Below are 56931 nucleotides of genomic sequence, written 5' to 3' on the forward strand. Positions count from 1 at the left end.
ACCCTCACCCCGGCCCTCTCCCCAGAGGGAGAGGGGAGCGTCGAGGGAGCGTCGATGACAAGCGGTGTCACGAGGACGTAGAGCGTGATAGCGTCCACCCCGTGGCTGCGTCGCATGAAGATGAAGAGACCATGGGCGCGACAGTGCCCCTCCACCGTGCCGGTCCAGCACAGCTGCGGCTGAAGCTGCTGGTCATCTCCGGCCCGGATGCGGGGCGCAGTTATTCGCTCGAGCACGGCGAGTACACGGTGGGCAAGGCCCCCACGTGTGACATCGCCCTGAATGACAAGACCATCTCGCGGCAGCACCTGAAGTTGCAGGTGCACCAGGAGCACGTGCTCGCGGTGGACCTGGAATCGCGCAACGGCTCCTTCTGCGAGGGGCTGCGCTTCTCCCAGTTGGAGCTGCGCGCGGGCAGCGTCGTCACCCTGGGCACCACCGAGCTCAAGGTGGTGCCGGAGGACACGCGGGAGCGCTCGCTGCTGCTCTCCGCGCGCGAGAGCTTCGGCGCCCTGGTGGGCAGCAGCCGCAGGATGCGCGAGGTCTTCACCCTGCTGGAGCGCATGGCGCCCGGCGGCTCGGACGTGCTCATCCAGGGCGAGACGGGCACCGGCAAGGAGCTGTGCGCCGAGGCCCTCCACCAGGAGAGCAAGCGCGGCAAGGGGCCCTTCATCATCGTGGACCTGGCGGGCATCGCCCCCTCGCTCATCGAGTCGGAGCTCTTCGGCCACGTGAAGGGCGCCTTCACCGGCGCGCAGTCCGACCGGGCCGGAGCCTTCGAGCGGGCCAGTGGCGGCACCGTCTTCCTCGACGAGGTGGGCGAGCTGCCGTTAGACCTGCAGCCGAGACTGCTGCGCGTGCTGGAGCGCCGGCAGGTGAAGCGGGTGGGCGCCAACGACTACCGCACGGTGGACATGCGGGTGGTGGCGGCGACGCACGTGGACCTGGAGGGCGCGGTGAAGGCGGGCAAGTTCCGCCGGGACTTGTTCCACCGGCTCGCCGTGCTGCGCGTCACCCTGCCCCCGCTGCGCGAGCGGCCCGAGGACATCCCCCTGCTCGTCGACACCGTGCTCGGACGGATGGGCAAGCCGCCCAGCGCGCTGTCCGCGCAGACGCGGGCCCTGCTCACCCAGTACCCGTGGCCCGGCAACGTGCGCGAGCTGCGCAACGTGGTGGAGCAGGTGGTGAACCTGGGCGAGGAGGCGCTCCCGGAGATGCCTCCACTGCCCGGCGGCGAGGGAGGCCCGGGCGCACCCCGCACCGCCACCGCCGAGATGGAGCTGCCCTTCAAGGAGGCCAAGGAGCGCCTCATCGAAGGCTTCGAGCGCGACTACCTCAAGGGCCTCATCGAGCGCTGCGAGGGCAACATCTCCCGCGCCTCGCGCGAGGCCGGCATCGACCGCGTCTACCTGCGCAAGCTGCTGCGCAAGCACGGGCTCGAGGACCGCGACGGCGGCGCGTGAAGTGCGGTGACGTGAGGTGGTGATGACTGCTGTCACCATTCCGTGACAGCAGTCACCAGGGGAAGACCGGTGCGGCGTGGTGACGGATGTCACCATCCCCGGTGGGAGCCCCGTGGGCAGTGCGTGTGAATTCAAGGGCTTGGGGTTCGTGGAGCCATGACGCGACGCGTGGCACACAACCTGCTCTGCACTGCGCACAAGACCCACTCAAAGAAAGACTCCCGCCATGCAGATCTCCAACCGCACCCAGAAGGCCTCCGTCGCCACCCCGTCCAGCACCCTCGCCTCCCGCGAGCTCCCGGTGAGCTCGCCGACGAGCCAGGCCCGTAACGTCACGGGCTTCGAGTCGGCCTCGAGCTTCGCGCCCACCAGCAAGCGCACCGCGGTGGCCCTCACCGCGCAGCAGGCCGCCCCCACCCCGGGCCCCCTGGCGCTCAACAGCCCGCGGGCGCAGACCGCCATCCAGAAGTCGCTCGACTTCCTCCAGCAGCAGACGGGCTCGCTGGCCCGCGGCGTGGCGCCCGGCGCCGGCATCTCCCAGGCCGTCACGCCCCGCTCCGTCGAGCGCGACGCGCTGGGCATGACGCACGTGCGCCTGGACCGCACGCACGAGGGCGTGAAGGTCTTCGGCGAGCAGCTCGTCAGCCACCTGGACGCGCAGGGCAAGGTGTCGGGCCTCACGGGCAACGTCTCCACCATCCCCGCGGGCCTGGGCTCGCAGCCGGTGAAGCTGACGGCCGATGACGCGCTGGCCCTCGCGCGGAAGGACTTCGCGGGCCGGACGGACCGCGCGCCCACCGCCGAGCGCGTCGTCTTCCAGGGCAAGGACGGCAACTACCACTCGGCCTTCCACGTGGAGCTCACGCACACCAAGGGCCTCCAGGGCGACGAGCGCCCCCGGCGGATGAACTACCTGGTGGACGCCAACAGCGGCGAGATGCTCACGAGCTTCAACCAGATGGGCGGCATCGAGCTGCCCCAGGCCCGCGCGGGCGGCTCCACGGCTGGCGCCACGCCGACGACCCCGGCCCCCGTGCCCGGCAAGCCCGTGACGGGCAAGGCGGATGACACCAGCCTCTACAGCGGCAAGGTGGAGCTCTCCACGACGAAGAACGCGGACGGCACCTTCAGCCTGGAGGACGCGAGCCGCGGCAAGGGCGTGGTGACGCTGGACGCGCAGAACAAGGAGCAGGCCAGCAGGCCGGTGAAGATCACCGACAAGAACGACGTGTGGGGCGAGTCGACGGACCCGACGCGCAACCGCGCCGCGGTGGACGCGCACTACGGCGCGCAGATGACGTACGACTTCATGAAGGACGTGCTCGGCCGCGACTCGCTGGACGGCAAGGGCGAGAAGCTGGTGTCCAACGTGCACATCAGCAACAACTTCGTGAACGCGTACTGGGACGGCACGCAGATGAACTACGGCGATGGCGACGGGAAGACGGCCGGCCCCCTCACCACGCTGGACATCGCGGGGCATGAGATCGCCCACGGCCTCACCGAGCGCACCGCGGGCCTCATCTACGAGGGCGAGTCCGGCGGCCTCAACGAGGCGATGAGCGACATCATCGGCTCGGGCGTGGAGTGGTACGCGTCGCGGAAGAACAAGGCCGTCGAGTTCGACTGGAAGGTGGGCGAGGACGCGTGGACGCCGGCCAACGGCAACGGGGACGCGCTGCGCTACATGGATGACCCGACGAAGGACGGGTACTCCGTGGACAACTACAAGAACTACCCGAAGCAGACCGAGGTCCACGGCTCCAGCGGCATCGCCAACAACGCCTTCTACCTGCTGGCCAACGGCGGGAAGAACCGCACCTCCGGCCTCGAGGTGAAGGACGGCATCGGGATGGAGAAGGGCCTGAAGGTCTTCTCTCGCGCCCTCGAGCACTACATGACGCCCCGGACCACCTTCGCCCAGGCCCGCCAGGCCACGGTGCAGGCCGCCACGGACCTCTACGGCGCCAACTCGGCCGAAGTGAAGAAGGTCCAGGAGAGCTGGACCGCCGTGGGCGTGAGCTGAGCAGCGGATGACGTGGAGTTGATCCGCCTGTAACCCGACGTTCCGCTACGGGGCCCGGGTACGCTCCTCGCGCACGAGGGCGAACACCTCCCCGTAGCGGCCCTCGTCGAAGGCCTTCCGCAGCTCGGGGAAACCGCCCTGCCGCAGCACGCGGAGGTGGCGGTACTTGGCGGAGTGGTAGTTGGACACGGCCCAGGCCAACCGCAACGCGTCCAGCCCTCCACGCCAGAGCGCACCGTGCATCAGGCAGTCGCGGATCAGGTGTGCGGGGCGCTGGAGGGCGGCGGGCTTGAGCCGCCTGCCTTCCGCGAAGGCGCGCACGGCCCAGAGCAGGGCATAACGCTCCTCCTTCTCCGCGCGCCCCTCGAGCGAGGTGGCGAAGCGATGATCGATGGGAGCGTGCAGGCGGGGAGCGCGCATCCGAGGCAGTGCCTCGTGGACGATCATCTCCGGGCGCCAGATGGCGGCGTCCCGGCGGACCAGGCGCGCACGCCAGTGGGTGCGGTAACGGAAGCGGTGCCCATTGATTTCAGCCCAGTCGCGGCACGGCAGGCGGTAGGCGGGTTCCGCCGGGTGGGAGTCGCGCCAGGCCCGGATGACGGACAGGGCCTCTGGCGCCAGGCGCTCATCCGAGTCGAGATAGAGGACGTAGTCACAGGGGCCCAACGCCTCCATGGCGGCGGCCCGTGCGGCACCGTAGCCACGCCAGGAATGGGAGACGGAACGAGCGCCCATGCTCCGCGCGAGCTCCACCGAGCCATCCGTGGACCGCGAGTCCAGGGCCACGACCTCGTCGCAGACGGCGCTCAGACTCTCCAGGCACGCGCCGAGCGTGTCGCGGTTGTTTCCGTGGATGACGTAGCCACCAAGCTTCATGGGTCCGGTCTCCTACATCCCACAACCTCCAACAGCAACCGCTGGCGTTCCCTCACGTCTCGATGTCGTGCATGAAGGGGTGACGAATTCGCGATCCCCCATCAACGCCACCCGGCGAAGCCGCCCGGTGTGCGGGAGTTCCCCATGAAATTCCTCTTCTTTCCCATGCAGGCCCATGGCCACGTCAACCCGATGCTCCCGCTCCTCCGGGAGCTGGTCTCCCGGGGGGACGAGGTCGTCGTCTACGTGACGCGCGAGTTCGAGGCGGCCATCCGCAACACCGGCGCTTCTCCCCGGTTGCTCGATGACTCGCTCGCCATTCCCTCGAGCGTCGCGGGCCTGCCAGGGGTAGGGAGCTCGGGCGTCGAGATGAAGAAGGTCATGCCGGCCCTGATGGGCCTCATGCGCCGGAGCCTGCGCGAGACCCCCCGGCTGTTGGAGCAGGCCCGGGAGGAACGGGCCGACTGCGTCGTCTATGATCCAATGGCCGTCTGGGGCCGCGCCGCTGGCAAGATGCTGGGGCTGCCCGCGGCCATCTTCCAGACGAGCTTCGGGCTGAGCCACTCCCCCACGATCCAGAACGCGCTGCGCGCGAACATGAAGGGCCTTCCGCCCCCGAGCGCCCTGCTGGCCATCGGCCGGCTGCTGCTGACGTCCGAGTTGATGCACTGGCGCCACGGCATGCCGCGCTTCAGCCCCAGGTCGGCGTTCACCACCGTCGAGGATCTGAACATCCTCCCCGTCCCCCGGAAGTACCAGCCGGATGCCGGGAACTTCGACGAGCGCTTCCTCTTCGTGGGCCCCTCGGTGCTGCCGCGCAACGACCGGGGAGACTTCCCGCTGGAGCGGCTCGAGGGCAAGCCCGTGCTGCTCGTCTCGCTGGGCACCACACCCATGAACATGCGGCCCGACTTCTACAAGGCCTGCTTCGAGGCCTTCCGCGACACCCGCTGGCTGGTGGTGATGGCCTGCGGCAAGAGCCTGGACCCGGCCACGCTCGGCCCCGCGCCGTCCAACGTCCTCGTGCGCCAGCATGTGCCCCAGCTCGAGGTGCTCGAGCGGGCCCGCGTCTTCCTCACCCATGGCGGCATGAACTCCACCATGGAGGGCCTCTGGCACGGCGTGCCGCTGGCCGTCTTCCCCCAGTTCGCGGATCAGCCGCTCAATGCCTCGCTCGTGACCGGGCTCGGGCTGGGGCTCACCCTCTCGCCCCAGGACGCGCTGGATCCGAAGGCACTGCGTGAAGCCATCGAGCGGCTCGACACGGACCCGGGCTACCGCTCGCGCCTCGCGGAGTTCCAGAAGGAGCTCCGGGAAGCGGGAGGCCCCCGGCGCGCGGCGGATGCACTGCACCAGTTCGCCGCCGCACGCCGAGGAGGCTCGCCTCAGAAGGCGGCCTGAGCCGTCTCCAGGGACCCGACCCAGTCCCGCTGGAGGGAGAAGGCGGCGCGGGCGTGGATGTCTCGCGAGGAGCTCCCGGCGAGCACCTCGAAGCGGCCCGCCTCGGCGACCCACGCGGCCCTCGCGTCATCGAAGTACGCGAGCGCCCGCATCCCGAGCGTCAGGGTGACGCTCTTCGTCTCGCCGGGCGCCAGGGCGACCTTGAGGAAGCCCTTCAGCTCCTTCTCGGGGCGCGGGAGGCTCGCCTTCTCGTCGCGCACGTAGAGCTGCACGACCTCCTGCCCCGCGCGCGGCCCGGTGTTCGTCACGTCGAGCGTCACCGTCAGCGTACCGCCCGGCGCGAGGGACTCGGCGCTCAGGCGGAGGTTCCCGTACGCGAACGTCGTATAGGAGAGGCCGAAGCCGAACGGGAACAGCGGGGCGAGGTCCTTCGTGTCGTGGTGGCGGTAGCCGACGAAGATGCCCTCGCCGTAGCGCACCCGGCCCTGGCCGCCGGGGTAGTTGCCATGGGCGGCGTTGTCCTCGAGCCGCACGGGGAAGGTCTGCGGGAGCCGTCCCGAGGGCTCGGCGTCTCCGAAGAGAACATCCGCGATGGCGTTGCCAGCCTCTTGACCGGGGTACCAGGCCTGCAAGACACCCGCGACCGCGTCCAACCACGGCAGGGCGACGGGCGCGCCCGTCTGCAGCACCACGATGGTATTGGGATTGGCGCTCGCCACCCGGGAGACCAGCTCGTTCTGGCGGCCCACCAGGTCCATGTGGGGACGATCCACGGCTTCCGTGTCCCACTCCCCGTTGTGGCCGACGAACACCAGGGCCACGTCGGAGTCCGCGGCGAGCCGCACGGCGCGCTCGAGGTGCTCGTCGCCCAGGGGCCGGGTGATCCCCACGCGCACGGCCCGCATCCCCTCCGCCGGGGTGGCGTATTCGATGGTCACGTCATACGCACGGCCGGCCTGGAGCTCGAGCGTCCCGATGACTTCGTCGCTGCCGCTACCGAAATAGGTGTCGCCGGGCTTCCACGCGCTCCAGTTGTCCACGACGAGCCGCCCGTCCACGAACAGGCGGCTGAGGCCGGCGCTGACCAGGCCGAAGTGGTGCACGCCGTCCTCCTCCGGCGTGAAGCGCATGGAGAGGCGCGCGGAGAAGCTGTCGGCGCTGACGCCCGGTGCGGGCGCGTCGGACCAGATCACCTCCGTCTGGGGCAGGCTGGCGCCCGGTACCCCTGCCCCCGACAAGCCTCGGTTGTTGAAGTACTCGGCGGTGAGCGTCTGCGCGAGCGGAGGCAGCAGCTTGTGATTCGCGCAGCCAACCTCGTACCCGAGCTCGACGCTCCCGCCGAGCCGGGCCTGGATGCCCTCATAGGGGGTGATGCGGTAGTGGGCGTTCACCTGCGCGCTGCCGCCTCCCATGATCTGCGCGCTCCTGGCGTTCGGGCCGATGAGGGCGACCTTCTTCAGCCGCTTCGGGTCGAGCGGCAGCACGCCCTTGTTCTCGAGCAGCACCGTGCCTTCCGCGCCGGCCCGGCGGATGAGGGCGCGGTGCTCGGGCCGGTCGATGGCCTGCTCCTCCACGGGCGCGGGATGCTCGAAGGCGCCGACGCGGCCGAGGAGGCGCAGCACGCGCCGGGCGCTGTCCCGGATGGCCTCCGTGCCCACCTGTCCCGCGCGGACGGCCTCGAGCAGCTTCTGGCCGCGGAACTTCGCCGGGCCGGGCATCTCCAGGTCGAGGCCCGCGTTCATGGACTCCACGGTGGTGTGCGTGGCGAACCAGTCGGACATCAACACGCCGTCGAAGCCCCACTCGCGCTTGAGGATGTCCGTGAGCAGACGCCTGTGCTCGCTGGCGAACGTGCCGTTCAGCTTGTTGTAGGAGCACATGACGGCCCAGGTGCCCGCCTCCTTCACGGCCGCCTCGAAGGGAACGAGGTAGAGCTCGCGGAGCGTGCGCTCGTCGATGTCGGAGCTGATGGACATGCGCTCGAACTCCGACTCGTTGCCCACGTAGTGCTTGACGGTGGCGCCCACGCCCTGGCTCTGCACGCCCTGGATGTACGCGACGCAGAGCCGGGCGGACAGGAAGGGATCCTCGGAGTAGCACTCGAAGTTGCGGCCGTTCTGGGTGGAGCGGTGCAGGTTGACGGTGGGCGCGAGCAGCACCTGGGCGCCCTTGGATTGCGCCTCCTGGCCGAGCGCCTGGCCCACCTGCGTGACGAGCGCGGTGTTCCAGGTGGACGCGAGGGAGATGGCCACGGGGAAGGAGGCGGCCTTCACGCCGCCCACGAGGCTGCCGGCACCGCGTGCGCCGTTGGGGCCGTCACTGACCTTGAGGGAGGGAATGCCGAGCCGCTCCACGGGAACGGTCGTCCAGAAGGTGGCTCCGGCCAACAGGGAAACCTGCTCCTCGAGGCTCATGTCGTTCAGGAGCGTGTCGATGCGCTGCTCGTTCATGGTGGGCGGAGAGTACACGCCCGAGGGCCCGGGCCACACCGCGGTGCGTCAGCGCCTGCGCGTGAGCACGAGGAGTCTCCCGGTGGTTTTCGAGCCCACGCCTGTGCCAGTCTCTCGTGCCGGGTGAAAGCCGCTCACGAGGTGATTCATGCCCGCCACCGCCGCCGCTTCACAGCAACCCGCCCCCCGGCGGATGCGTTACGCCCCCCTGGAGGGCCTGTTGCGCAGCCTGGAGATCCAGGAGCGCTCCGCCGAGATGAAGGAGATCATCCGGTTGAGCGGTGGGACCGACTATGCCCCGTCGGAGATCGCGGTGGAGCACTTCGCCGAGGTGCTCCACTACCTGGCGCGTACCCGCTTCGCCTCCCTGCACCCGTCCGAGGGGCTCTTCCGCGTGGGCGCGTGCCTCTTCGAGGGCTACCGCAAGACGCTGCTGGGGCAGATTCAACTGGCCGCGCTGCACCTGCTCGGGCCGGACCGGCTGATGCGCAAGGCTCCCGAGTTCGTGGGCCGCAGCAGCAACTTCGGCACGCGCACGGTGGAGCAGCTCGGGCCCAACCACTACCGGATGGACTTCCGGGGCGTCCCCCTGCCCGGCGACTACTACAACGGCATCCTCCATGCCGCCCTGCGCGCCACGGGCGTGAGCTCGCCCCAGAGCACCTGGGAGCAGGTGGGCCCCGAGGACATGACGTTCGACGTGCGCTGGTAGCCCCGCGCGCCCGGGCGTGATAGCCCCCGGTGTGTGAGCAACTCCTTCAAGACCCTCGGCCTCTCTCCTGAGACACTCGGTGCGGTGCGGCGCGCCCGCTTCACCGCTCCCACCCCCATCCAGGCCCAGGCCATTCCCCCGGCGCTCGCCGGGCGCGACGTCATCGGCTGCGCGGCCACCGGCACGGGCAAGACGGCCGCCTACCTGCTGCCCCTCATCGAGCGCCTGGCCGGTGAGCCCGGCCCCACCGGGCTGGTGCTCGCCCCCACGCGCGAGCTGGTGCAGCAGATCGCCCAGGAGGCCTCCTTCTTCGGCGAGCCGCGCGGTGTCACCCAGGCGGTGGTCATCGGCGGCACGGACATGAGTGCCCAGGTGGAGGCGCTGCGCCAGAAGCCCACCCTGGTGCTCGCCACCCCAGGCCGGCTGGCGGACCTCCTCCAGGCGGGCGCGGTCAACCTCTCCGCGGTGCGCACGCTGGTGCTGGACGAGGCGGACCGGATGCTGGAGATGGGCTTCCTGCCCGAGCTCCAGCGGATCCTCGCCGCCCTGCCCCGTGAGCGTCAGACGCTCCTCTTCTCCGCCACGCTCGGCCACAACGTGACGCTCTTCGCGCAGGAGCTGCTGCGCCGGCCCGTCCGGGTGGAGGTCACCCCCAGTGGCACGCCCGCCGCGCGCGCCGTACAGCGGATGTACGAGGTGGAGGCGGACGAGAAGTACCCGCTGCTGCTCACCCTGCTCGAGAGGGATCAACTCAGCGCGCTCGTCTTCACCCGCACCCGGGAGCGCGCCGAGAAGGTGCAGGAGGTCCTCAAGCGCTCGGGCCACAAGTCCGCCCTCATCCACTCGGACCGGACGCAGGGGCAGCGCCGCCAGGCGCTCGAGGGCTTCCGGCGGGGGCAGTACCGCTGCCTGGTGGCCACCGACATCGCCTCGCGCGGGCTGGACGTGGAGGACGTGGGCCACGTCATCAACTTCGACCTGCCCCACTCGCCCGAGGACTACGTGCACCGCATCGGCCGCACGGCGCGGGCGGGTGCGAGCGGGCGGGCCTCCACCTTCGTCACCGAGCGGGACGAGGAGACGGTGCGTGCCATCGAGCGCATCATCCGCATGCCGGTGCCGCGCGCCGAGGTGCCGCGCAAGGACCCCGCCTTCCTCCAGGAGCGGGAGACGTTCCGGGCCGAGCAGGGGGACGTGGATGACTTGATGAAGCTCGAGGACCGCCCCCGTCCCCGTGCGCCGGGGAGGGCTCGCGAGGCGCGTGGAGCGGGCCCCCGGCGTGAGGGCCCGGAGCGCCGGGGTGGAGACTCCCGCCGTGCGGCCCCGGGCCGGAGCCCGGCGCCTCGCCCTGGGAGCGAGGAGGAGGGCGCCCGTCGGGCGAAGCCCACGCGCCGCGTGGACGGCGCATTCGGCCGTGACATGGCACGGAAAGCGAAGGATGGGCGGGGGCGGACCGCGGGCAAGGGCAAGGGAAAGAGCGGCCCGCGTGGCGCCGGGCGCCCTGGAGGCAAGGCGGGAGGCCGTCAGGAAGGAGCGCGGCGTGGGCCGGGCCCCTCCCCGCGGGGCCGTGGCGGCGGAGGACGAAGGAGCCGCTAGACGGAGGGGCCGCTAGAATGTGACCTCGAGCCGGCGAGGGACTTCCTTCTCACGGCTCTTCGCAGCCATGGCGCTCCTTTCCTCTCCCGAGACCAGCCAGGAAGTCCCCCTCCCCCCGGAGATCCGGGCCAAGGCCTCCGTGGGCCCCGTGAGGACCCCGCGGATCCTTCGCTGGCTGGACTTCTTCCTCTCGGAGACCCTGCGCAACGCGCCTCCCGAGGAGCTCGTCCGTCACCGGGTGCTCGTGGCCGCCGCGTGCTTCATGCTCATGCTCGCCATGCTGTACCTGGCGATCACACTGTTCACGCCCTACTCCCCCCTCCCCGGCATCGCGGGCGTGCTGTACCTGGCCATCCTGGTGGCGGCGCGCAAGGCCCGGACGCTCGTGGTCCCCGCGGTCATCATGCTGGTGACCCTCACGATTGGCTTCCTGGGCGGCACCTTCTCGAACAAGACCAACCTCGAAGGGGGCGTGCATGCCACCAACATGCTGCTCCCCGCCTTCGCCGTGTACCTGCTGGGGCCTCGCCGGGCACTGCCCTTCGTCCTCTTCCTCGTTGTCATCATGGACGTGGTCCACCCGCTCTACGTCCTGCGGCACGCCGACAGCTCCGATCCGTCCTTCTCGCTGGCACGGTTCTGGGTCCGGCACGGCATGGCGGGCATCGCCTTCCTGGGCATCTGGGGCATCAGCGCGTTGCACAGCACCGCCCGGGACGCGGCCCACCACTCGCTCGAGCGGGCCTTGAAGAAGCTGCGAGCCAGCGAGCTCAAGCTGAGCGGCATCATCGAGAGCACCGACGACATCGTGGTCGCGCTGGATCCCGAGGGGCGCCTGCTCGTGGCCAACTCGGCCATGGAGCGCTTCTACCGGTTGCTGGTCGGCAAGGAGCTCGAGCTGGGGCAGACGCTCTTCCGGTACTCGAAGCCGGAGCGCGTCCAGCTCTGGAGGAGCCGCCTCGCCCTGGTGCGCGAGGGCCAGCGCCTGCGCTACGAGGAGGCGTACGAGGCCGGAGGCTCCCGCGTCGTGCTGGACATCAGCATGCACCCCATCTTCGGAGAGACCGGCCGGACCGTGGGGGTGACGCTCTTCGCCCGCGACGTCACCCAGCGCAAGGAGGCCGAGACGCGGCTGGGAGAGATGCACCGCACCCTGGTGGATGTGTCGCGCCAGACGGGTATGGCCGAGGTGGCCACCGGCGTGCTCCACAACGTGGGCAACACGCTCAACAGCGTCAACATCTCCACCACGCTCGTCACGGACCGGCTGCGCCGCTCCCGCGTCACGGGCCTGGCCAAGGCCGTCGGCCTGCTGCGCGACAACCTCCCGGAGCTCCCCACCTTCCTCACCCGCGACTCGCAGGGCAAGCAGTTGCCGCCCTACCTCATCGCGGTGTCCGACGAGCTGGTGGAGGAGCGGGAGAGCATGCTCAAGGAGATGCAGGCGCTCGCCCAGAGCGTCGAGCACATCAAGTCCATCGTCAGCATGCAGCAGAAGCACGCGCGCTCGGCGGGGGCGGTGGAGCAGGTGGACGTGCCGCAGCTCATCGACGAGGCGCTGCGCCTGCACGCCGTCTCCTTCGAGCGGCTGGCCATCCGCATCGTGCGGGACTACGCGGATGTGCCCCTCATCTTCGTGGATCGGCACAAGCTGCTGCAGATCCTCATCAACCTGCTGAGCAACGCGCGCCACGCGCTGGTGGACAGCGAGCAGGAGGACAAGTGCCTGCGCATCCGCGTCGAGCGCTCGGACGACGGAGAGCGGCTGCGCATCGACGTGACGGACAACGGGGTGGGCATCGCGCCGGAGAACGTGGCGAGGCTGTTCACCCAGGGCTTCACCACCAAGAAGACGGGGCACGGCTTCGGCCTGCACATCAGCGCCCTGGCCGCCGAGGAGATGAAGGGGAAGCTGTCCTGTACCAGCCCCGGGCCCGGCCAGGGCGCCACCTTCACGCTCGAGCTGCCCGTGAAGGGCGAGACCGCCTAGGGCCCTCCGGACGAAGCGTGGACGGCCGTCGCCCACGGGAGACGGCCGGGACCTGGCTCCCCGCGGGGACCGCACCTGGCCATGGCCTTGCAGAGACCACGTCCGTCGCTCGCCTGCTGACCAGGAAACCCCGGCCGGAGGAGACCTCCGGCCCCGGACTTGTGACAGGCCCCACTCCGTTCTACGTTTTCGTAGAGAGGTACCGCCATGGCCGAGACCCAGATTTCCGCGTATGTCTCCGAGACCACCAAGGAGCTCGTCGAGCGTTACGTGGAAGCACATGGGATGAAGAAGGGCCGCCTCATCGAGGAGGCGCTCCTGCACCACCTCCAGGCCCTCCGCGAGCTGCCGGCGGACCTGATCATCCCGCCTCGAATCGTGGTGGAGCAGAAGACCTTCGAGCGCGTCGCGGCCCTGACCCGGCGCCCACGCAAACCCACGAAGGCGCTCCGCGCACTGATGGATGGCAAGAAGCCGCGCTAGCTTCCCGTGGCCATCGACATCCGCAGGCTGCTCCAGGAAGACGACCGCTCGGATTTCCGCTCGGGCAACGTCGACCTCGACCGGTTCTTCCAGCGTTACGCCGGACAGAACCAATTCCGCCATCACATCGGCACGACGTATGTCGCGCTCGAGAACGGAACGATCGCCGGCTTCGTGACCGTCACGCCTTCTGAAATCACCGTGGCGGAGCTCCCCGTGCCGCGGCGCAGGAAGTTGCCGCAATACCCGCTTCCCGTGCTCCGTCTGGCGCGGCTCGCCGTCGATGAACGGGCGCGAGGGCGAGGCATCGGCAGCACGCTGCTGCGCGCCGTCTTCGTGCTCGCCCACCGCATGGCGGACGAGTTCGGTTGCCTCGGCGTCGTCGTCGACGCGAAGCCAGAAGCCGTCCCGTTCTACGAGAAGCTCGGGTTCATCGACCTCGAAGCCAGGGCCGGCCATCTCGGCGACAGGCCCGAACCAAGACCGATGTTTCTCGAGCTGGGGGCCATACCCAAGCCGTCCGCATCGTGAAGCCCCGCCCGCCAGCCCTTTCCCGGAGGGAGAGGGTCCAGCGCGGCACGCTCCACCGACTCGGCTCTTTTCCCCCGTGGCCGAAGTGTCTACCGTCCGCCTCCCCATGGACCGCCCCCTTCCTGCCCTGCGCGCGAGCCTGGACGATTTCCTCGCCGAGCTGGCCACCCTCCAGTACCGCCACGCCGCCGGCTTCGCCCAGGATCTCCCCCTCCGCGAGCTCTACGAACACTCGCCCGAAATCGCCTCCCCCGAGGCCTTCGCCGCCGTCACCGAGTCCGTCCCCAAGGCCCAGGCCAAGGGCGACTCGCTCGGCGTGCGCCGCCTCCGGCTGCTGCGCGACTTCATCGCCACCCAGATAGAAGAAGCCCTCGCCGCCCCCGCCGCCCAGGCCCTCGCCCAACTCGAGGCCCGCTCCCGTCTCTCCGTGGACGACCAGACCCTCTCCCTCGGCGAGGCGCTCGGCCAGCTCCCGCATGAGCCCGAGCGCGGCCGGCGCGCCCTGCTCGAGAGCGCCACCGGCGGCTTCCTCTGGGACAACAAGGGCCGCTACGGCGAGCGCCGCGAGGCCGCCTTCCGCGTCACCGAGCAGCTCCGCGCCCCCAGCTACACCGCCCTGCGCGCGGACGTCTCCGGCATCAAGCTCGAGCCCCTCGTCGAGGCCGCCGAGCAGACGCTGCGCCTCACCGAGGACGCCTACCGAGACGTGCTCGCCTACGTCCTCAAGAAGGTGGAGCCCACGCTGCGTCCCCTGCCCTCGGGCCACGCGCGCCGGCATGATTTGCAGGCCGCCACCCAGGTGTCCTGGCTCGGCGGCTTCTTCCGGCGCGAGGACACGTTGCCCGCCGTCGTCCGCTGGCTCGGCGAGTGGGGCTTCCACCCGTCCGCCGAGGGCCGCATCCGCCTGGATGACGAGGAGCGTCCCGGCAAGGCCTCCCGTCCCTTCACCGTCTCGGTGCGCGTGCCCGGCGAGGTGCGCCTCGTCCTTCAGCGCCGCGCGGGCCTCGATGCCCTGGGCAGCCTCCTGCACGAGTATGGCCACGCGCTGCACCACGCCCATGTGTCCGACCAGTTGCCGCTGGAGCTGCGCCGGCTGGGGGACGCCTCGGTGACGGAGGCCTTCGCCACCCTCTTCGAGCGGCTCCTCACCGACGAGGAATGGCTCAAGCGCTACCTGCGCCAGCCCTCGGCCACCGCGCGCGACGCCTCGCGCATGGCCGCCTTCCAGGCCCTCACCGTCCTGCGCCGGCACTGCGCGAAGCTGCCCTACGAGCTGTCCCTGTACGAGCACGGCCCCTCGCCCGAGCGGGCCGAGGAGTACGCGGATGCCCAGCGGCGCGCGCTCTTCGTCGAGGCACACCCGGGCTTCTTCCTCTTCGACGTGGACCCCCAGCTCTACGTGACGCGCTACCTGCGCGCCTGGGCCCTGGAGACGCGGCTCACCGCGCACCTCACCGGGCGTTTCAACGAGGACTGGTGGCGCAACCCCACCGCCGGCCGTTGGCTCCAGGGCCTCTTCGCCCGGGGCGGTACCGACGACGCCGAGGCGCTCGCCCAGGAGATTTCGGGAAAAGAGCTGACGCTCCCCGAGGCGGGAACCCGCCTCGTGGCTCTGCTCGACCGATGAGCGCCGTCCCCTGGCGGGGTGCCGGGGGACTACTTCTTCTTGCGCAACGCGCGGACGATCTTGTCCTTCGTCGCGTTGGTGCCGGTGGCCGCGGCCTTGGGCTTGCTCGCCGAGCGCGCCTGGCCCGTGCGCTCGCGCATGGCCTTCATCAGCTGCATCTCGATGAGGAGCAGCTCGTCACCCAGCTGCTCGTTGTTGCCCGCGGCACGGGGAAGCGGCGCGCTCTTGCTGGGGGCACCGGCACCGTGCCGGAGCCGCAGCACCTTCTCCTCCTCGGCCGTCAGGGTCTGCGTCTTCTCCAACGCGGCCTTGACCTCCTTGGACGTCACCGTCGTGCTACTGCCGACCTTGCGCTCCATCTCCGCTCCCTTGCAGTGGGCACCTGAACATCCGCTCATGTCGGACGCGTCCGGTGCGCAACCGTCGAGGATTCTAGAGATCGCAAGAGGAGGGTCAAATTTTCTTCCAACAGGCCGCTGCCTCCCTGTAGCGGCCTGACTCCCGCGCAACACCTGCCAGGTCAGTTGCCCTCTTCGTCCGCGGGCTCGTCCGCGGGCTGGGCGGCCCCTGCTCCCGGAGTGGTGCCCTCGGGCTTGTTGCGAGGGATGCCGAAGCGGTCCAGCGCGTCCGCGATGCCCTGCGGCTTGTCCGCGTCCGGCAGGAAGTTCTCCGGCGGCTGCAACTTCGGGTCCTGGCCGATTTCACTCAGCGCGGACTCGAGCACCATGCGCAGCTCGGCGGCGCCCCCGGCGTCATTGGCGGGCACGGTGATGCGCCCATCCAGGCGCGTCTTGAGGACGACGGAGGTCTCCGCGTCCACCAGCACCTCGCCCGTCAGCGACTTGGGCGTGCGGTTCTCGAAGAAGGCCAGGCGGCGCTTGGTGGTGTCATCCCGGCCGCCCTTGGGCTCGGAGAGCGCGGGCAGCACGGCCCGTGTGGTGCCCGTGTTGCCTTCTGGACCCAACGTCACGTTGTAGCGCCACGCGGTGCGGCCCTCGTGGGTGACGGTGCCCTGCGGGGACAGCAGCATCCGGCCCCGGAAGAGCGCGTCCAGGTCGCGGATGGCGGCGGTGAGCTCGGTGCGGGTGCGCTCGGCCATGCCGCGGTCGCGCAGACGCTGGCGGAAGGTGCCGTAGCGGTTGCGGGCGTACACCTTGCCCCCCACGCGCATCACCTCCAGGCCCTGGTCCCGGCTGTTCTCCAGCACACCGTGGAAATCTCCGCTCACACCACCCGGGCCGGCGCGGAAGGTGCGCGTCTCCGTCAGTTTGGTGGGGACGGTGCCCGGGGCGCCCGTCCACTCGTAGGTGACGGTGGCCTTGAAGGCGTGGGGTCCCAGACGCTCCGTCACCTCGGCGGCGTCCATGGAAAGGATGCGGCGGGCCACGCGGGGATTGTCCGCCACGTCCTCGGGCGGAAGCTTCTCGGCGGCCGAGGCCACCACCTTGGGCGGGTCCTCGGGCGAGAAGATGCGAGCCTTGGCCGCCTTGTCGACAGGGTCCTGGCAGGCCACGGTGGCGAGGGCCAGGGTGGCGGCGAGGGCGAACTTCGGGAAACGGGTCACGACTCCTCCGGCTCCATGCGGGGGTTGCCCAAATTACGGGGTGGGTGCTGGAGCGGCAAGGGACGGCTTGCGCGCGCCAATGTACGGGATAGAACGCCACCTATGCAGAACCTGCGTGACAAGCTCTTGAAGGCTGGCCTGGTCTCCGAGGACCAGGCCAAGAAGGCGGAGACCACCGCCCCGACCCGCCGTCCCGCCCCGTCGCAGGAGGCCCGGCGCGAGGGCCCTCCTGGCCGCCAGGAGAGGGAGCCTCGTGAGGACCGGGGGCGCGACGAGCGTCCGCCGCGCCGCGAGGGCCGTGAGGGTGGACGTCCTCCCCAGGCGGGTGGCCGTCCCCAGGGACAGGGTGGCCGTCCTCAGGGACAGGGTGGCCGGCCCCAGGGTGGCCCTCCCCGTGGCCCGGGTGGGCGCCCCCAGGGTGGACGTCCCCAGGGCGGGCGGCCGGGCGGTGAGCCGTCGGGCGGCATCGTCCCCAAGCTGCCCCCGCTGCCGGGCTCCAAGGCCGCCCAGCGGATGGAGTCCAAGAAGCAGGTGGAGCTGGACCGCAAGCTGCGCGAGCTGGTGCTCGGCGGCCAGGTGCCCGTGGACGTGGGCGCCACCGTCTTCTACTTCATGACGCGCAAGGGGAAGCTGCGCCGCCTGGAGCTGACCGAGACGCAGGCGAAGCAGCTCGAGGACGGCACGCTCGGCGTGGTGGAGCGTCCGGAGCCGGCGCAGATCGAGCACTCGCTGGTGCCCGCCGCGGTGGCCGAGCAGATGTACGCCATCTCGAAGAAGTCGGTGCGCTTCCTCAACCGCCAGGACTTGCCCATCGGCTTCATGAGCGATGACCAGGTGAAGGAGCAGCAGGCGGCGGAGGCTCGCGGCGACGCTCCGGTGGACGAGGGCGACGACGAAGTCACCGAGGGCGAGGAGTCCGCTCCCGCCGAGGCCGCCGCCGAGGGCACGCCGAGCCCCGAGGGTGGCTCCGAGCCCACGCCGTCCTGACCTCGCGTCCGGCCCACCGGGTGGTGACCATGTCATCACCGGGTGGGCTCCGATGAAGGCCCGGACACACGAAGGCCCTGGCCCGGAGAGGACCAGGGCCCGCGTGTGAAGGCAGTGCCTACCGGTTGAAGTGCGAGGCGATGACACTGGCCACGCAGCAGGTGAGCTTCTTGCCGGTGGGGATGTGGAGGTACTCGTTGGGCCCGTGGGCGTTGCTGTTGGGGCCGAGCACGCCGGTGATGAGGAACTGGGCCTCGGGGAAGCGCTTGCCGAGCATCTCCATGAACGGGATGGTGCCGCCCTCGCCCATGGCCATGAAGGGCTTGCCGAAGAAGGCGCGCGAGGCGTCGTGCGTGGCCTGCTCCAGCCACTTCTCGAGCGGCGGCGCGTCCCAGCCGGCGCTGGCCTTCTCACCCTCGAACGTCACCTTCGCGCCGTAGGGAGGATCCGCCTCCAGCGTCTGCTTGAGGGCCTGGATGGCCGCCTTGGGCTCCACCCGCGGAGGGATGCGCATGGACAGCTTCACCGCGGTGTAGGGGCGCAGCACGTTGCCCGCGCTGCCCAGGGCCGGCATGCCCTCCACGGCCGTGACGGAGAGCGCCGGGCGCCAGGTGCGGTTGAGGATCTGCTCGGCGCGGTCCACCGTCACCGGACGGGAGCCGGGCACCCAGGGGAACTTGGAGTACACCTCCTCGCCCAGCACCTCGGCCACGGCGGCGGCCTGCTCGCGGCGCGCCTGGGGGATGTGGACCTGGAGGCCGTCGATGCGGATGCGGCCCGTCTGCTCGTCCTCCACGCGCGAGAGGACCTGCCGCAAAATCCGGAACGACGAGGGCACGATGCCGCTCGCATCACCCGAGTGCACGCCCTCGCTGAGGATGTCCACGCGCAGGTTGCCGGAGATGAGCCCGCGCAGCGAGGTGGTCATCCACAGCTGCTCGTAGTTGGCGCAGCCGGAGTCCAGGCACACCACGAGCGACGCCTTGCCGATGCGCGGGGCGAGGTGCTCGATGTACGCGGGCAGGTCATAGCTGCCGCTCTCCTCGCAGGCCTCGATGAGCACCACGCAGCGCGAGTGCGGAATCCCCTGCTCCTTGAGCAGGCGGATGGCGGCGAGCGAGCCGAACGCCGAGTAGCCGTCATCGGCGCCACCGCGGCCGTAGAGCTTGTCGCCCTCGCGAACGGGCTCCCAGGGGGAGAGGCCCGCGCGCCAGCCGGTCATCTCGGGCTGCTTGTCCAGGTGGCCGTAGAGCACCACGGTGTCATCCCCGGTGCCGGGGATGTCCATGTAGATGACAGGGGTGCGCTCCTCGCCCTTCTCGTTCTTGAGCGTCACCACCTCCACCTTCAGCCCGGGGATGTGCTTCGCCTGGGACTCGCACCAGCCGGCGATGAGCTTCACCGCCTTGTCCATGTGCCCCTTCTTCGCCCAATCCGGCTCGAAGGCCGGGGACTTGTTGGGGATGCGGATGTACTCGTGCAGCCTGGGGAGGATCTCCTCCTCCCAGATGCGCTCGGACGAGTTGGCGGCGGTGGTGGGATTCAGCCGGGGGCTGGTGCTCATGCGAAATGGCTCCGGGTTCAAACGGAAGGCACTTCCATCTACACCACCCCGGGCAACAATGGGCGGACCTCGCCATGACGCAAGGCGGCACGGCAGGTAGGCCGCTCGCTTCCCAACCCTGGAAATCCTGTTCCCGGCCAGGGACAGGGCCGTACCCCCTCCGCAGGAGGGTGGCCCGCCGGGCGCCCACCCGGAGAGGAGTCTCAACCGAAGGCGTCGTAGCCGGTGATGGCCTTGCCGAGCACGAGGGTATGCACCTCGTGGGTGCCCTCGTAGGTGTAGACGCTCTCGAGGTTGAGCATGTGGCGGATGGGCGGCCAGGCATCGGTGATGCCATTGGCGCCATAGATGCCGCGGGCCACACGGGCGATCTCCAGGGCGGCCTTCACGTTGTTGCGCTTGGCGAGGCTCACCATGGCGGGGGTGACCTTGCCCTCGTCCTTGAGGCGCGCCAGGCGGAGGGAGAGGAGCTGCGCCTTGACGATCTCCTGGAGCATGTCCGCCAGCTTCTCCTGGGTGAGCTGGTAGGCGGCGATGGGCTTGTCGAACTGGCCACGGGAGAGGGAGTACTCGCGAGCGCCCTCGAAGCAGGCGATGGCGGCGCCGGTGACGGCGAAGGCGATGGTCATCCGCGCGTTGTTGAGACAGGACAGGGGACCGCGAAGACCGGTGACACCGGGCAGCATGTGGGAATCGGGCACGCGCACGTCCTGGAAGAACAGCTCACTGGTGGTGGAGGCGCGCATGGAGAACTTCCCGGGAATCTCACGGGCGGTGAAGCCGGGCATGCCCTTCTCCACGAGGAAGCCGCGGATGGACTCGGGGCCGCCCTCGTCCGTCTTGGCCCAGACGATGGCCACGTCGGCGATGGAGCCATTCGTAATCCACGTCTTGGAGCCATTGAGGACCCAGGAGTCGCCATCGCGGCGGGCGCGGGAGCGCATGCCGGCGGGATTGGAGCCGAAGTCGGCCTCGGTGAGACCGAAGCAGCCGATGAGCTCACCGCGAGCCATGGCGGGGAGGAAGCGCTGCTTCTGCTCCTCGGTGCCGTAGGCGTGGATGGGGAACATGCAGAGCGAGCCCTGCACGGAGGCGAAGGAGCGCAGCCCGGAGTCCCCGCGCTCGAGCTCCTGGAGGATGAGGCCGTAGCTGACGGTGTTCATGCCAGCACAGCCGTAACCCTGGAGGTTGGCGCCGAACACGCCCATCTCGCCGAGACGGGGCACGAGGTGGGAGGGGAAGGAGCCCTCGCGGAAGTGCTTTCCGATGATGGGGAGGACCTCGGAGTCGACGAAGCGGGCGACGGTATCGCGGGCGGCCTTTTCCTCTGGGGAGAGGAGATCGTCGATGCGGAAGAGATCGGTGATGTCCGCGCGAGACATGGGGGTCCTCCAGGAGGGGCGGGAGCTGGGGGGCTTGTATCACCGGGGGGACCCGGGGAACGAGGTCCGGGTATGGTCGGGAGCCATGACGACGACCCAGAAGACAGCGGTGGTGACGGGCGCGAGCCGGGGAATCGGCAAGGCGCTGGTGCAGGCGTACGTGAAGGAGGGCTACCAGGTGTGGGCGCTGGCGCGAGCGGCGGAGGCGCTGGAGGAGCTGGCGCGCGAATCGGGAGGGGCGGTGAAGCCGCTGGCGGTGGACGTGGCGGACGAGGCGGCGGTGCTGGCGGCGAGCAAGCGGATATTGGAAGGGGGGACGCCGCGGGTGCTGGTGAACAACGCGGGGATTTCGGTATCGGCGCCGCTGCACAAGACGACGACGCAGGATTTTCAGAAGGTGATGGCGGTGAACGTGATGGCGCCGTTCCTGTTCTGCCGGGAGTTGATACCGGCGATGGCGGCGGCGGGAGGGGGGCGGGTGATCAACATCGGGAGCATCACGGCGACACGGGGAGCGAAATACACGTCGGCGTACTGCGCCTCGAAACACGCGCTGCTGGGGCTGACGCGCTCGTTGGCGGTGGAGTGGGCACGCAAGAACGTGACGGTGAACATCGTGAATCCGGGCTGGACGGAGACGGACATGCTCACGAACGCGAAGGCGGCGATCTCGAAGAGCACGGGCCGGACGGAGCAGGAGGCGCACGCGGCATTGGCGGCCATGAACGCGTTGGGGCGGGTCATCCAGCCGGAGGAGGTGGCGGCGCTGTGCCTGTTCCTGAGCTCGGAGGCGGCGGCGAGCATCACGGGAGCGGCCTACAGCATCGACGGAGGAGAGGCGGGCTGAGCCAATCTCCCCTCTCCCGCCGGGAGAGGGACGGGGTGAGGGTATCGAGACCCCCGGGTTCCCTACCGTGAATGCCCCCTCTCCCTCTGGGAGAGGGCTGGGGTGAGGGTGTGGGAAAAACTCACGGACCCGTCGCGTCAGCCTCGGAAGCCTCCACCCGCACCGGCACCGGAGCCGTCCCCGCCGGCCTGTCCCAGGAGCCGCTCTCGCACTGCAACAGACGCTCGAACACGGCGAGCGCCTGGGGCGAGCCCGAGGCACGAAGCTTCTCCCGCATGCCGATGTTGATCAGCTCCATGTAGAGGCGCTCGACATAGGCCACGGCCTCCGCCGACCGGAGTGTCGCGGTCTTGAGGTTGTCGCGCACGGACAGCTCGGGAAGGAAGCCCAACCTGGCGACGAGCGACTCCACGACATACCGCTGCTCCGGGCGTCCGCCGCGCAGCACCTCGACGATGGGCGAGGACAGGAAGCGGCGCCGGTCCCCCCGCGTGGCGCGCCGCTGCAACCAGGCCTCCGAGGTGGAGATCGGCAGGTCCGTGGTCTCGCCATCCACCTTGGCGAACGCGTGGGCCTCCGCGTAGCTCACCCGGCCATCCGTGTCATAATCAGCCGAGACCACCGCCTTCCCCGTCCGGCCCAGCCCGCTGAGGCCCGCGAAGAAGCTGGAGCTGTAATCCTTGTAGTCCGCCTCATCCACCTCCGGTGTGCATCCCACCGAGGGCAGGAAGTCCACGGTGGCGAAGAAGCCACAGCGGGGCTGGGCCACCACCGGCCGTTTGGGATTGGCGTCCTGGTAGATGAAGTTGGCGAACGAGCCGGCGTAGCACTGGGACATCACGGTGACCACGGGCGTGGTGCTCGGGAGCCGGTTCAGGAAGAGACCAAAGGCCCGCACCGTCAGCGTGTCCCCTTCCCAGAGCGCCAGGTGGTTGTTGTTGCGATGCCGGCTGTTCAATCCTCCGTGCCCCGTGAAGTAGATGAAGGCCGGTTGATGAGGCGTCTCCCGGGCGCTCTGCTCCACCCACTCCAGGAAACGCTCCAGGGTGGCCGGTCCCTTCACGTGGGGAATCTCCGGGGCCTTGAACTGCTCGCGCGCCTTTTCCCCGAGGTAGCGCACCGTGGCCTGCCCATCGTTCCCGTTGGCGAAGTAGACGGTGGCGGAAGCGGGCGCGAGCCCGTGCGCCTCGAGCGTCCGCTGGAAGTAGCGGACGTTCTTCTCCAGGGCGATCTCATTGCTGGAGGGCTCGCCCCCTCCGCCCAGCACCAGGAGGTTGGAAGCGCGGGGAGGAGCGCGGAGCGGCTCGAGAGGTGTCCCCTGCTCGGAGGACCCGATGTCCTTCTCGTGCTCGGGAGCGGGCTCGGGCCAGTCGGCGAGCGCGTCGACATCCGCCTCCTCGGAGGCGGGGACGTGGGCGCACCCCTGCATCCCCATCCACAACAGCATCACCACACCGCTCCGGGCCCAGAGTCTCCGCGTCATACCCGGGAGTCTACCGCAGGGCATTCAACGCTTCCGCCCCGGGCCCGTGAAACCGTTCTCCGCGAAGCACGAGGCGCGCTAGAACCCGGGCCCCATGAAGGTCTACGAGATTCGAAGCGGATTCGGGCTGGACAAGCTGGTGTACGCCGAGCGGCCGGACCCCGAGCCGGGGCCCATGCAGGTGCGGGTGCGGGTGAAGGCCACGAGCCTCAACTACCGCGACCTGATGATGGTGGAGGGCCGCTACAACCCGCGGCAGAAGCTGCCGCTCGTGCCCAACTCGGATGGGGCGGGCGTGGTGGACGCGGTGGGACCGGGCGTCACCCGCGTGAAGGTGGGAGACCGGGTGATGGGCCTCTTCGCGCAGGCGTGGCTCGCCGGAGAGCCCTCGCGCCAGGTGCAGGGCAGCACGCTGGGCGGGCCGCTGGATGGGGCGCTCGCGGACACGATGCTGCTGCACGAGGACGGTGCCATCCCCACGCCCGCGCACCTGACGGACGAGGAGGCCTCCACGCTGCCCTGCGCGGCCGTCACCGCGTGGAGCGCGCTCGTCACCCAGGGCGGCATCAAGGCGGGTGACACCGTGCTGCTGCAGGGCACCGGGGGCGTCTCCATCTTCGCGCTGCAGATCGCCCGGATGATGGGCGCGCGCGTCATCCTCACCTCCAGCCGGGACGACAAGCTGGAGCGCGCCCGAGCGCTGGGCGCCCACGAGGGCATCAACTACGTGACGACGCCGGACTGGGACAAGACGGCGCGCACCCTCACCGGCGGTACCGGAGTGGACCACGTCGTCGAGGTGGGCGGCGCGGGCACCTTCGAGAAGTCGCTGCGCGCGGTGCGGCTCGGGGGCACGGTGTCGGTCATCGGCGTGCTCAGTGGTGGCGCGGGCGCCATGGCGCTCACCCCCATCCTCATGGGGAACCTGCGCGTGCAGGGCGTCTTCGTGGGCCACCGGCAGTCCTTCGAGGCCCTCAACCGCGCGCTGACGCTGCACGGCGTGCGCCCGGTGGTGGACCGCGTCTTCCCGTTCGCCGAGACACGCGCCGCCTTCGAGCACCTCAAGAGCGGAGCGCACTTCGGCAAGGTCGTCATCCGGGTGGAGTGAGCACCGGCGCGGACCGGGCCTCACGTGTCTTCCAGCACCGTCCCGCTCGAGGAGCCACCCGCCCCGCCCTGCCCCAACCCCTCGCGGACCCACCGGGCCAGTTCGGGAGGCCCGGCCTCGGCACGCGCGCGGCGCAGCGGGGAGAGCATCTGGCGCAGCACCTCGGCCGAGCCCGGCCTGTCCTCCGGCCTCCGCGCCAGACAGGCCCGGAGCACTGGCCGCAGCTCCTCCTCCACGTCCGTGAGCGGCCCCACGTCCGCCTCGCGGATGCGCTCCATCGTCTCGAAGGGCGTCTCCCCGTCGAAGGGCCGGCGCCCGGTGAGCAGCTCGTGCAGCGTGGTGCCCAGGGAGAAGAGATCGCTCGCCGGGCCCAGCGCGCCACCGCGCACCTGCTCGGGGGACATGTACGCGTACGTGCCCTTCCGCACCCCGGAGCGCGTCTGCTCCCGCAGCAGCGTGGCCTTGGCGATGCCGAAGTCGGCCAGCTTCACCTCGCCCAACCGGGACACCAGCACGTTGGACGGCGTGACGTCCCGGTGCACCAGCCCGAGCGGCCGGCCCGCCTCGTCCTCCAGCCCGTGCACCGCGGCGAGCGCCAGCGCGAGCTCGTCCGCCACGAAGAGCGCCAGCGCCGGCCCGGGCCTCCCACGCACCAGGAGGCTCGCCAGGTCCGCGCCCTCCACGTAGTCCAGCCGCACGTAGTACGCGCCATCCGCGCACCCCAGGTCGTGCACCCCCACGAGGTTGCGATGGCTCAGCCTCGCGCCCAGCCGGCCCTCCTCGAGGAACATGCGCTCATAGGTGGGATTGCCCACGTGCTCGGGGCGCAGCACCTTGAGCACCACGCGCTTCTCGAAGCCACTGGCGCCAAAGGCCAGCGCGAGGAACACCTCGGCCATGCCCCCCGCCCCCAACCGGCGCACGAGGCGATAGGGGCCCAGCTGTCGCGGCAACTCCCTCACCCGGCGCAGGCTAGCGCACCCGCGGGGGCCCGGTGAAACCGGCCGGGCTCTCTTCATGTCCGGTCACCCCGTCCCACGGGGTGGGGGGAGCGGGGGTGCGCGAGCCCGGTCCTCGCGGAACCACCTGTCCCTGGCGCTTGTGGCTCAACACTCCGCGTCCCAGCTTTGCCTCGTCCCCCAGGACAAGGAGGCTGGAACCATGAGCATGCGGCGACTGCTGTGGGGTGCGGGCGTGTTGGCTGTCATCGGCATGGGCGCGGGTTGTGCCCATGACGAAGCGAAACAAGCGCGCAGCCAGGGTGAGAAGGTCGGCGAGGCCTTCGCGCAGAAGACCCGCTTCGCGGACCAGCTCTCCCTGTTCAACCAGAAGCAGATCTCCCTGGCCCAGCTCGCCCTCGAGAAGTCCACGAACCCCGAGGTGCGGACCTTCGCCCAGGACCTCATCCGCGACCACCAGAAGAGCCAGGACGACCTGGAGACGCTGGCGGACGCCAAGGCCATGGCACTGGTCACCGTGAACCTGGACACGGAGGACCAGGCCGTCGGTGGCGCGGGACTCGAGGGCGCCAGCCAGGGCGTCGAGAAGGACAAGGAGAAGTACGAGAAGAAATTCGACGAGCAGGTGACCGCGTTCCGCGAGCTGCGTGATGCGATGACGGGCCTGAGTGGCAACGAGTTCGACAAGGCCTTCGTGGGGCAGGTGAGGGAGGCGCAGGAGGACGGTGAAAAGCTCATCGACAAGGGCCTGAAGAACTACAGCGACGACACCTCCCTGGCCCTGTTCCTCAGCAGGACCTCGCCCGTCGTCAACAGCCACCAGCAACGGGCCGAGGTGTTGAAGGGCCTCATCGGCGACTGAGCGCACCTGGACGCGAACGGGGCGCCTCGACGGATGGGGCTCCTCAGTGGGAACACCCATGGACGTGCCCGCGTCATTACATGACTTCTCGCTGTTCCAGGGAGGCCCGTTCCTCCTGTTGCGACGGCGGCGCCGTCTCCTCCAGCCGGGACGTCCCCCCCTGCTCTGGCGCCTGCTCGCCCTCACGCTCCTGAGCTGGCTCCCCCTCCTGCTCCTCACGCTCCTGGGAGCGGGGCCCGCGGGGCTCCGCGCCTTCCTGCTCGACTACCACGTCCACACCCAGTTGCTGATCTCCCTGCCCGTGCTCATCGCCGCCGAGCGCTATGTCGACCAGCGGCTCTCGGTGGCCGTGCGCCAGCTCGTGACCTCGGAGCTGATCGAAGCGGGGAGCCTGGGAGCCCTCGACGCCGCCGCGCGGGAGGCGAAGCGGCTCCGGAGCCAGGGGTTCATCGAGGCCGGGTTGCTGCTCTTCAGCTACGCGCTCTCCTTCCTGAAACGGTTCTCCGCGCAGCTCCCGGAGTGGCTCTTCGCGAAGGGCGGGGAACAGCTCTCCCCGGCTGGCACGTGGTACGCGGCGGTGAGCCTGCCCCTCTTCCGGTTCCTGGTGCTCTGGTGGCTGTGGCGCGGAGCCGTATGGGCCCTGTTCCTCTTCCGCGTCTCACGGCTCCCCCTCGCCCTGAAGCCGACCCACCCGGATATGACGGGCGGCTTGCGGTTCCTGTGTGTCTGCCAGGGCAGCTTCGCCCCCATCATCTTCGCCCTGGCCTGCTCTTCCGCCAGTGCCGCGCGCCGCCTCAACCCCGTGAGCCCCACCGAGGACCCGCTGAGATACGCCAGCCCCCTGCTCGCCCTCGCGCTCGTCGCCCTCGTGATCGTCTTCGGTCCGCTGTTGCCCTTCTGGAGCCCGCTCGTGAAGGCGAAGCGGCGCGGAGAGCTTCAATTCTCCGCGCTGGCGGCCCAACACTCGCGAGACTTCGAGCGCAGGTGGTTCGCGGGCCAGGCCAGGCTCCCCCTCCTGGGTGCCCCCGAGTTCTCCTCGCTCGCGGATCTGGGAACGGCGTTCGAGGTCACGCACCGGATGCGGTTCTTCCCATGGAGCCGCTGGCCATTCCTGCTCGTCGCCGCCGCGGCGATGGCGCCCATGGTGCCGCTGCTCATCCTGAACCGGCAGTTCCTCTCGCTCTTGCTGCAACTCGTCCAGTACCTGCTCTGAGGCGCGCGCCGCCTCGGGAAAGAAGGTCTCGGACCCCGGAGCCATGGACAGACCCGGGGTCCGAGGCCCGGTGCTACTGCTTCGCCATCGCCACCCCACAAGGTAGGACCTCTCGTACTTCCGGCCACTGCACCGGGGGGCGGGCCTCGCACCGCATTCGAGACCGGGACCCGGACGGCGGTCCAACCCTTTGCGCACTGGAGGATGGAGCGCTCCGGCGCGGGTGCACCACCACCGGCCAATCAGCGGAACTTCGTGACGAGGAGCATGGCGAGCACAAGCGCGCTGCCCGTCCCCGCCGCGACGACGAAAGGCTTGCGCAGCCCCTCGTTCAGGGCGGACAGGATGCCGCTGGACACCTCCTGGCCCGCCCGGCGGAGGACGCCCCTTCCGGAGGTGGCTTCACGCAGGGAACGCACCTGGCGGACCAGCTCCCCGGCGGCGCCCCGTACACATGCCGCAGCCACCTGCTCCGCCGTGTCCTCCATGGCCGGGCCCACCTTCCCCACGCCCTCGCCCCACCGGGCCCGCACCTCCAGGTCGAGCTGCTCCACGAACGCGTGAACGAAACTCCGGCCCGCATGCTCGAGGAAGGCGGCGAATGCCCCATGATGCTCTTCCACCTGCGCGCCGAGTCCCTCGACGAAGCCGCGTCCCACTTGTGACGAGAGCTCCGCCGCCATCGGCGCCAGTTGCGGCATCGAGCCGCGGAGCTCTCCCACCGCGCCCCGCACCGCTCCAGCCGCGGCGAGCCGGGCTCGCGTCCCGGGCTTGCGAAGCTCCTTCTCCCGGCTCGCCACGACCCGCGTGGAGCGCTCGAGCAGATGATTCAGCCGAGCCACCACCTCCTGGGAGAACGCATCCAGGCCGGGCATCGAGCGCCGCAGCTCCTCCACCGCGCCCCGCACCGCTCCCGCGGCGACCAGGCGCGACCACTCCTCGGAAGGCCGGGCCTGGCGCTCGGCGGCCTCGTGCGCCATGCGGCCGAGCAGCGTCAACACATCCTGGAAGACGTCCTGGAGCTGCCCGTCGAGCGCCGGAAGCCCCGCCCGCAACTCCTCCGTGGCCCCGCGCACCGCGCCGCTGGCGAGGCCCTGGGCCGCGAGGCGCTCGACCGACAGGGTGAGTTGCCGCAGCAGCTCGACCGGGAACAGGCGCGATTCCTTGCTCATCGCTCCTCCTGGAGGAGACGATGGGCACCTCCCGCCCTCCCGGACAGACCCACTAATGGTGGGGTTCGCCCGGGTGCTCGCCGGGTGGGCCCTGCTCCCCTCCCGGCCCGGGCCCCCCGGGCGCTCTGTCACTCGACGGCTCCCCTGCCCTGCTCCGGCGGAGCCAGCGAGGCCCCTCGCCCGGGCGCCGTCCCCGCATCAGCAACGCCGCGACCCCGAGCGCCCCCACCACGACCAGGGCCGTCAACCCCAGCAGCCACAGGAAGAGGTGGTCCACCAGGGCCTCGGCCCGATCGAAGGCGTGGTCCACCCAGCCCTGGCCCATCGTGTCCGCCTGCTGCATCGCCTGCACCCGCTCCGCGTGGAGCGCGTCCAACACCGCCTGGCGCTCGCCACGGACGCCCTCCAGCACCGCCAGACGCTCGGAGGAGATGAGGTTCGAGATGAAGTCCTGAAGTGCCTCGCGCTCGCCCGTTGCCCACCGGGGAGTCCCGTCCGCCAGCGCGCCCATGCGCACGAGCACGTCCACCGTCCGTCCCATCTCGGCCATGGCCGAGGTCAGCACCGGAGTCCCCTCCACCATGTCCTGGACGGCGAGCTCCGCCTGCCAACGGGCCTGCCGGGGCAGCGTGCCGGCATACAGGTCCACCCGGGTGACCAGGTCCTGCGTGTCCGCGAGGAGCGCGGCCGTCGAGCCCAGCAGGCCCACTCCGGAGCGGTCCGTGAAGGCGGCCAGCAGGGGCACCGTGGACTCGCGCGTGATGAGCGGTCCGGTCAAGGGGTGCTCGGCGGCCCACCCGTGCACGAGCTGGTGCAGCTGGGAGACATCCTCGCGGCCCGACAGCTCCCGCCAGAGTGCCTCCACCTCCGACTCCAGCGTCCCCAACGAGCGCCGGGCGATGTCCAGCAGCTCGGGTGACGTCCCCGCCACCGACTCCGGAAGGAACTGCTGCAGCTGGGCCAGCAGCGCCCAGGCGTCGATCAGCGCCGCCACCGGATCCGGCTGGAGCAGCGCCCCCTGCATGGCGGTCACCGCGTTGCTCTTGAAGCGGATCATCGCCTCGCGGACCGCGGGAGAGGGGGAGCGCGCGGAGATCTCATCCGCGGTGGTCTCGAGGACGCCCGGGAAGCGGCGGGCCATGTCGCGCACGCGGATGCGCAGCACCCCCACGCTCAGCTCCGACTTCCCCACGCGCTCATAGAGGGCCGAGCGCGGCTCCGCCTTCACCGCGGCACAGGCCGTCAGCAGCGCCGTGAGGAGGAGTACCAGAAACCGGAGAGAGGTGCGCATGGGAGGACCGGCCCCCCAGGATGCGCACCCCTCCCCGCCCCGCCAAGCCGCCCCTGGGGGCAAGGCCACGTCACGCGCCGGACGCCCGGCGGCCCGCTGTCACTGCTTCTTGGGCTGGGGCGGGAACTTCTCCAGCAGCTCGCCGGTGGCCTGGTTGATGAGCTTCTGGCTCTTCTGCGCATCAATGTTCTCGGACAGCTCGGCCTGCGCCGTGCCACGCCAGACGAGCTTGTTCGTGTCGGCGTCCACCACGTCGAGGATGAGCGTGCCCTGCTGGTACTCGCGCACGACAGGATGGGAGATGCCGGCACCTCCGTACGCGACCGGACCGTAGAAGGGGTCGTACCAGGGGTCCCACCCGTAGCCGTAATAGGAGTTGACGTAGTCCACGTCTACCTTCTGATCGATGGCGCCGTGCCAGCCCACCTTGAAGTCGGGATTCTGTCCTTCCTCCACCTTCTGGTAGCCACGCGATTGCAGCTCCTGGTCCACCGCCTGCTGGACGCGCGCCTGGATGATGGGGTTGTAGACGCGTGGGTTCGCGCCCTCCTTCATGGGCAACCAGGAATACGTGCGGTACGCGTCCACCTTCTGCACCGAGTTGGGGTCGTAGTTCGTGTTCGTCTTGATGCTCGTGCAGGCGGCGAGCCCCAGCACCAGCAAGGCACCGGCCAGACGTGACGGCAAGGACATGGCGATCTCCCTCGAGCCCCCGCGGGGCGGTTCACTTCCCCACGATAGGCATCGGCGGTCCTCCACGACCGGGCGCCACGAGCCCGCTTGCCCCTCCCTCCAGTCGGAGGCTCACCAGATGTAGCGGAGGAGGAGCTGGCCATAGAAGAGGGAGGGCTCGCCGGACCTCGCGGGGTTGCCGTCCGCATCCCGGCCGATGCGGGGCTCGGCGTTGAGAACGGCCACGCCGCCCAGGCCGAGCTGCAGATTGGGCCGCCCCGTGTAGTACAGGCCGAGCGCCACCGAGCTGGAGCGCAGGTCCGTGCGCGCCAGCTCCACCTCCGACTGACTGCCCCCGGTGAAGAGGTACTCGCCCATCAGTGCCAGGGGAACGCCGAGCGACTTGAAGTCCGCGGTGAGCGCGGCCGCCAGGTTGAGGCGGAGGGCGGTGGTCTCCTGCTCCACGCGAGCGGCCACGGTGGGATCGAAGGGCCTGCGCGTGCGCCAGATGTGCACCGCCGAGGCCGAGGCCTGGAGCCCCAGGAAGGAGCCGCCGAGCGCCTGGGCGAAGAACAAGCCGCCATTCACCGAGCTCTCCGAGACCTTCACGGTGAGCAACTCGCCCAGATTGCCGCGCAGGATGCTCACCAGTGTCACTCCCGGAGTGTCCACGATGGCGTTCAGCAGCGGCAGCAGGGCGATCTCGGTGCCCCCTTCGTAACCGCCGCCCGCCCGCAGCGACAATTGCGTACCGCTCGAGTCGAGGTGCAGCAACCGCACCACGGCACCGCCGGTACCGCTGGCCCGGAAGTTGGCGCCATCCGACACGAACGAGCCCACCGTCAGGCCGGTGTAGAGGGTGCCGCGTGCCTCGCCCCACAGGCCCAGCCAGCGGGTGAGCCGCACGCCCAGGTCCAGCGTCTGCTGGTAGCCCACGAGCGACACGTCCTGCGTCCCCAGCTCGCCGATGGGCAGGTCCGGCACGTCGTACCACGCCACGCCCTCGTTGATGCCCACGTAACTGGCGACGAAGGCGCTCCGCTGGAGGATGGGAAAGAGGAAGGTGTGGCCCCCGAGCTGGCGTGAGCGGCCACCACCACCACACTGCTCACACGCCGGGTGCTCTTCGGTGGACGCGGTCTCCGGGGAAGCCGCGCTCAAGGACAGAAGCAACATGATCGCAGTCAGGCTCATAGGGCTCGGATATGAGCCCCGGAGAGAATGGAAACATCTGCTCACGGGACCAGGAACAAGGCGAAGTGATGAACGCCGGCGGAAGCATGCCCAGCCCCACGGCAGGCATCGCCCGTGCGTGCCGCGACACCCCACTGCCCTGAAGGGCTGGAAACCCGCGAGGGAGCGGGAACAGGCGAGTCACCCCTGGACTCCCTGGATGGGCACACCCGGGTACTCACGGGTGGAGGCCCACCTCATGTTCACGGCCAGAAACACCCCGCCTCGGAGCCGCGCATGGGACAACGGAGCACGACCACGGCCAGACGCGCCTCCTTCATTCCGTTCCTGGCCTCGCTCCGGGGCTACCAGCCAGGCTGGCTGAAACGAGACCTGGTCGGAGCGCTCACCATCACGGCCCTCCTCATCCCCGAGGGCATGGCCTACGCACAGCTCGCCGGTGCACCCCCCCAGGCGGCCTTCTATGCGTGCCCGGCGGCCCTGGTGCTCTATGCCCTGCTGGGCAGCTCCCGGCAGCTCGTGGTGGCCGTCTCCGCCACGGTGGCCGTCCTCTCCGCCGCCACCGTGAGCGCGCTGGCACCCTCCGGCTCGGCCCACTACCTCGCCCTCACCGCCGGACTGGCCGTGTTGGCGGGCCTCATCTCCCTGCTCGCGGGCGTGCTGCGGCTCGGGCGCATCGCCCAGTTCTTCTCCCCGTCCGTGCTCACCGGCTTCGTCTTCGGACTGGCGCTCGTCATCGCCATGAAGCAGGTGCCCAAGCTCTTCGGGCTGAAGGGCACCGGCGAAGGCTTCTTCGAGCAACTGTGGTTCCTGCTCACCCATCTCCCGGAGGCCCACCTGCCCACGCTCCTGGTGGGCGCGAGCTGCCTGGTGCTGCTGGTGGCCCTCGAGCGCGTCTCGGAGCGGCTCCCCGCGGCCCTGGTGGTCCTGGTGCTGGCCATCCTCGCCTCCCATCTGCTTGGCCTCCAGGCGCGGCGGGTGGAGGTGGTGGGAGACATCCCGGCCGGGCTCGCGGCGCCACGACTGCCAGACATGAAGTGGAGTGACGTGCTGGCCCTGCTGCCGGGAGCGTTCGGCATCGCGCTGGTGGCCTTCGCGGAGGCCATCGGCCCGGCGCGCATGCTGGGGGCCCGGCATGGCTACCCGGTGAACGCCAACCGGGAGCTGATCGGCCTGGGCTGCGCCAACATGGGCGCCGGTCTCTTCCAGGGCTTCTCCATCGGCTGCAGCCTGTCCAAGTCCGCGGCCAACGACCAGGCCGGAGCCCGCAGCCAGGTCTCCTCCCTGGTGGCCGCCGGCCTCACGCTGCTGGTGGCGCTCTTCTTCACGCCCCTCTTCCGCGCCCTGCCAGAGGCCACCCTGGGCGCCATCGTGGTGGTGGCCGTCTCGGGGATGATGGAGGTGGGCGAGCTGCGGCGGCTGTTCCGGATGCGCCGCGCGGATTTCCTCGTGGCCATGGCCGCCCTGCTGGGCGTGCTCGTCTTCGACGTGCTGCCGGGCCTGCTCCTCGCGGTGGGCCTCTCCCTGTTCCTCACCCTCTACCGCGCCAGCCTCCCCCGCCTGAGCGAGCTGGGACGGGCCGCCGGCACCCTGGACTTCGTCGACATGCGGCACCAGCCCTCGGCGCGGCCCCTGCCCGGACTGATGGTCCTCCGCCCCAACGAGGGCATCTTCTTCGCCAACGCCGAATCCCTCCGCGAGGAGCTCCTGGAGCGCATCCAGCGCAACCCCCGCCCGGTCAAGGCCCTGCTGTTGGATCTCGAGGTGACGACGGATCTGGACGTGCCCGGGGCCGACATGCTCGCCGGCCTCCACGAGGACCTGGAGAACCTGGGAGTGACACTGCTGCTGGCGCGGGCACTCGCCCCCACGCAGCAGATGATGGAGCACACCGGCGTGCTGGAGAAGGTGGGCCGGGAGCACCTCTACCCGCACGTGCTGGGCGGAGTGGTGGACTACCTGGCCCGGCACTCGCCCCAGGCCCGGGACGAGCGGGAGCTCTTCCACGACGGCCTGCAGCGGCTGGGCACCCTGGCGGAGGAGCTCGAGGACTCCATGCCGGAGGAGGAGCGGGAGCAACTGGAACAGATGCGGCGGCTGCTGCGCCAGGCCGAGTCCGCGCTGCGAGCGCCTCGGGACACCGGGCCCCACTGACACGGAGGGAGTGAGCCATGATGGCATCCCCCACCCTTCGCGCCGCCAACGCCGCCCGGGCACACGGCTGGACGGTCGTGAGCATCCAGAAGGACTGGAAGAGCGTCTTCCCGTGACGGGTGGAGTCCGGCGCCAGGACCTCGCCCTTCCGGGCTGACCGGGCAGCCAGACCCGGACTGCCTCCCGCCGGTACATGCACATCTTCTACGGCGCAATTCGATTACAAGAGGGAGACACCCATGGCCAGAGCAGTGAAGGCGCCCAACATCCTCGTCATCTTCGGAGATGACATCGGCTACTGGAACATCAGCGCGTACAACCAGGGAATGCTGGGCTACGAGACGCCCCACATCGATCGCCTGGCGAAGGAGGGAGCACTCCTCACCAACTACTACGGGCAGCAGAGCTGCACCGCGGGCCGCGCGGCCTTCATCACCGGCCAGTGCCCGTTCCGCACGGGCCTGACGAAGGTGGGCATGCCGGGAGCCAAGGTGGGCCTGAGCGAGGAGGACCCGACCATCGCCGAGCTGCTCAAGCCGCTGGGCTACCACACGGCCCAGTTCGGCAAGAATCACCTCGGGGACCGGGACGAGTACCTGCCCACCCACCACGGCTTCGACGAGTTCTTCGGCAACCTGTACCACCTCAACGCGGAAGAGGAGCCAGAGAACCCGGACTACCCGAAGGATCCCCGGTTCCGGAAGCGCTTCGGTCCGCGCGGCGTCATCCACTCGTACGCGGACGGCCGCATCGAGGACACCGGACCCCTCACCAAGAAGCGCATGGAGACGGTGGATGAGGAGTTCCTCGCCGCGACCCTCGACTACCTCGAGCGGGTGGCGGACTCCGACAAACCCTTCTTCATCTGGTTCAACACCACGCGCATGCACATCCACACGCACCTGAAGCCGGAGTCCCAGGGCAAGACGGGCAGCGGCGTCTATGCGGACGGCATGGTCGAGCACGACGATCATATCGGACGGCTCCTGGCCAAACTCGACGAGCTGGAGCTGCGGGAGAACACCCTCGTCATCTACTCCACGGACAACGGCGCCATGGTCAACATGTGGCCGGATGGCGGCTCGACTCCCTTCCGTGGCGAGAAGGACACCAACTGGGAGGGCGCGTTCCGCGTGCCGTGCCTCGTGCGCTGGCCAGGCGTCATCGAGCCGGGCACCCGCCTCAACGCCCTCTTCTCGTCCGAGGACTGGCTGCCCACGCTGGTGTCGGCCGCGGGCGACCCGGACATCAAGGACAAGCTCCTCAAGGGCCACGAAGCCAACGACAAGACCTTCAAGGTGCACCTGGACGGCTACGATCAGACCGGGCTGCTCGCGGGGCGGGGACCGTCCCAGCGCCAGGAGTTCTTCTACTTCGGCGATGATGGCGAGCTGCTCGCCATACGCCATGGGCGTATCAAGGTGGTCTTCGCCGAGCAGAAGGCCACGGGCTTCGATGTCTGGTCCACGCCCTTCGTGATGCGCCGGGCGCCGCTCATCTACGACCTGGAAGCGGATCCCTTCGAGCGCGGGGAAGACGGAGTGGGCTACCACACCTGGCTGCTCGACCATTCCTTCATGCTCCTCCCGGCCCAACAGGCGGTGGCTCGGTTCCTCGAGAGCTTCAAGACATTCCCACCGCGTCAGAAGCCGGGGAGCTTCACCATCGATCAGGTGATGGAGAAGCTGGAGAGCGCGCCGGCCCAGTCCCATTGACGGTAACGAAGCGACCCGCCCCCTGTGTGCCATTCCAGGGGGCGGGTCCCCGGTGCTCACGTCCCCTCGAACCTCGTTCCACCCGAGAGGTCCCGCGAATGAGAATACGCCCACTCACGGCGATGAGCGTCTCCGTCCTCCTGCTGCTCTCCGCCGGGGCCGTCGCGCAGACGGAAGCGAGCCCCGAGCACGATGCGACCGAGCTGTCGAAGGCCACCCAGAACCCCGTGGGAGACCTGCTCAGCGTGCCGTTCCAGTTCAACTTCAACACCGGCGGTGGCCTCGAGGACCGGACCTTCCTCCTGCTGAACTTCCAGCCCGTGATTCCCATCAAGCTCTCCTCGAATTGGAACCTCATCGCCCGCACCATCGTGCCGGTGATCGACGCACCGGGCCCGGAGAGCACCCGGTTCCGGGGACTGGGAGACGTCCAGGAGCAGCTCTTCTTCGCGCCCGCGAAGTCGGGCGGGTTCATCTGGGGCCTCGGGCCCGTGCTCTCGCTGCCCACGGCCACCGTGGACAGCGTCCGGACAGGAAGCTGGGCGGCGGGTCCGAGCGGAGTGCTCCTCGTGATGACGGGGCCCTGGGTCCTCGGCGGCCTGGCGAGCCAGCTCTGGACCTTCGAGGACGAGGGGGGTGCGCCCAGAATCAACCAGCTCTCGTTCCAGTATTTCATCAACTACAACTTCAGCGGGGGCTGGGCGTTGACGGCCGCGCCGGTCCTCATGGCGGACTGGGAGGCCACGCGAGGCGAGCGGTGGACGGTTCCGGTCGGCCTCGGTGTCTCGAAGACCACCGTGTTCCGCCGCCAACCCCTGTCGCTCGCCGTGCAGTACTACCACAACGTCGTCCGGCCCGATGACGCGGCCGCGAACCAGCTCCGGTTCGTGTTCTCGTTGCTCTTCCCGACGAAGGAGTAGAGGTACACCATGACAGACGTGCTCACCCAGCTGTGGCGGGAGATCGTCGAGCGCCCCGATGGGCCGATGGCCTTCCGCTTCTACCTCCAACCGGTGATGGCGATGCTGTTCGCCCTGCGCGACGGCATCAAGGACGCGCACACGGGACGGCCCGCCTATTTCTGGGCGCTCTTCACGGACAGGCCACACCGGCGCGAGCTGGTGCGCTCCGGATGGAGCTCGGTCCGCAATGTCTTCATCCTCGCCGTGGTGATTGATCTCATCTATCAGTTCATCGTGTTCAAGGAGCTGCGGCCCATCCAGGGTCTGCTCGTGGCCGTGCTCCTGGCCATCGTGCCGTACGCGCTGCTCCGAGGCCCGGTGAACCGGCTCACCCGAGGCCTGCTCCACCGCCGGGCCACTCACTGAGGTGTCTTCACAGGTGCCACGGGAAGGGTGAAGAAGAACGTGCTCCCCCGCCCCAGCGTACTCTCCGCCCAGATGCGCCCCCCATGGGCCTCGACGATGCCCTTGGAGATGTAGAGCCCCAGGCCGGCGCCCCGCCGGTCCGTGGGCCGCTCCTGCCAGAAGCGCTCGAAGAGCCGAGAGAGGTGTACCGGTTCTATTCCCCGGCCCGTGTCCGAGACCTGGAAGCAGACCTCGCGGTCGCGGTGCTCGGCGCCCATACGGATGAATCCGCCCGGACACGTGAACTTCACGGCGTTGCCGAGGAGGTTGGAGAAGACCTGCAGAATCCTGGCCCTGTCGGCCATGACCGGAGGAAGTGCCTCGGGCAGGTCGGTCCGCAGCTCGAGGGAGGCATTGGACGCCGCCGCGGTGAACAACGGGAGTGCCTCGGCCACCAACTCCCCCGGCGCCACGGCGTGACGCTCGATGTGAAGCCCTTCCTTCTCGATTCGCGCCACGTCCAGCAGATCATCGATGAGGCGAGTCGCCTGGTGGATGTGCCGTTCGATCGACTCCGCCGTGCCGCGGGTGTTTCTCTCCGGACCACCTGGCGGCCCCATCCGCCGGAGCGACGCCGCGGCGAGCCCGACCGCGTTGAGCGGGTTGCGAAGGTCGTGCGCGACGATACCGAGCACCTCGTCCCTCGCGGCGATGGCCTTCTGTGCGGCCTGATAGAGGCGCGCGTTGTCCACCGCCAGGGCAGCACGGTGGGCCAGCTCCTTGCCAAGCCGGAGGTCCTCCGGCGCGTAGCAGCAGCGCGGCTCGGAGGAAACGAGGACGAGGGCCCCCAACAAGCGCCCATGGGCCAGGAGCGGGAACCCCATGAGGGAAGTGGGGTTCAACTGGCGGAGCAGCTCGAGGGACTCGGGCCCCTGGGCCACGGACTGGATGAATTCCTCGGAGACGCTGGACATCAGCACCGGCTGTTTCATCTCGAGGATCCGCGAGAAGAGCGTGCGCCTGTCCTGCTCCAGGGAGAGCCGTTCGAGCGCGGCCGCGATCTGCTCCCGGGCGGGGTCCCGATGAACGACACGGAACCGGCGGATCCGTCCCTCTTCCTCCACGATGCCGACGATGCAGACGTCCGCCAGGAAACGGACCGCGAGCTGGGCAATACGGGTGAGGACCTCCTGGTAGTCCAGGGTCTCGGAGAGGTCGGCTCCCACCTCCGCCAGGAACTGCTGGTCGCGCTCGAGACGGGTGCGGACGGTGACGTCGCGCAGCACGACGTTGAACAACACCGCTCCCCCGATTTCCAGCTTCGAGATGGCGGCCTCCGCGGGGAACTCCTGGCCGTTCTTCCGGAGACCGAAGATGGAGGGACGATGATCGCCCATGCTCCGCGATTTCGCGCTCCCGGCCGCGAAATCACGCAGGTGCTTCCGGTGGAGTTCCCGGAATCGCTCTGGGAGCAGGAGCTCGAGCGGCTTCCCGAGGATCTCGTCACGCCGCCAGCCGAAGATGCGCTCGGCTCCTTCGTTGTAGATGACGATGTCGTGCGCCCCATCCACCGAGATGATGGCGTCCGAGGCGATGGAGATGATCCCCGCGAACTTCGCCTCCGACGCGCGGAGCGCCGCCTCCGCGAGCTTGGCACCCGTCCGGTCAACGCCCACCAGATAGACGAACTCCGGCTTTCCGTCGGGGGCCCTCGACACCTGCGCCGACCAGGCAATCCACCTGTGCTCCCCGGACTTCGTGACCGCGAGTGATTCCTGGGGCGGAGCCTTTCCCTCCAGGATCTGGGCGAGCGTGCGACTGGTGAGCTCAGCCGACTCCGAAGCGGGCCTGAGCGACCCGACCTTCTTTCCCCGGACCTCCTCGAAGTCATACCCGAGGAACTCCGAGCACGCCCGATTCCAGAGGAGGACCCGCCCCTCCCGGTCCAGGACGACCACGAGGGGCTCCCTCATTTCCAGCAGCCTCATATCGAAATCGATCATGGGGCGGACCCCTCCCGGGCCGCACCTCTCATCGTGACCATCCCCGTGGGGCCTTGCCATGCGGGCTTCGCACATGGCCCATCAACCAGGCGGCGCGGGCGGCCCCTCGGGTGCCTTCCCGGTGGTGGAGGAGACAGCTCGAGGCAGGCAGGCAACATCCCCCCTCCTCCCGAGCCGGGATGCGCAGTCCTGTCTCCGACCCACCTCCCCCCTCAGGGTCCACTGGGAGCGCGTCCCACCCGGTACCTATCCTCGGCGGAACAGGAGGAACACCATGCGATTGATTTCCGGAGTGGTCGTGGGCCTGGCGCTGCTCGCGAGCGCACGCCCGGCGCTGGCCGCCGACTCGGACGTGCCCGCCAACTTCGTCAGCACGGACGAGCAGGAAACACTCATTCCGCACGTGGGCTTCAACATCGGAGGTGGGCTGAGCATCCCCATCACCGACGCCGGCGACCGCTTCGAGCTGGGCGGCGCCTTCCAGGCCGGGGTGAGCTTCAACTTCAACCAGCGCCTGGGCATCCAGGCCGAGTACCTCTACAGCGGCTACAACATCCAGGCCGACGTCCTGAACTCGACCGGTACCAATGGCACCCACGTCATGCAGTACGGAGACCTCAACGTCGTCTACAACGTGCTCCCCGCCCGCCCCCTCGGCATCTACGTGCTGGGCGGACCCGGCATCTACTACCGGCGGGTGGAGGTCACCGAGTTCGCCGGGGTAGGCGTGGTGCCGTACTGCGACCCCTGGCTGTATGTCTGTTACAACACCGCCGTGCCGGTCGAAGAGGTCCTCGGCTCGCGGAGCAGGACGGACTTCGGGCTCAACGCGGGTGTTGGCATCAGCCTGAGACTCTTCGGAGGTCCCCTCCGGCTCTACGCGGAAGGCCGCTACCACTTCATCTTCAGCGGTGACATCGACACGGCGGCGGGCCCCCAGAAGGCGGATGGCCAGTACCTGCCCCTCGTGCTCGGACTGCGCTTGTAGGGGCAACGGCGGCGCCGCCCGCGCCCTGCCCCGCGGGGAGGGGCGGGCGGCGCGGGGGCGACACAGACCCCGTCCCAAGGTGTTGGGTGGTCCCGAGGGCTGGCGATACCCAAGCTTGCGCCCGTGCGAGGAGCGCCTTCGCCTCCACCCGATAGGAGAGTAACCATGACGGACATCCTTGGTGGAACCACCCCGGAGACCAGGCTCCCGGAGCAGCCCGCGCCGTACGAGGCCCCCTTTCCAGACATGGTGTGGATTCCCGGTGGTACCTACTGGATGGGCTCGGACACGCACTACCTCGAGGAGAGGCCCGCCCATCAGGTGACGGTGAGCGGCTTCTGGATGGACATCCACCTGGTGACGAACGCGCGCTTCGCCCGCTTCGTGGAGGCCACCGGCTACGTCACCGTGGCCGAGCGCCCGCTCGACCCCCAGGACTACCCCGGAGCGGCTCCCACGCTGCTCGTCCCCGGCTCGCTCGTCTTCCGTCAGCCGGAGCGGCGCGTGAGTCTCGATGACTTCACGCAGTGGTGGGCCTACGTGCCAGGCGCCTGCTGGAAGCGCCCCGAGGGGCCCGACAGCACGTGGGAGGGCCGCGAGCAGTACCCGGTCGTCCACGTGTCCTTCGAGGACGTGGAGGCCTACTCACGCTGGGCCGGCAAGGAGCTGCCCACCGAGGCCGAGTGGGAGCGCGCCGCGCGCGGAGGCCTGGATCGCAAGAGCTACGCCTGGGGAGACCTGCTCTCGCCCGAGGGGCGGATGATGGCCAACACCTGGCAGGGGCAGTTCCCCATGCAGAACCTGCTCGAGGACGGCTACGCGGGGACCTCGCCCGTGGGCACCTTCCCCGCCAACGGCTACGGCCTGTTCGACATGATCGGCAACGTCTGGGAATGGACCACGGACTGGTACCAGGAGCGGCACCAGGGCAACCGGGGCAAGGCCTGCTGCATCCCGGTGAACCCGCGCGGGCCGGCCAATCCGGAAGGAACCCAGGACCCGCGCACGCCCCAGGTGACCATTCCGCGCCGCGTGCTCAAGGGCGGGAGCCACCTGTGCGCTCCCAACTACTGCCAGCGCTACCGCCCCGCCGCGCGCTCCCCCCAGGCGGTGGACAGCGGCTCCGGCCATATCGGCTTCCGCTGCATCGTGCGGCCCCCCTTCCAGTGAGCCGCACGAAGGGAGCTCCCCTCACGAGGGCGTATCCACCGGACGCCGGGTGGCCAGCCGCTCGGCGCGCTCGCTCTCCAGGGCCTGCTCGGCACCGGGGGCGGTGATGGCCGCCGAGGGGCGATGCACCGTGCGGTACACGGCCGCCGCCGTGGCCCCGCCCAGCAGCGGCGCCACGATGAACACCCAGAGCTGGCTCAGCGCCCAGCCTCCGACGAACAGCGCCGGCCCCAGGCTGCGCGCCGGATTGACGGAGGTGTTGGTGAGGGGAATGCCCACCAGGTGCACGAGCGTCAGCACCAGGCCGATCGCCACGCCGGCGAAGCCCACGGGCGCGCGGGCGTCGGTGGCGCCCAGCACCGTCAGCACCAGGAAGAAGGTGAGCACCACCTCGGCCAGGAAGGCCGCGCCCATGCCATAGCCTTCCGGCGAGTGGGCTCCGAAACCGTTGGCCGCCAGTCCCTGGGTGGCCGCCGAGTAGCCCTCCGGTCCGCCCCTGGCCAGCAGCAGCACCACGCCCGCGCCCACGAGGGCCCCCACGCACTGGGCCACCACGTACCCCAGGGCGTCGCGGCGCTCGAACTTCCCGCTGAGCAACAGGCCGAGCGTCACCGCGGGATTCAGGTGACAGCCCGAGATGGGACCCATGGCATACACCATCGCTAGCACGGACAGCCCGAAGGCGAAGGACACCCCGAGGAAGCCGATGCGCTCCCCCGCGAGCACGGCGGCTCCCACGCCACCGACCACCAGGGTGAACGTCCCGACGAGCTCCGCTCCATAGCGCCGCATCGCCTCCGTTCCACCGGAGGGAGCAGCGGACTTCACCTCGACCTTGTTCATGGTCAGCCTCATCCTTCCACCCAATGCGTCCCACGGGTCACGCTGTGCACGGCGCTTCATGACGGCAGGACACGACCCTCCCCCCCACCCTCTCCCAGAGGGAGAGGGAGCACGCGCGCTCCCCTAATGCACCGCGGGAGGCGACGAGGGCGCGCCCTCCGGTGGCTGGCCGGTGGCTCCCACCTCGGTGGACAGGAAGCGGCGCACCGCCTCGCCCACGGTGGGGTGGACGTTCTCCGGGCCGAGCCGCTCCATCAACCCCGTACGCCGCAACAACGCCCTCAGCGGGGCCTTGGCCTGGGCGATGGCCAGCACCACCCCCTGCTCCTCCAGCTCCACCCGGAGGTGCTCCAGTCCCTCGGCCGCGGTGACGTCCAGGTCGAAGACGGCCGCGGCATCCACCAGGAACCACTTCACCGGGGCCCGCGCACCGGCCACCAGGGCGCGGGCCTGCTCGCGCAAGTGCCGCACGTTGGCGAAGAAGAGCGGCGCGTCGAAGCGGTAGATGATGAGGCCGGGGACCGTCTCGGCGCCCTCGTCCCGCTCGATGTCGTGGTAGCCAGGGACGCCCTCGCGCTCGCCGAGCACCGCGTCATGGGGATGGGCGGCGCGGCGGATGAGGTCTCCCAGCGCCAGCGCCACGGCGATGAGGATGCCCTGGAGGATGCCCAGCCCCACCACGCCCAGCATCGTCACCAGGGCGAGGAGCGCCTCCACGCGCCGCACGCGCCACATCATGGCGATGGAGCCGAAGTCCATGAGGTACACGGCGGCCACGATGACGATCCCCCCCAGCGTCACCATGGGCAGGTGCTCCAGCAGGGGCGTGAGGAAGAGCGCGAAGAGCAGCACCACGGCGGCGGAGAGGACGCTCACCAGCTGCGAGCGTCCGCCCATGGCGAAGTTGACGGCGGTGCGCGAGTCGCTGCCCGTCACCGGAAAGCCCTGGGTGAAGGCGTTGACGAGGTTGCCGGCGGCCTGGCCGAAGAACTCCTGGTTGGGCTCGAAGCGGTAGCGCTGCTTGTCGGCGTAGAAGCGGCCGGTGAGCACGGAGCTGGCGTAGTTGACGAGCGCGAGGCTGAAGGCCGCGGGCAGCAGGGCGCGGAGGTCGCTGAAGCCCAGCGCGGGCAGCGCGAGGGACGGCGGCTGCGCGGAGATGGAGCCCACCACCTGGAGGCCTCCCTGGCGGAGCTCGAGGAGCGCGGCCGCCGCGGTGGTGAGGACCACCAGGACGAGCGGACCGGGCACCCGGGGCAGCAAGCGCCGCAGCAGCACGAGCGCCAGGATGACTCCCAGCCCGAGCAGCAGGGTGGGCAGGTGCATCCGCTGGAGGTTGGAGCCCACCTCCCACACCTGGCCGGGGAAGGTGTTGGACTTGCGCTCCAGGCCGAAGAGCCGCGCGAGCTGGCTGCCGATGATGATGAGCGCCGCGCCGTTGAGGTAGCCCAGGAGGATGGGCTTGGAGAGGAAGTCCGCGAGCCCCCCCGCCTTGACCAGGCCGCCCACGAGGCTGAGGACGCCCACCATGAGCGCCAGCAGCGCGGCCAGCGAGGCATGGCGGGCGGGGTCCCCGCCCGAGACCACATGTCCCAGGGCGGTGGCGGTGAGGATGGCGGCCCCCGCTTCCGGCCCGAGGATGAGGTGGCGGGAGGCGCCGAACAGCGCGTAGGCCAGCATGGCGAAGATGCCCGCGTAGAGCCCCGCCGCCGGCCGCACGCCGGCGATCTGCGCATAGGCGAGTCCCTGGGGAATGAGCATCGCGCTGAGGGTCAGCGCGGAGAGGACGTCCGCGCGCAGCCACCGGCGCTGATACGTGCGCACCAGCCGCAGACCCGGGGCGAAGCGTCGCACCGCCCGCCAGGCTCCCAGGCGTTCCGTTCCCATATCGTCCTCCGCTCACGGCCCACGGGACACCTCCAACGGTTGGCGTCCCGGCGCTCGATGGCAAGCAGCGGCGGCCCATTCCCCGCTGGGTGTCCCGCTCCGTCCGTCCGCTCCTCCCCATGGGGCAGGTCCACCCGCGCTCGCTCCTCGGGGGGCCACTTCATTGCCGTGACGCTCGTGCATTGCCACCCTCCGAGGAGGCTCCCGCCGAAGGTCTCGACGCGGGGCCATGTCCATGCATGCGGGGCGCGCACGGTGGAGGTGACGAACATGAGGGGCACCCAGGCACAGGCACGCATGGAGGCGGGGCTCGCCGCCCCGAGGCGCGCGCGGCCGGGAGAAGTCCACCCGATCCGTTGGTGGGTGCGGCGCAGGGTGTGGCTGCCCCCCGTCCTGGCCGCGTTGGCGGGCGCCTGCCTGGGCATCTTGTTCGTGGAGTACCCCTCCCCCATGGCCCGGGTGCTTCGCGGGGTGGCCTGGCAGGCCACGGCGGCCGAGGCGAGGAACATGCTCTCCACGGTGCTGGGGATCACGCTGACCTCGCTGAGCATCGTCCTGTCGCTGTCCATGCTCGTGGTGCAGAACGCCGCCGGGCAGTACTCGCCACGGCTGCTGCGCTTGTTCCTGCACAGCGCGGGCATTCGCGTGGTCATCCCGATGTTCGTCGCCACCAGCGTCTTCTGCCTGGTGGCCGCGCAGGAGTTCGGCTTCGTGTCCGGCACCGGGCGCGCGCCGCGCCCGGCGCTCGGCCTGGCCATGCTGCTGCTCGTCGCCTGTGAGGGAGCGCTCGTCTTCCAGGTGCTCCACACCCTCCAGATCATGCGCGTGGAGAAGCTCGTCCGGTGGATCCGCCGGGAAACGCTGCGTGTCGCGCGGACGCAGGAGCGGTTCCGGAGGTGGGACGCGGACATGCCGGCCGTGGTGCCGGCTCGCCCGGAGGGGGCCTGGCCGCTGCGCGCCCCCGCGAACGGCTTCATCGTCGCCGTGGATGAGCGGGCGCTGCTGGCGGCGGCCACGGCGCGGGGGCTCGTCGTCCATGTGAGCCATGCCATCGGCGAGCCCGTGATTCAGGGCGCGGAGGTGGGCTGGGTGGAGGCCACGGGCCACGCGTCACCCGCCTCGCGCGCGGCCTCCGAGGCCCTCCTCACCCGCGCCATCCTCCTGGACCGCTGGCGGGACGAGGACGCCGACGTGGCCCTGGGTGTGCGGCAGCTCGTGGACGTGGCCATCAAGGCGCTGTCACCCGGTATCAACGACCCCTATACGGCCGTGGAAGTGGTGGATCAGCTCACCTTCCTGCTGTGCGAGCTGAGCCGGCTGCACCTGGGCCCCCGGGTGCTGGAGGATGAGGCGGGCAGTGCCCGCGTCTTCCTGCATGCCCTCGCGCTGCGGGACTACCTGGAGCTGGCCACGGATCAGATCCTCCGCTATGGCGCCAGCGAGCCCGCGGTGGTGCTCCGGTTGCTGCGGATGGCGGGGGCCGTCGGACAGCGCGCGCGGAGCGCGGAGGACCGGCGGGCGGCGCGTGAGACGCTCCACCGGCTCCTGGCGGAGGCGGAGCGGGCCCAGGCGGGCGCCCCGTGGCTCGAGCCACTCCGCCGGCACGCCGAGACCCTGGAGCGGGCCCGGGCGGGAGGATGGCTCCCGCCACTGCCCGCACACGCCTTCTGAGACCGCCTTCCTGGCGGGACGGCTTGCCGGGAGGGGGAGAGAGAGGAGCCCCGTATGGTGGTGGGAGGGTCCGGGCTGGGGGAGCTGCTGTTGCGGCTGCTCGTGGCGGCGTTCTCCGGCTTCGTCCTGGGACTGCCCTATCGCCGGCGGCCGGGCGGCGTTCGCACCCACTACATGGTGACGTTGGGCGCCGCCCTCTTCTGCACGACCGCGGCGAACGTGGCGGGGCGGGAGGACGAAGTGCTCCGCATCATCCAGGGCATCGCGTCCGGCATCGGGTTCGTGGGCGCGGCGAGCGTCCTCAAGAAGGGCACCTACATCCTCGGCATCACGACGGCCGCTTCCATCTGGATTGCCGCGGCCGTGGGGTGCGAGGCGGCGCTGGGCAGCCCGGTGCTCGCCGCCGTGGTGGCGCCCGTCATCGCCCTGACGAACTGGCTGGTGGGCCTGCTGGAGCGCAAGGTCTTCCACCGCAGGCGCCGCCTGCGCAGTCCTCGGGAGTTCCGCGACGGGGCCGGGCGGAAGTAGTCGAAGCAGGACGCCCGGGAGTCTCTGGAAGTACTCCCGGGCATGGCATCGCCTGACCTGGCGTCATCAGGCGTGTGCTTGCCGGAAGCGGGCAATGGCCCGCTCGACCTCATCGGCGAAGTGGTGGAGCGTCTCGCCAATGTTCGTGGTCTCGCCCTCCTCGTCTTCCTGATGCCGCGCCTTCCGCTGCGCCGCCTTCTCCTTCATCTTCTCCCGCACCCTCTCCTTGAGGGGCCCGATGCTGAGGCTGCCCGGCGCCTGACTGGGTGGGTATTCGATGAGGCTCTCGGCGAAGCGCCGGACGACCATCTGCCCTGGCACGAAGAGGAACATCCGCTCCCCGTACCACGAGGTGTAGAGCCCCGAGTGCGTGGCGTATTCGAACGGATCCGAGCGCAGGTTGATGATGTACGGCCAGGCGGGGTTGAAACGCTTGCCGCTGAACCACATGTCCGGCCCCTCTCCATCCTGGTAGGAGAAGATGAGCTTCCAGTCGTCGTAGCGGACGGCGGCGAGATCTCCACTGTCGAGCACGTAGATGTATTCATGGCGTCTGCCCGGCCCCTTGCCGGCGAGCAGCTCGCGCTGGTCGTACCCGTCCAGGTACACGCGGAACTTCTTCTGGCCCACCTGGAAACCCTTCTTGCACCGCTCGGCGAGGTCCTCGGGACCGCCCGCGGCCGCCACGAAGGTGGGCATCCAGTCCTCGTGCGCGAAGATGTCGTTGATGACGGTGCCCGGCTCGATGACGCCCGGCCAGCGAACCACACAGGGGACCCGGACGCCGCCCTCCCAGGTGGAGCCCTTCTCCCCCCGGAATGGCGCGTTGCCGCCATCGGGCCAGCCCATCTTCTCCACGCCATTGTCGGTGGAGAAGACGACGAGGGTGTTGTCCGCGATGCCCAGCTCCTCGAGCCTGGCGAGCAGCGCGCCCACGATATCGTCGAGCTGGGTCATGGCGTCGGCATAGAGGCCCTTGCCCGTCTTGCCCTTGTACTTGTCGCTGAGGTACGTCCACACGTGGGTGCGCGTGGTGTTGTGCCAGAGGAAGAAGGGCTTGCCCTCCTTGGCCGCCCGCTCGATGAAGCTCAGCGAGGAGGCCAGGAATTCGTCGTCCACGGTCTCCATGCGCTTCTTCGTGAGCGGCCCGGTGTCCTCGATGCGCTGTCTGCCCACGCGGCCCCAGCGGGGATCCTCGGTCGGGTCGTCCCGGTCCGTCGCCCAGCAGTGGAGCACCCCTCGCGGCCCGAACTTCTCCTTGAACGCCGGATCCTTCGGGTAGTCGGGGCACTCCGGCTCGTTCTCGGCGTTGAGGTGGTAGAGGTTGCCGTGGAACTCGTCGAAGCCGTGCACGGTGGGCAGGTAGGGATTGGAGTCACCCAGGTGGTTCTTGCCGAACTGGCCGCACACGTAGCCCAGCGGCTTGAGCATCTCGGCGATGGTGGGATCCGAGTCCTGCAGTCCGTATTTCGCGCCCGGCATGCCGATGGTGGTGAGCCCCGTGCGCAGCGGATTCATGCCGGTGATGAAGGCGGCCCGGCCCGCCGTGCAGCTCTGCTGCCCGTAGCAGTCGGTGAGCAGCGCCCCCTCCTTCGCGAGGCGGTCGATGTTCGGGGTGCGGTAGCCCATCATCCCCTGGTTGTAGGCGCTGACGTTCCAGAACCCGATGTCATCTCCCCAGATGACGAGGATGTTGGGCTGCCTGCGCTCCGCCTTCTTGTCGTGGCCATTGCCTGACTTCGAGTGGCCATTGCCCGTCTTCTTGCTGTGCGGCATGTGTCGAGTCCTCCCTCAGCCGATGCCCGCGGGTGTGTCCAACAGGACAATCCGTGTCCATCCGGGGTGCCGCCAGGCAACGAGGTGGCGGGCGGCGGCATGGCCCTACTCGTGCCCTGTCCGACAGGGAGGGGCGTCCTGCCCGTCCATGCTCAGTGGAAGGGGAGGACGAGCAGCTGGCGCAGCCCCAACAGGCTCCCCAACACACCGAAGACGAGCAGCACCGTGACGAGCCGCTGGTTGCGCAGCTTGGTGGAAAGTCCACCAAAGAAGAGGCCCAGGGCGAAGAAGACGGTGGCGAGGATGTAGTCGTCCGAGTGTTGGTTCGCGCGCTTCGCCTCCTCCGTATACCGCATGGCCGTCCGCTCCAGCTCGAGGCCTTCCTGGTGCTGGGCGTTGGTATAGGACTTCAGCTCGAAGGGGGTGGGAGGTGCATCGGGATTCTCCAGCGGCTTCATCGCCAGCCACTCCTCCGCGAAGGGACGGAACTCCTTGCGCAGGAAGCGCTCGCCCACCAGCCGCGCCACCCGCTGCTCTCCCATCTGGGAGGAGAGCACGAGCTGGACGAAGGTGTTGGCGTCATAGGACATCTGGACGTTGGCGTTGCCGAAGGCGCGTACCGCCTCGACACGCGAGGCGGACGCGCTGGCGAAGTGCACCGCCTGCACTCCCCCCCAGCGAGAGGACTGCCAGGCACTGAAGGCCGAGCCCACGGCCGCCAAGGAGAGCAGGAGGGTGGCCAGCAACTGCTGCCAGTAGGCCGGCTCGCTGAATTCCCGCTCGTTCGTCTTCGTCATGGTTGTCATCCCGAGGCGGCCCTGCCTCCGGCCAGTTCCCAGCCTGCCCAGCCGGTGTCCGAGGCCCGGTGCTACTGCCGCGCCATCGCCAGCCTGAAGCGCTCCTCCGGCGAGACGAAGTGGTCGAAGTCCTCCTTGCCCTTGTCCAGCTGCACCCACTTCACCCGGCCGTTGAAGATGCTGTCCCCGTTGGTGAAGCCTTCCGCCACGAACGAGCCCATCTCGCGGCCCACGTCCGCGGTCTCGTCGAGAGACATCGAGTTGGCCAGGGTCGCCTCCACCCGGCCCTCCCCCACCTTCTCGCCGTCGACGTACAGGGTCACGTCGCCGCCCTTGCCCACGCCGCCCCCGTCGTACTTGAACTCCATGCGCACCTGGTGCGTGCCCTTGGGCAGCTCACGCCCGGACTCGATGTAGAACCGGCGCAGCCCGCCGTAGTTGTAGCAGTAGAGGAGCCGGTTCTTGTACGCGTAGAGGCACCAGCCGCCGAACCTGCCTCCCTGGGTGATGATGACCCCGTGCGCGCCGCCCTCCGGTATCTCCACCTCCGCCGTCACCGAGTGCGACTTGTTCTTGATGTTGAGGATCGAGTTCTCGCTGATCCGTCTCATGCCGCCGGAGAGGAGCTGCGAGTCGCCGTGGATGAGCTCGGGCCGGCCAGCGAGCTCCGAGTTGAAGCGCTCGACGCTACGGACGTCCAGCGGCAGCACGTAGAACTTCGCGGCCTCGATGAGGAAGAGCTCCTGCAACTGCTTCAACCGCTCCGGCATCTCGGCGGCGAGATTCCTCGCCTGGCTCCAGTCCTTCGTCGTGTCGTACAGCTCCCAGACATCATCCTCGAGACGCACCTTCGACTCGGTCTCCCACGGCGTGCGGTGTTTGGTCACCGCCGTCCAGCCCTGGTGGTAGATGCCGCGATTGCCGAACATCTCGAAGTACTGCGTTTCGTGCCGCTCCGGAGCCTCCGCGTCGTCGAAGCCGTAGAGCATGCTCGTTCCCTGCATCGGGGTCTGCTGCACGCCATGGACCATCACCGGCTGGGGAAGGTGCGCGGCCTCGAGGACGGTGGGCCCCACGTCGATGACATGGGAGAACTGCTCGCGGACCTCCCCCCTGGCCCGGATGCCATTGGGCCAATGGACGATGGTGCCATTGCGCGTACCGCCGAAGTGCGAGGCCACCTGCTTGGTCCACTGGTAGGGCGTATCCATGGCATGCGCCCAGCCCACCGCGTAGTGGTTGTAGGCCTCCGGCGTGCCCATCTTGTCCTGGTTCTGGATGAGGTACTCGGGCGTCTCCACGCCGAAGATGTTGTTGAAGATGAACCCCTCGTTCAGCGTGCCGTTGAGGGTGCCCTCGGCGGAGGCGCCATTGTCCCCGATGATGTAATAGACGAGCGTGTCCTCCAGCGCGCCCATCTGCTCCAGCGCGTCGATGAGCAGCCCCACGTGGTGGTCCGCGTACTCGAGGAACCCGGCGTAGACCTCCATCTGCCGCGCGAGCACCGGCTTGAGCTTCTCCGGCATGTCCTCCCAGGCCGGTATCTCCTGGGGCCGTTGCGTGAGCTCGCAGTTCCTGGGAATGACGCCGAGCTTCTTCTGCCGGGCGAAGATCTCCTCGCGCAGTTTGTCCCAGCCAGCATCGAAGCGGCCCTTGTACTTGTCCGCCCACTCGGTGGGCACATGGTGGGGCGCGTGCGTGGCACCCGGCGCGAAGTACATGAAGAACGGCTTGTCCGGCACGAGCGCCTTCTGCTGCCGCACCCACCCGATGGCGCGCTCCGTCATGTCCGCCATGAAGTGATAGCCCTCTTCCGGCGTGCGCTCCGGCTCGAGGGGCGTGGTGTTCTCATAGAGCGCCGGGTAGTACTGGTTCGTCTCCCCGCCGATGAAGCCGAAGAAGTACTCGAAGCCCGAGCCGGTGGGCCACCGGTCGAACGGCCCCACCGGGCTCGTCTCCCAGACCGGCACCTCGTGGCACTTGCCGAACTGCGCGGTGCTATAGCCGTTGAGCTTGAGGATCTCCGCCACCGGCGCGCAGTGGTTCGGCCGGACGCAGGTGTAGCCTGGCGAGGAGGTGGCGATCTCGGTGATGCCACCGAACCCCACCGCGTGATGGTTGCGGCCGGTGAGCAGCGCGGCGCGCGTGGGTGAGCAGAGCGCGGTGGTGTGGAAGCGGTTGTATTTGAGCCCCCCCTTCGCCAGGCGCTCCGCGGTGGGCGTATGGATGACGCCGCCAAAGGCGCTCGAGGCGCCGAAACCCACGTCGTCCAACAGGACGACCAGGACGTTGGGGGCGCCCCGCGGGGGCCGCAGTGGCTTGATGGGGGGGAACTTCGCGCTCGGATCGCTTGCACTGAAGGGCCGGACGCCCTGGTAGGGCTGATCCGGGATGGGAAGCACCTCTCGTTGGAGGGTGTCGGAAGTGGAAGAGGCGTTGCCTGCCTGCCGTCGACCCGTCTTTTTCATGGGTGTGCCAGCTCCGTGAAGTCCTGCTCGCACCAAGCTAGGACTCCTCGTACTCCAGACCACCGTGCCCGGGGGGGACGCCTTCGCGCCGCTTTCAAGACGGATGAACCCGAGGGCATCCAGACCCATTGGGCACTGGAGGATGGAGCCCTCGCGCCCGGGGGCACGCTGCTTGCCCGGGCGCACCGGCGCGAAGGCTCACGCCGCCCGCCGTCCCCGGGGTTCCGCCCGCGGCAACAGCATGAGGGCGGCTCCAGGCCAAGGCAGACCTCCTCCCCCTGGATTGGCTCGGGGCCCGGCTGTCCCGGCACGCGGAGGTGAGCCTCCAGGAGGGCGCTGGCACGCTGGAGGCGGACGTGCGCATCCAGCGGGGCCGTGTGGAGCCGGGCAGCCGTGTGGAGGCCCGGGGTGCCCCCCCTGACGCTGAGCCTCGGCCCGGCCCGGGCACACACCCCCTGGCATGCCCTCGGCGTGGTGGAGCCGGACGCCCAGGGCACGCCGCACGGCCGGCTCCAGCTCACCTTCGAGTCCGTGCGGGTGGAGGGCCCGGCGAAGCGGGTACTGGAGCTCCCCGAGGTGGTGCTCACCTTCCATGTGGAACCCCGTCTGGAGCCGCCGGCCCCCTCGGTCCAGAGCGAGCTGCACGTGGCGCCCAGCAGGCCGGTGGACCTGCGGCTGCTCAACACCTGGACGGGAGAGACATTCCGCGTGGACTCCGGCAGCGCCACGCTGAAGGCCACGGGCCACCGTGACTCCGAGCACGCCAGCGGAGCGATGCACCTCACGCTGGACACCGACCTGCTCGAAGCCCGAGCGGCTCGCGGCACCACCCCCCTGACCGGGCCTCACATCGGCGTGGGGACGTACACGAGGTTGGGGCCGTTGTAGGTCGGCCGGTAATAGGTGCTCCCGCACCTCTGATACATGACGCCCGCGCTGACGACCTCGACACAGCCAGCGGGCAACGTGGACAACACCGCGGCCGTGCCCACCGCGGCCGCCGTTCCCACCACGGCGGCCGTCCCCACCGCCGCTGCCGTCGCCGCTCCCGCATAGGCCACGCGACGCGTGGTGCGGCGAGCCACTCCCGCATAGCTCATGGGGGTCGCGGGCCTGCCGATCACCGCCAGGGCATCGCCCGCGACGAACACGAACATCAGAGAGAGGGCTGAGAGATGCCTGCGTTTCATTTCTTGTCTCCTTGCTTCCTCTGGGCAACCTCTTCCGCGAGGAAGTCGATACGTTTGGCATCGCTGGGCGGCGAGAAATGGAACACCTCGTCGCCGAGCCTGGGTGAGAAGTTCCACCGGGAGAACTCGGCCGTGAACTCGGGCGAGCCCTCGATCTTCTTCGAGGTGATCACGAACTTGCACGGCACGGGCCTGGGCCCGTCGTCGATCCAGATCTGCCAGTCGGTCTCGTTTCCGCGGAACGCCAGGTGGTGGCAGGTAGCGCCGCGCACGAAGGCCGTCCCCAGGTAGGTCCCCGAAACGACATCCTCCATCAGGATGTCGTAGGGCTTGCTGTAGAGCAGATCCGCCGCGGGCGCCTCGATGCCCAGCCGCTCGCGTGCCGCGTCGATCGCCTCGTCGATGTTGGCCGGGGCGCGAGCGGTGGCGTAGTAGTGATTGTTCTCGCCGTACAGGGTGAAGCTGCGTCCGTCGTAGTAGAACTCCATCTCCGCCTTCTCGCCGCGCCGGTCGCTCCTGAGCTTGTCGGGGCGCTTGAGCCGGACTTCACTCGAGTGGTTGAACTCCACCTTCTCTCCACTCTGGAGCACGACCTCCGTCGAGCCATCCACCTGGACGGTGAACTGCCGCTGGCCGCCGAGGAAGTCGCTCATCTTCTCGAGCATCGAGCGGGCCTTGGGCGAGACACCGGACTTCTGGGCGCTGTCCGCCTCCTCGGGTGCTGCCAGGGCGGTCTGGCCAGCGAACGCGGCGAGCACCGCGATCGAACCGGCCCACCGCCTCAGGACCGTGGTGTTTCCAGTGAGCCGTCTCCGTTTCATGGAATCCTCCCTCGTGTGTCCAGAATCTGATGAGCGGCTTTCCGCGAGGCAACCGCCGTCACCGCCCCTCTCCCGGCCAGACGAGACATCGGCGGAGCGGTTCTCCGCCCGACCCACGAGGGCCATGCCCTGGAGGGTGGGATAGACTGGCGCGGCCACCGTGTCCAAGACCGCCCTCGCCACCCAGAATGAGTCCTCGGGGAGCATCCCGCCCCGGCGCTGTCAGCTCGTCGTCATCGATGGGCCCGACGCGGGGCGCGCGGTGGCACTCGGAAGGTCTCCCGTCCGGGTGGGCACGCGCGAGGGCTGCGCGCTGCGGCTGAGCGACCCGCGCGTCTCGGGCGAGCACCTGGAGGTCCACGCGGAGGGAGGGGACTTCGTGGTGAGGGATCTCGGCAGCCGCAATGGCACGCTGTACGAGGGCTCGCGGATTGGCGAGGCGCGGGTGCGCGTGGGCGCCACGCTCAAGGTGGGGCGGAGCTTCCTGCGCATCCAGGCCGAAAGCCAGCCGTGGGAGGTGGCCCCGAGCCAGGCGCGGCGCTTCGGGGAGCTGGTGGGTGAGAGCCTCGCCATGCGCGAGCTGTTCGCGGTGCTGGAGCACGTGGCGCCCTCGGACACCACGGTGCTCATCCAGGGAGAGACGGGGACGGGCAAGGAGGTGGTGGCGCACGCGCTCCACGAGGCGAGTGCCCGGCGCAAGGGGCCCTTGGTGGCGGTGGACTGCGGCGCGCTGCCGGAGGGGCTGGTGGAGAGCGAGCTCTTCGGACATGTGCGCGGAGCCTTCACGGGGGCGCTGGCGGCGCGCTCGGGCGCCTTCGTGCGGGCCCACGGGGGCACGCTCTTCCTCGACGAGCTGGCGGGCATTGCGCCCTCGGTGCAGGCGCGGCTGTTGCGCGTGCTGGAGGAGCGCCGGGTGCGCCCGGTGGGAGGAGACGCCGAGCAGGCCGTGGACGTGCGGGTGGTGGCGGCCTCGCGGGTGGACCTGTCGCTGGCGGTGGCCGAGGGCACCTTCCGTCCGGACCTCTACTACCGGCTGGCGGTGGTGACGCTGCCCCTGCCGCCGTTGCGGCAGCGCCGGGAGGATCTGCCCCTGCTGGTGGCGGAGCTGCTGCGCCGCCGGGGCTTCGAGCCTGGAGCCATCCGAGGCCCCGGGCTGGAGCTGCTGTCGGGGCACGACTGGCCGGGCAACGTGCGCGAGTTGCGCAACGTGCTGGAGCGGGCGCTGGTGCTCTCGCGCGGGGCCCACGGCTTCGAGGAGTTGCGCCTGTCGCTCCAGCCGCAGGGGACGGGGCCCGAGGTGCCGTTGCGCACGGATCTGCCCTTCTCGGAGGCGAAGCAGGCGCTGGTGGAGGCCTTCGAGCGCCACTACCTGCGTGACGTGCTGGCGCGCGCGGGCGGAAACCTCTCGGAAGCGGCGCGGCAGGCGGGAGTGGATCGCAAACACTTGCGAGCGCTGGCCCGGCGCCATGGCCTGCTCCCCGAGGAGCCCGACTGAGCTCCTCGCCACGCCCCTTGCCCACCCCCCTCGAATACATCCCCTCTCCCCCCGGGAGAGGGACAGGGTGAGGGTATCGGGTCCCCTGGGTTGCTCCCGTGCCCCCTACTCCGCGCCCACGCCCACCACGATGGCGGTGATGTTGTCCCGGCCGCCCGCCGCGTAGGCCTCCTGCACGAGGGCCTCGGCCGTCCCCGCGGCACTCCCCTGCCCCAACCGTGAAGCGAGCCGCTCCGGCCCGAGCGGCTCATACAGCCCATCCGAGCACAGCAGGAACACATCCCCCGCCCGCACCTCGAGCCGTCGCACGGTGGGCTCCGCGTGCTGGGTTCCCAGGGCGCGGGTGATGACGTGCCCATAGGGACTCTCCCCACGTCCGGGCGTCTCGACGCCGGCCTCCCGCATCTCCTCCAGAATGGAGTGGTCGCGGGTCAGCGCCTCCAATCGTCCGTCACGCAGCCGGTAGAGCCGGCTGTCGCCCACGTGGGCCACGGCCGCGCCCCGAGCCCCCAGCACGAGAGCCACCACGGTCGAGCCCATCTCACGCAACCGCCCCACGCGGCGCGAGAGCACGGCCCGCTGGGCGAGCAGGGTGCAGTTGAGCAGCAGGTCCTCCTCTCGGCAGAGGCCCCGCCGCGGACGACGGGGCCAGGTGGCCTCGGGGTCCCTCGCCACGCGCTCGCAGAAGCCGGAGAAGGCGTCCACCACGCACTGGCTGGCCACCTCACCGCCCTCGTAGCCGCCGAGCCCGTCGGCCACCACGAACAGGCCCAGGTCCGACCGGGCCATCCAGGCATCCTCGTTGTGGGAGCGGCGTCCCACGTGCGTCCATCCCGCGCTGTCGATTCGCATCGGCTCTTCCTCCCTGCCCCGGACAGGAGCAAGACGAGGGCCGACGCCAACCCCGCGAAAGGACTCGGCCGCCTGGGGTCTCCCGTCCCCACCCTCCCGCCTGGGAGTCCACGCACCGGGGACTCCGGACCCCACCCCGGGACAGGGCTCCGGTAGGGTCGCGAGCCATGGCCACCTCTCCCGCCTACCTCATCCGCACCGAGCGCCTCGTGCTGCGCTGCTACTCACCCGAGCTGGCGCCCCTGCGTCAGGCAGCCGTCGCGGCCACCCGGGAAGCCCTCCTGCCGTGGTTCACCTGGGCCAGGGACGAGCCCCGTCCCGTGGCGGAGCACCTCCAGCGCGTGCGCCAATTCCGGGGCAAGTTCGATCTGGATCAGAACCGCATCCACGCGGTGCTCGATGCGGAGCAGCGGGAGTTGGTGGGCGAGCTGGCGTTGCTGGCGCGGGGGGAAGAGAAGGCACGGGAGCTGGGGTACTGGGTGCACTCGCGTCACACGGGGAAGGGAGTGGCCACCGAGATGGTCTCGGCGCTGGTGCGGGTGGGCTTCGAGTTGGACGGGCTCGAGCGCATGGACATCCAGGTGGCGGTGGGCAACGAGGCCAGTGCCGCGGTGGCACGCAAGCTGGGCTTCATACTGGAGGGGACGCTGCGGCAGCGGGCTCGCGGGGACGGCGGCCCCGCGGAGGACACGTGGTGCTTCTCCCTGCTGGCGAGCGAGTACCCCAAGAGCCCCGCCGCCCGCGTGCCCGTGAAAGCCCATGACTTCGGGGGCATGCTCCTACCCGGTCTGGTCTAACGTCTCCGATTCCGGGGAGGGAGCACCCATGAAGGTACCGTCGCGCAAGGCACTGCTGTCGGAACTGGACTCGTTGGGCTACGGCGCACGCATCGCGCGGGTCTCCAGGCTGGGGCATGAGAGCCAGGGCAGCCCCGCGCTGACGCAGCTCATGGACGAGCTCCTGTCCGGCGATGCGTACGAGGCGAGCCTCGCGCTCGAGCTGGCCCGGAGCGCTCGGGACGAATCCCGCGTGTTGCGAGGCCTCACCCACCCCTCCAGCCTCGTGCGCGCGCGGGCCGCCGCCCTGGCTGGAAGCCATGTCCAGGACGACGCCGCACTCGAGCGGCTCCTTCCGGAGATGTCGCCCTTCGTCCGCCGCCGGTTCCTCAAGGACGTGGCCCGGGCCCAGCGGAGCGCGCTCGCGGCCCGGCTCCTCCCCATCGTCCTCGGACGCCACGGCGCGGCGGAAGCGGCCCTGCTCCTGCCCGCGCTCGACGCGGACACGGTGCGCGGGCTGCTGCCCCAGCTCGAGCACACGTTCCGCGCCTGGCGCACGCTGGTGCGCCGCCACCCGGACGTGGTGCTCGCCTTCATCGGCTCGCGCCTCACCCACGCGCCGGAGCGCGAGCGCCACTACCTCTTCGCCTCCTATCGCGTGCCCCTCTCCGAGCTGACGCTGTCTCATGGCGAGGCGGTGCTCCACCTCGTGAGGGATCTCGCGCCTCCAGAGGTGCTTCCGTACTTCGTGCGGGAGACGTTCCCGCGGCTCACGCGGCGCCACCCGGAGCAGGTCTTCACGCTCCTCACCCGCCCCGGCTGGCGCGCGGCCCACCTCGGCCGGGAGCTGACGGCGGGCATGTTGCGCCAGCTCCGCTTCTTCTCGGATGCCCAGCGCCGCGGCCTCGCGCGGGCCCTGGCGGAGTCCCCGTCCGACCTCGCCCGCTTCCTGGAGGCCCTGCCCCCCTCCCAGCGCGCCGGGCTCTTCGCCCACGCCTTCGAGGGAGCGCCGCCCCGCGAGCTGCCCGAGGCCCTGCTCC

Annotated in this window: 47 protein-coding genes (1 of these 47 only partly in view); 26 read left to right on the plus strand and 21 right to left on the minus strand. The window is 69.8% G+C overall.

Going from position 1 to position 56931, the window contains the following annotated elements:
* Nucleotides 1–131: 131 nt before the first annotated feature.
* Together Q664_RS49805 and Q664_RS49810 are read left to right on the plus strand one after the other, a co-directional pair.
* Nucleotides 132–1463 (plus strand): sigma 54-interacting transcriptional regulator, encoded by a 1332-nt coding sequence (locus Q664_RS49805; RefSeq protein WP_200883888.1) that lies wholly within the window; start codon nt 132–134, stop codon nt 1461–1463.
* A gap of 226 nt (nt 1464–1689) precedes the next feature.
* Nucleotides 1690–3489 (plus strand): M4 family metallopeptidase, encoded by a 1800-nt coding sequence (locus tag Q664_RS49810; RefSeq protein ID WP_043414136.1) that lies wholly within the window; start codon nt 1690–1692, stop codon nt 3487–3489.
* 45 nt (nt 3490–3534) lie between these two features.
* Here the strand turns inward: Q664_RS49810 and Q664_RS49815 are convergent, their stop codons facing one another.
* Nucleotides 3535–4365, minus strand: a complete 831-nt coding sequence (locus Q664_RS49815) for a glycosyltransferase family 2 protein (protein ID WP_043414138.1) — start codon at nt 4363–4365, stop codon at nt 3535–3537.
* Nucleotides 4366–4509: 144 nt separating this feature from the next.
* On the opposite strand from Q664_RS49815, the gene Q664_RS49820 reads away from it, so the two are divergent.
* On the plus strand, nt 4510–5766 hold the full coding sequence (locus tag Q664_RS49820; protein WP_043414140.1) for a macrolide family glycosyltransferase: 1257 nt from the start codon (nt 4510–4512) through the stop codon (nt 5764–5766).
* On the opposite strand, the gene Q664_RS49825 is transcribed toward Q664_RS49820, so the two are convergent.
* Nucleotides 5751–8216 carry a glycoside hydrolase family 3 C-terminal domain-containing protein gene (locus Q664_RS49825; RefSeq protein ID WP_043414506.1) on the minus strand — a complete coding sequence of 822 codons (2466 nt, stop codon included), beginning with the start codon at nt 8214–8216 and terminating at the stop codon, nt 5751–5753. The genes Q664_RS49820 and Q664_RS49825 overlap by 16 nt on opposite strands.
* A 148-nt stretch (nt 8217–8364) precedes the next feature.
* On the opposite strand from Q664_RS49825, the gene Q664_RS49830 reads away from it, so the two are divergent.
* From Q664_RS49830 to Q664_RS49855, 6 genes are all read left to right on the plus strand, one after another.
* Nucleotides 8365–8928: a DUF2378 family protein gene (locus Q664_RS49830; RefSeq protein WP_084611001.1), complete on the plus strand. Its 564-nt coding sequence runs from the start codon at nt 8365–8367 to the stop codon at nt 8926–8928.
* A gap of 33 nt (nt 8929–8961) precedes the next feature.
* The gene (locus Q664_RS49835) at nt 8962–10524 is read left to right on the plus strand and encodes a DEAD/DEAH box helicase (protein WP_043414145.1); all 1563 of its coding nucleotides are present in this window, start codon (nt 8962–8964) and stop codon (nt 10522–10524) included.
* 67 nt (nt 10525–10591) lie between these two features.
* Nucleotides 10592–12514 carry a two-component system sensor histidine kinase NtrB gene (locus Q664_RS53880; protein ID WP_052519697.1) on the plus strand — a complete coding sequence of 641 codons (1923 nt, stop codon included), beginning with the start codon at nt 10592–10594 and terminating at the stop codon, nt 12512–12514.
* 207 nt (nt 12515–12721) lie between these two features.
* The gene (locus tag Q664_RS49845) at nt 12722–12997 is read left to right on the plus strand and encodes a hypothetical protein (protein WP_043414148.1); all 276 of its coding nucleotides are present in this window, start codon (nt 12722–12724) and stop codon (nt 12995–12997) included.
* A gap of 6 nt (nt 12998–13003) precedes the next feature.
* Nucleotides 13004–13528 (plus strand): GNAT family N-acetyltransferase, encoded by a 525-nt coding sequence (locus tag Q664_RS49850; protein ID WP_043414149.1) that lies wholly within the window; start codon nt 13004–13006, stop codon nt 13526–13528.
* Nucleotides 13529–13634: 106 nt separating this feature from the next.
* A complete protein-coding gene (locus tag Q664_RS49855) occupies nt 13635–15155 on the plus strand; it encodes a peptidase M3 (protein WP_043414152.1) in 1521 nt (506 codons plus the stop codon).
* A 29-nt stretch (nt 15156–15184) separates the two neighbouring features.
* On the opposite strand, the gene Q664_RS49860 is transcribed toward Q664_RS49855, so the two are convergent.
* Both Q664_RS49860 and Q664_RS49865 read right to left on the minus strand, forming a co-directional pair.
* Complete coding sequence (locus Q664_RS49860; protein ID WP_043414156.1) at nt 15185–15514, minus strand: hypothetical protein; 330 nt, start codon at nt 15512–15514, stop codon at nt 15185–15187.
* A gap of 161 nt (nt 15515–15675) precedes the next feature.
* A complete protein-coding gene (locus Q664_RS49865) occupies nt 15676–16719 on the minus strand; it encodes a hypothetical protein (RefSeq protein WP_043414157.1) in 1044 nt (347 codons plus the stop codon).
* Between the two features lie 102 nt (nt 16720–16821).
* Here Q664_RS49865 and Q664_RS49870 point away from each other — a divergent pair, with 102 nt between their 5' ends.
* On the plus strand, nt 16822–17706 hold the full coding sequence (locus tag Q664_RS49870) for a DUF2058 family protein (RefSeq protein ID WP_043414161.1): 885 nt from the start codon (nt 16822–16824) through the stop codon (nt 17704–17706).
* Between the two features lie 118 nt (nt 17707–17824).
* Here Q664_RS49870 and Q664_RS49875 read toward each other — a convergent pair whose 3' ends face one another.
* Both Q664_RS49875 and Q664_RS49880 read right to left on the minus strand, forming a co-directional pair.
* Complete coding sequence (locus Q664_RS49875; RefSeq protein WP_052519698.1) at nt 17825–19270, minus strand: M20 family metallopeptidase; 1446 nt, start codon at nt 19268–19270, stop codon at nt 17825–17827.
* Between the two features lie 203 nt (nt 19271–19473).
* Nucleotides 19474–20652: an acyl-CoA dehydrogenase family protein gene (locus Q664_RS49880; protein ID WP_043414164.1), complete on the minus strand. Its 1179-nt coding sequence runs from the start codon at nt 20650–20652 to the stop codon at nt 19474–19476.
* Between the two features lie 85 nt (nt 20653–20737).
* On the opposite strand from Q664_RS49880, the gene Q664_RS49885 reads away from it, so the two are divergent.
* Nucleotides 20738–21499 carry an SDR family NAD(P)-dependent oxidoreductase gene (locus tag Q664_RS49885; RefSeq protein WP_043414515.1) on the plus strand — a complete coding sequence of 254 codons (762 nt, stop codon included), beginning with the start codon at nt 20738–20740 and terminating at the stop codon, nt 21497–21499.
* A 121-nt stretch (nt 21500–21620) separates the two neighbouring features.
* On the opposite strand, the gene Q664_RS49890 is transcribed toward Q664_RS49885, so the two are convergent.
* Entirely contained in the window at nt 21621–22982 is a 1362-nt protein-coding gene (locus Q664_RS49890; RefSeq protein ID WP_235217185.1) for a Caspase domain-containing protein, read from the minus strand.
* A 94-nt stretch (nt 22983–23076) separates the two neighbouring features.
* On the opposite strand from Q664_RS49890, the gene Q664_RS49895 reads away from it, so the two are divergent.
* Complete coding sequence (locus Q664_RS49895) at nt 23077–24090, plus strand: zinc-dependent alcohol dehydrogenase family protein (RefSeq protein ID WP_043414166.1); 1014 nt, start codon at nt 23077–23079, stop codon at nt 24088–24090.
* Between the two features lie 20 nt (nt 24091–24110).
* Here Q664_RS49895 and Q664_RS49900 read toward each other — a convergent pair whose 3' ends face one another.
* Nucleotides 24111–25043 (minus strand): serine/threonine-protein kinase, encoded by a 933-nt coding sequence (locus Q664_RS49900; RefSeq protein WP_160174676.1) that lies wholly within the window; start codon nt 25041–25043, stop codon nt 24111–24113.
* Between the two features lie 208 nt (nt 25044–25251).
* On the opposite strand from Q664_RS49900, the gene Q664_RS49905 reads away from it, so the two are divergent.
* Complete coding sequence (locus Q664_RS49905; RefSeq protein ID WP_043414169.1) at nt 25252–25911, plus strand: DUF4142 domain-containing protein; 660 nt, start codon at nt 25252–25254, stop codon at nt 25909–25911.
* Nucleotides 25912–25969: 58 nt separating this feature from the next.
* Entirely contained in the window at nt 25970–27124 is a 1155-nt protein-coding gene (locus tag Q664_RS49910) for a hypothetical protein (RefSeq protein WP_043414172.1), read from the plus strand.
* 242 nt (nt 27125–27366) lie between these two features.
* Here the strand turns inward: Q664_RS49910 and Q664_RS49915 are convergent, their stop codons facing one another.
* From Q664_RS49915 to Q664_RS49930, 4 genes are all read right to left on the minus strand, one after another.
* Nucleotides 27367–28296: a hypothetical protein gene (locus tag Q664_RS49915; protein ID WP_043414174.1), complete on the minus strand. Its 930-nt coding sequence runs from the start codon at nt 28294–28296 to the stop codon at nt 27367–27369.
* Nucleotides 28297–28348: 52 nt separating this feature from the next.
* Nucleotides 28349–29587, minus strand: a complete 1239-nt coding sequence (locus Q664_RS62540) for a hypothetical protein (RefSeq protein ID WP_052519700.1) — start codon at nt 29585–29587, stop codon at nt 28349–28351.
* Between the two features lie 99 nt (nt 29588–29686).
* Entirely contained in the window at nt 29687–30280 is a 594-nt protein-coding gene (locus Q664_RS49925) for a DUF4136 domain-containing protein (protein WP_043414176.1), read from the minus strand.
* A gap of 111 nt (nt 30281–30391) precedes the next feature.
* Entirely contained in the window at nt 30392–31435 is a 1044-nt protein-coding gene (locus Q664_RS49930; protein ID WP_043414179.1) for a hypothetical protein, read from the minus strand.
* Nucleotides 31436–31729: 294 nt separating this feature from the next.
* Here Q664_RS49930 and Q664_RS49935 point away from each other — a divergent pair, with 294 nt between their 5' ends.
* The 4 genes from Q664_RS49935 (at nt 31730) to Q664_RS49950 (ending at nt 36650) form a co-directional block, all read left to right on the plus strand.
* Nucleotides 31730–33607 (plus strand): SulP family inorganic anion transporter, encoded by a 1878-nt coding sequence (locus Q664_RS49935; protein WP_043414183.1) that lies wholly within the window; start codon nt 31730–31732, stop codon nt 33605–33607.
* Nucleotides 33608–33846: 239 nt separating this feature from the next.
* On the plus strand, nt 33847–35322 hold the full coding sequence (locus Q664_RS49940; protein WP_043414185.1) for an arylsulfatase: 1476 nt from the start codon (nt 33847–33849) through the stop codon (nt 35320–35322).
* Between the two features lie 98 nt (nt 35323–35420).
* Nucleotides 35421–36242 (plus strand): hypothetical protein, encoded by an 822-nt coding sequence (locus tag Q664_RS49945; protein WP_063934911.1) that lies wholly within the window; start codon nt 35421–35423, stop codon nt 36240–36242.
* A gap of 9 nt (nt 36243–36251) precedes the next feature.
* Nucleotides 36252–36650, plus strand: a complete 399-nt coding sequence (locus tag Q664_RS49950) for a hypothetical protein (protein ID WP_043414189.1) — start codon at nt 36252–36254, stop codon at nt 36648–36650.
* Here the strand turns inward: Q664_RS49950 and Q664_RS53885 are convergent.
* A complete protein-coding gene (locus Q664_RS53885; RefSeq protein WP_052519701.1) occupies nt 36644–38632 on the minus strand; it encodes a PAS domain-containing sensor histidine kinase in 1989 nt (662 codons plus the stop codon). The two genes, Q664_RS49950 and Q664_RS53885, sit on opposite strands and share 7 nt — an antisense overlap.
* Nucleotides 38633–38906: 274 nt before the next feature.
* Between Q664_RS53885 and Q664_RS49960 the strand changes: the two genes are divergently transcribed.
* Complete coding sequence (locus Q664_RS49960; protein WP_160174677.1) at nt 38907–39620, plus strand: outer membrane beta-barrel protein; 714 nt, start codon at nt 38907–38909, stop codon at nt 39618–39620.
* Between the two features lie 165 nt (nt 39621–39785).
* Nucleotides 39786–40790 carry a formylglycine-generating enzyme family protein gene (locus Q664_RS49965; RefSeq protein WP_043414195.1) on the plus strand — a complete coding sequence of 335 codons (1005 nt, stop codon included), beginning with the start codon at nt 39786–39788 and terminating at the stop codon, nt 40788–40790.
* A 21-nt stretch (nt 40791–40811) separates the two neighbouring features.
* Here the strand turns inward: Q664_RS49965 and aqpZ are convergent, their stop codons facing one another.
* Complete coding sequence (gene aqpZ / locus Q664_RS49970) at nt 40812–41645, minus strand: aquaporin Z (protein WP_043414198.1); 834 nt, start codon at nt 41643–41645, stop codon at nt 40812–40814.
* 111 nt (nt 41646–41756) lie between these two features.
* The gene (locus tag Q664_RS49975; protein ID WP_043414201.1) at nt 41757–43517 is read right to left on the minus strand and encodes a SulP family inorganic anion transporter; all 1761 of its coding nucleotides are present in this window, start codon (nt 43515–43517) and stop codon (nt 41757–41759) included.
* A 270-nt stretch (nt 43518–43787) separates the two neighbouring features.
* Between Q664_RS49975 and Q664_RS49980 the strand changes: the two genes are divergently transcribed.
* Nucleotides 43788–45188: a DUF2254 domain-containing protein gene (locus Q664_RS49980; protein ID WP_043414204.1), complete on the plus strand. Its 1401-nt coding sequence runs from the start codon at nt 43788–43790 to the stop codon at nt 45186–45188.
* Between the two features lie 54 nt (nt 45189–45242).
* The gene (locus Q664_RS53890) at nt 45243–45716 is read left to right on the plus strand and encodes an MgtC/SapB family protein (protein ID WP_052519702.1); all 474 of its coding nucleotides are present in this window, start codon (nt 45243–45245) and stop codon (nt 45714–45716) included.
* Between the two features lie 66 nt (nt 45717–45782).
* Here Q664_RS53890 and Q664_RS49990 read toward each other — a convergent pair whose 3' ends face one another.
* The 3 genes from Q664_RS49990 to Q664_RS50000 form a co-directional block, all read right to left on the minus strand.
* Nucleotides 45783–47492, minus strand: a complete 1710-nt coding sequence (locus Q664_RS49990) for an arylsulfatase (protein WP_043414207.1) — start codon at nt 47490–47492, stop codon at nt 45783–45785.
* Between the two features lie 152 nt (nt 47493–47644).
* Nucleotides 47645–48289 (minus strand): hypothetical protein, encoded by a 645-nt coding sequence (locus tag Q664_RS49995; RefSeq protein WP_043414210.1) that lies wholly within the window; start codon nt 48287–48289, stop codon nt 47645–47647.
* Between the two features lie 71 nt (nt 48290–48360).
* Nucleotides 48361–50757, minus strand: coding sequence for an arylsulfatase (locus Q664_RS50000; RefSeq protein ID WP_052519703.1), 2397 nt, complete (start codon nt 50755–50757; stop codon nt 48361–48363).
* Nucleotides 50758–51165: 408 nt separating this feature from the next.
* On the opposite strand from Q664_RS50000, the gene Q664_RS50005 reads away from it, so the two are divergent.
* Nucleotides 51166–51645, plus strand: coding sequence for a hypothetical protein (locus tag Q664_RS50005; RefSeq protein WP_043414216.1), 480 nt, complete (start codon nt 51166–51168; stop codon nt 51643–51645).
* Here Q664_RS50005 and Q664_RS55925 read toward each other — a convergent pair.
* Together Q664_RS55925 and Q664_RS50015 are read right to left on the minus strand one after the other, a co-directional pair.
* A complete protein-coding gene (locus tag Q664_RS55925; RefSeq protein WP_075207737.1) occupies nt 51603–51947 on the minus strand; it encodes a hypothetical protein in 345 nt (114 codons plus the stop codon). The two genes, Q664_RS50005 and Q664_RS55925, sit on opposite strands and share 43 nt — an antisense overlap.
* Nucleotides 51944–52768 carry a DUF2092 domain-containing protein gene (locus Q664_RS50015; protein ID WP_043414218.1) on the minus strand — a complete coding sequence of 275 codons (825 nt, stop codon included), beginning with the start codon at nt 52766–52768 and terminating at the stop codon, nt 51944–51946. Before Q664_RS50015 ends, Q664_RS55925 begins: the two co-directional genes overlap by 4 nt.
* 160 nt (nt 52769–52928) lie before the next feature.
* Here Q664_RS50015 and Q664_RS50020 point away from each other — a divergent pair, with 160 nt between their 5' ends.
* Nucleotides 52929–54263, plus strand: a complete 1335-nt coding sequence (locus Q664_RS50020; protein ID WP_043414222.1) for a sigma 54-interacting transcriptional regulator — start codon at nt 52929–52931, stop codon at nt 54261–54263.
* Nucleotides 54264–54368: 105 nt separating this feature from the next.
* Here the strand turns inward: Q664_RS50020 and Q664_RS50025 are convergent, their stop codons facing one another.
* The gene (locus Q664_RS50025; protein WP_043414226.1) at nt 54369–55115 is read right to left on the minus strand and encodes a PP2C family protein-serine/threonine phosphatase; all 747 of its coding nucleotides are present in this window, start codon (nt 55113–55115) and stop codon (nt 54369–54371) included.
* A 167-nt stretch (nt 55116–55282) separates the two neighbouring features.
* Between Q664_RS50025 and Q664_RS50030 the strand changes: the two genes are divergently transcribed.
* A complete protein-coding gene (locus tag Q664_RS50030) occupies nt 55283–55912 on the plus strand; it encodes a GNAT family N-acetyltransferase (RefSeq protein ID WP_043414228.1) in 630 nt (209 codons plus the stop codon).
* A 28-nt stretch (nt 55913–55940) separates the two neighbouring features.
* Nucleotides 55941–56931 carry the beginning of a hypothetical protein gene (locus Q664_RS50035; protein ID WP_043414232.1) on the plus strand. Its footprint extends 2342 nt past the window's final position, so only the first 991 of its 3333 coding nucleotides appear in the window; it begins with the start codon at nt 55941–55943; its stop codon lies beyond the right edge, outside the window.

Origin of the sequence: Archangium violaceum Cb vi76 (genome assembly GCF_000733295.1) — a bacterium.
GTDB classification, from domain to species: domain Bacteria; phylum Myxococcota; class Myxococcia; order Myxococcales; family Myxococcaceae; genus Archangium; species Archangium violaceum.

Coding starts and splice junctions, on each gene's coding strand:
- Q664_RS49805 (WP_200883888.1), top strand. CDS start 132: ATGGGCGCGACAGTGCCCCTCCACCGTGCCGGTCCAGCACAGCTGCGG.
- Q664_RS49810 (WP_043414136.1), top strand. CDS start 1,690: ATGCAGATCTCCAACCGCACCCAGAAGGCCTCCGTCGCCACCCCGTCC.
- Q664_RS49815 (WP_043414138.1), bottom strand. CDS start 4,365: ATGAAGCTTGGTGGCTACGTCATCCACGGAAACAACCGCGACACGCTC.
- Q664_RS49820 (WP_043414140.1), top strand. CDS start 4,510: ATGAAATTCCTCTTCTTTCCCATGCAGGCCCATGGCCACGTCAACCCG.
- Q664_RS49825 (WP_043414506.1), bottom strand. CDS start 8,216: ATGAACGAGCAGCGCATCGACACGCTCCTGAACGACATGAGCCTCGAG.
- Q664_RS49830 (WP_084611001.1), top strand. CDS start 8,365: ATGCCCGCCACCGCCGCCGCTTCACAGCAACCCGCCCCCCGGCGGATG.
- Q664_RS53880 (WP_052519697.1), top strand. CDS start 10,592: ATGGCGCTCCTTTCCTCTCCCGAGACCAGCCAGGAAGTCCCCCTCCCC.
- Q664_RS49845 (WP_043414148.1), top strand. CDS start 12,722: ATGGCCGAGACCCAGATTTCCGCGTATGTCTCCGAGACCACCAAGGAG.
- Q664_RS49855 (WP_043414152.1), top strand. CDS start 13,635: ATGGACCGCCCCCTTCCTGCCCTGCGCGCGAGCCTGGACGATTTCCTC.
- Q664_RS49860 (WP_043414156.1), bottom strand. CDS start 15,514: ATGGAGCGCAAGGTCGGCAGTAGCACGACGGTGACGTCCAAGGAGGTC.
- Q664_RS49870 (WP_043414161.1), top strand. CDS start 16,822: ATGCAGAACCTGCGTGACAAGCTCTTGAAGGCTGGCCTGGTCTCCGAG.
- Q664_RS49875 (WP_052519698.1), bottom strand. CDS start 19,270: ATGAGCACCAGCCCCCGGCTGAATCCCACCACCGCCGCCAACTCGTCC.
- Q664_RS49880 (WP_043414164.1), bottom strand. CDS start 20,652: ATGTCTCGCGCGGACATCACCGATCTCTTCCGCATCGACGATCTCCTC.
- Q664_RS49885 (WP_043414515.1), top strand. CDS start 20,738: ATGACGACGACCCAGAAGACAGCGGTGGTGACGGGCGCGAGCCGGGGA.
- Q664_RS49890 (WP_235217185.1), bottom strand. CDS start 22,982: ATGACGCGGAGACTCTGGGCCCGGAGCGGTGTGGTGATGCTGTTGTGG.
- Q664_RS49895 (WP_043414166.1), top strand. CDS start 23,077: ATGAAGGTCTACGAGATTCGAAGCGGATTCGGGCTGGACAAGCTGGTG.
- Q664_RS49905 (WP_043414169.1), top strand. CDS start 25,252: ATGAGCATGCGGCGACTGCTGTGGGGTGCGGGCGTGTTGGCTGTCATC.
- Q664_RS49910 (WP_043414172.1), top strand. CDS start 25,970: ATGGACGTGCCCGCGTCATTACATGACTTCTCGCTGTTCCAGGGAGGC.
- Q664_RS49915 (WP_043414174.1), bottom strand. CDS start 28,296: ATGAGCAAGGAATCGCGCCTGTTCCCGGTCGAGCTGCTGCGGCAACTC.
- Q664_RS62540 (WP_052519700.1), bottom strand. CDS start 29,587: ATGCGCACCTCTCTCCGGTTTCTGGTACTCCTCCTCACGGCGCTGCTG.
- Q664_RS49925 (WP_043414176.1), bottom strand. CDS start 30,280: ATGTCCTTGCCGTCACGTCTGGCCGGTGCCTTGCTGGTGCTGGGGCTC.
- Q664_RS49930 (WP_043414179.1), bottom strand. CDS start 31,435: ATGTTGCTTCTGTCCTTGAGCGCGGCTTCCCCGGAGACCGCGTCCACC.
- Q664_RS49935 (WP_043414183.1), top strand. CDS start 31,730: ATGGGACAACGGAGCACGACCACGGCCAGACGCGCCTCCTTCATTCCG.
- Q664_RS49940 (WP_043414185.1), top strand. CDS start 33,847: ATGGCCAGAGCAGTGAAGGCGCCCAACATCCTCGTCATCTTCGGAGAT.
- Q664_RS49945 (WP_063934911.1), top strand. CDS start 35,421: ATGAGAATACGCCCACTCACGGCGATGAGCGTCTCCGTCCTCCTGCTG.
- Q664_RS49950 (WP_043414189.1), top strand. CDS start 36,252: ATGACAGACGTGCTCACCCAGCTGTGGCGGGAGATCGTCGAGCGCCCC.
- Q664_RS53885 (WP_052519701.1), bottom strand. CDS start 38,632: ATGATCGATTTCGATATGAGGCTGCTGGAAATGAGGGAGCCCCTCGTG.
- Q664_RS49960 (WP_160174677.1), top strand. CDS start 38,907: ATGCGATTGATTTCCGGAGTGGTCGTGGGCCTGGCGCTGCTCGCGAGC.
- Q664_RS49965 (WP_043414195.1), top strand. CDS start 39,786: ATGACGGACATCCTTGGTGGAACCACCCCGGAGACCAGGCTCCCGGAG.
- aqpZ (WP_043414198.1), bottom strand. CDS start 41,645: ATGAGGCTGACCATGAACAAGGTCGAGGTGAAGTCCGCTGCTCCCTCC.
- Q664_RS49975 (WP_043414201.1), bottom strand. CDS start 43,517: ATGGGAACGGAACGCCTGGGAGCCTGGCGGGCGGTGCGACGCTTCGCC.
- Q664_RS49980 (WP_043414204.1), top strand. CDS start 43,788: ATGAGGGGCACCCAGGCACAGGCACGCATGGAGGCGGGGCTCGCCGCC.
- Q664_RS53890 (WP_052519702.1), top strand. CDS start 45,243: ATGGTGGTGGGAGGGTCCGGGCTGGGGGAGCTGCTGTTGCGGCTGCTC.
- Q664_RS49990 (WP_043414207.1), bottom strand. CDS start 47,492: ATGCCGCACAGCAAGAAGACGGGCAATGGCCACTCGAAGTCAGGCAAT.
- Q664_RS49995 (WP_043414210.1), bottom strand. CDS start 48,289: ATGACGAAGACGAACGAGCGGGAATTCAGCGAGCCGGCCTACTGGCAG.
- Q664_RS50000 (WP_052519703.1), bottom strand. CDS start 50,757: ATGAAAAAGACGGGTCGACGGCAGGCAGGCAACGCCTCTTCCACTTCC.
- Q664_RS55925 (WP_075207737.1), bottom strand. CDS start 51,947: ATGAAACGCAGGCATCTCTCAGCCCTCTCTCTGATGTTCGTGTTCGTC.
- Q664_RS50015 (WP_043414218.1), bottom strand. CDS start 52,768: ATGAAACGGAGACGGCTCACTGGAAACACCACGGTCCTGAGGCGGTGG.
- Q664_RS50025 (WP_043414226.1), bottom strand. CDS start 55,115: ATGCGAATCGACAGCGCGGGATGGACGCACGTGGGACGCCGCTCCCAC.
- Q664_RS50030 (WP_043414228.1), top strand. CDS start 55,283: ATGGCCACCTCTCCCGCCTACCTCATCCGCACCGAGCGCCTCGTGCTG.